The following is a 56944-nucleotide window of genomic DNA, read 5'->3' on the forward strand; positions in this document are numbered from 1 at the left end:
AACATCGCCGGCGTGGGCACGGATAAGCGCGACCACGGCTTCGACGTGCTGGCTCAGGCGCTGTGCTACGACCGCGATGCTGAATACGTCAGCCGTTGGCTGCCGGAACTCGAAGCACTGCCGCGAACGCTGCGGCACACGCCGTGGCTGGCCGATGCCGATGCGCTGGCCGCCACCGGTTATCCATGCATCGCGCGCGCACCGTCGTGCCGGCAGGCGCCGGCGCAAATTAGTGTCTAGTTCTTTTCCAAGCGCTCGATCAGGTTCACTACCCGGTTCTGGAGATCGCGCGATTCCTCGCGTGTCAGCTCCATGCGGCAGAGCATATCGGCCTGGATATGCCGGGCCTCGGACTTGAGCGCCCGACCGCGCTCGGTCAGATGAATGAGCACGCGTCGTTCATCGTTGTTGTCCCGCTGCCGGGTAATGAGGCCGGCCTTTTCCATGCGCTTGAGCAAAGGGGTGAGGGTGCCGCTGTCCAGATACAGCGATTGGCCCAGCTCGCCCACGGAACGGGGTGCGGACTCCCAAAGCACCAGCATCACCAAATACTGGACATAGGTAAGCCCCAGCGGTTCGAGCAAGGGGCGGTAGGCGCGCGTGATTCGATGGGTCGCGGTATACAACGCGAAGCACAATTGCTCGTCGAGCGCGGGAAATTCGATGTCCTCTGGCGCGGATTGGGCGGTCATGGCGAACTCATCCTCAATATATAAGCCTTGGTATTGTGCGCCGTCCGACCCGGCGGCGTCATCTTTATCGGCCGACGGCGCCCGAGATTTGTACCCGCTTACTCGCGTGCCATCGCCTCGGCCACCAATTCGTAGGAGCGAAGTCTCGCCCCGGCGTCGTGGATATTCGATACGATCATCAGTTCGTTCGCGTCGGTGCGCCGGGCCATGTCGCGCAATTGTTTTGCCACGGTTTCCGGGGCGCCGATGACATGTCGGGCGCGGTTTTCCCTGACCGCGTTTCGCTCCAGATCGCTGTAGGAATAGGCACGCGCCTCCTCGGGCGAGGGCAGCGGCAGAAATTGGCCGCGGCGCAGGCGAAGCCACATCAGATCGACGGTCGTGGCCAGCGCCTCGGCCTCTTCGTCGGTGGGCGCACAGATGACCGATACGCCCAGAATGATGTGGGGTTCGGTAAAGCGTTCGGACGGCGCGAACGCATAACGATAGCGTTCCAGCGCCGGCTCGGGCGGCATCGGACTGAAGTGGCTGGCGAAGCTGTAGCCGTAGCCGGCCGCACCCGCCATTTCCGCGCTGGCGCCGGAGGAGCCCAGAATCCAGATCGGTGGCATCGGCGCGTCCTCGGGCACGACCTTGACGCCGGCATATGGATGATCGGCCGGGTAACGGTCCTCGGCCAGCGACAGCATTTCGTCGAGCATCTCCGCGAAGTGCTCGCCGGAGCCGGCGTGCAGGGCGCGATTGGCGCGCATGTCCGAACCCGGGGCGCGCCCGAGTCCCAGATCCACGCGCCCCGGATACAGGGCTTCAAGGGTACGAAAATGTTCGGCGACGCGCATCGGCGCGTGGTTGGGCAGCATGATGCCGCCCGAGCCGATGCGGATGCGATCGGTCAGCGCGCCGATCCGGGAAAGCAGCACTTCGGGCGACGAACTGGCGATCGCCGGCATGCTGTGATGTTCGGATATCCAGTAGCGGGTGTAACCGCAGGCTTCGGCCAGGCGGGCGAGATCGATACTGTTACGAACCGCCTGCGAGGCCGCGGTGCCGCTGGGCACCGGTACAAGGTCGAGTACGGAAAGATCGGGTGGCATGTCGAACCGTCGTATCGTGAACGTGTATGCAACAGGATTGGGGCAGTGACAGCGATTTCACGGGGTCGCTCGGCATGGACGGCATGGCGCGTCGCGGCCGCGGGCCCGTGCCGCCGGTTCGCCCGGCGGCACGGGCCCGGGTTGCGTCAATTGCGTTCAGTCGCGCGTGGCGATGATATACACCGCGTGGATGATACCCGGGATATAACCGAAGATCGTCAGCAGAATATTGATCCAGAACTGCAGGCCGAACCCGACTTGCAGAAACACGCCGACCGGCGGCAACAGGATCGCCAACAGGATTCGAATCAGGTCCATCGTGGGCTCCGTTAAAGCATTCAAATTGGCTGACAAACACTGTGGCCGAGTCCGACGCGACAAACAATGAACAGACGGCCAACATCTATGTTTATTTTGTTCAGTTTTTATTAAACGAAAACATGTACACTTGGCCCCACGCTAGAAAAGACAGGGTAAAAACATGCGTAACAAGAAGATCGTTTCCTTGGTCGCGGCGCTCATGCTGAGCGGCGGCAGTTCGGTGGCGATGGCCAACGACACGCTCAACTCGGCGTTGGGCGGCGGCCTGGGCGGGGCTATCGGCGCCATGATCGGCGGCTCGATGGGCGGCCAGACCGGCGCCGTGATCGGCGGTGGTCTCGGGGGCGCCGGCGGCGCCGTGTTGGCCGACATATATAACGATGACGATGACGACCGCTATCGCGGCGACTGGGATCATCGCCGCGATGTACGCTACGGCCACCATGACAACGGTTGGCATCGCGGCTGGTATCACGACGACTGAGACTGACGCCACCGTTAAATCGGCCGTAACGCCACGGGCGGTTTACGACCTGCAACGAAAGCCGCGCGGTTTCCAGCGCGGCTTTCTTTTGTCACGAGCCGCGGCCAGGCGTCGCGGCCCGCTGGATCAGGCGTTGGTTGGATGTTGGTGGTGCACCACACAAAAGATATTGCCGAGGCTGTGCTGGCGGGCTGCGCCGACCGGGTCGAGCGCGAGCGTGGCGTTGAGCGAAACCGCCCGCGTGCAGCTGTCGTTATCGGCCGGCGTTGAAGCCGTCTTGGCTAGCAGCGTGGTCGGCGCCGGCGACAGCTTGGCGATCAGCGGCTGAATCTTGCGGGTATAAGCGGCCAGTTTGTCGTGCGGCAGCGAATGGCCCGATGGCAGCTCGACCGTCAACGGATTGTAGGCGACCCCGTCGCGACGGATCTCGAAATGCAGATGCGGGCCGGTGGCTTCGCCCGATTCGCCGACGTAGCCGATCACTTCGCCCTTGGTCACGTGCTCGCCGACGTCCAGATTCGAACGGATCTTGTGCATATGGGCATAGCGCGTGCTGTAGCCGTCGAAGTTCTTCAACTCGACGATGCGACCGTAGCCGTGCATCCAACCCGCATACTTCACCGTGCCCTCGGCCGCGGCATGAATCGGCGTGCCCATCGGGGCGGCCATATCCACACCCTCGTGCGGGCGCACGGTATGCGTGACCGGATTGAGCCGATGCAGATTGAAGCGGCTGCTGATCCGGGTGTAAGCGACCGGTTTGCGCGTGAACGCCGGCATATAAGAGTTGCCCGCGGTATCGAAGTAACCGAAGTCGCCGTCCGCGTCCTTGGCACGAAAGGCCTTGTAGTTATGGTGGTTGGTGGTAATGCTCGCGGCCAGTATCGGACCGCTCGAGATCTGTCGGCCGTCGCTGTACGTGGCGCGATAGATGACCGAAAACCGATCGCCCGGATGCAGATGGCGCAGGTTGTGGCGATAACGGTAGATATGGGCCATTTGATCGGCGATGCGCGCCGGCACGCCGTTCGCGATCAACGAATGCGACAGCGATTCGCCCACCGTCCCGGTGGCGGTGATCTCGCGGGTCTGCGTGGCCCGCTTTTCGATCTTGGCCCGAAGTTTCGAGCCTTCACGGTTCACGTGCAGGGTTTTGATCGGGCCGAGCCGGTAACGCAGTTCGGCGAGCTTGCCGGCCGGCGTCTTGCGGATGTTCAGCGTATCGCCGGGGTGAATATGACGCAAAGCGTCAGTCGAGGTGTCGAGATTGAGCAGCGCCCGCCACTGCGATGCGCCCAGCCCCGCGCGCGCGAACACGCCGGATAAAGTGTCGCCCGAGTGCACCGTGAGTTGTTGCCAGGGCGTAATCTGCGAGGTGGTGGTCGGGCCCAAAGCCTCGGTGGCCTGCATCCGGGCTGCGTCGAGCGGCTGGATTTTACGTTCGGCTCGCTTGCTCGATTTGCTTGAAGCGCGTAGCCCGGTGCTTTCGGATTTCGCGGGCGCCGCCTGAACGCCGCCGCAAAAACATAAACTTACACCGAGCGCGCCGGCGGCGCCGGCACGTAACACGCGCTTTTGCATTCCCAACCCTCTATGCCGAGACCAACCCGATGGCTTGCCGCCCGACGCTTACATGATGTCGAAAAACCAAACTCTTATGACCGGCCCCGGCCGGTAAAGTTTCTTGATCGTCGTATTTCGTGGCGGCGCGCCCGGTCCAGCCCGATCTAGATGCCGTGTGGCGCGATCCAGCCCACCAAAGCAATAACCGCGCCACCCAGGGCGAAGGCCAGCCAGTCCACGGCGTCGAGCGAACCGGCTCTTGCGCTCGACGCGAAGAATGCCAGGGCGACGAACAAGAACAGTCCGGCGGCCGCACCGAAGATCAGGCCGGCCGGCAAGGCCACGACCGCCGGCATCATTGCAGTACACAGCGCGCCGAGTCCAGTCCCCAAAGCCGGCAGTACGACTAAAATCCGGCGTGACCGCGAGCGCGCGAGGCGGCGCGCGAGCGCGTATCCGGCCGGTGCTTTGTGGGCGAGAATGGCCAACCCCGCGCCCCAGCCGAGCGCCGGGATCAGGGTATAGAGCGCGCCCAGCACCACGCCGTCGCAGATCGAATGCAGCGTCAGCGCGCCGAGCATGGCCCGGCCGCCACGGCCCGATGCGGTGATCTGCAGCGCCAGGCCGACGCCGAGCCCGAGAAGCAAACCGAGGGCGCCGGCCCCGGCGTGTTCGATCAGGGCGTGTGGCACCACCAAGACCAGCGCCGCGGCGAGCATCGCACCGGCGGCGGCGCCGTCCACGCGGGTTATCAAGCGGGCCGGGTGTGGAATCGCGCTGACCAGCGCGCCGATTAGAAAAGCCACGGCGCTGAACACGGTCAGCGTGACCAGTATCCATAATCCATCGTAGCCGCCGGCGAGCACCAGCGCCGCCCAGGCCAGTATCGACGCGAGGCACAAGCCGGGCATATCGAGCACGGCCGCCGCGACGGGGGCGGGGAAGATCGACGGATGACGCGCCACGGAACCGACACCGGCTGTAAGGGTGTTATAAAGTAACACATTCGCCGGCGCGCCGTGCGCGAACTTGGCTAGGCGCAGACTTCTAGGGCGCGTTCGGCCTCGAGAACCAGATCAGCACGGTCAGGCCGAGAAAGACCCAGCCGGCCAGGGTGTACATCTCGTTGAGCCCGAGCATGAACGATTGTTGTTTGATCACGCCCGCCATCGCGCCGTAGGCCTGATCCTGGCTCACCCCGGCGGCCCGAGCCTGCGCGAGCCAGTGCACGGTCGCCGGGTCGGCGAGCGCGGTGTGCGACGACAGCACATGGTCGTGAAACGCCTCGCGCCGATCCCAGAGCGTTTGCGACAGCGAAGTGCCGATCGCCAGCGCGATCAGCCGCATGAAATTGAACAGCCCCGAGGCGCTGGCGATTTTGTCGCGCGGCAGACCGGTCAACGACAGCGTGATCAACGGGATGAAGAAGCAGGCCAGCCCGATGCCCCAGGGCAGGCGCGTCAGAAACAGGCGCTGAAAGCTGATGTCGGTATTGGCGTCGGCCTTGACGAACGACAACACCGCGAACAACAGCATCCCGAAGGTCACGATCAAGCGCAGATCGATCTTGTCGGTCAGGCGGCCGACGATGGGCGAGAAGATCACGCCGAGCACGCCCAGCGAAGCGGTCGTGATGCCGGCCCAGGTCGGGGTATAACCCTGGACGTTCTGAAGCCACAGCGGCAGCAGCACGACGCCGGCGAAATAGGTCATGAAGCCGAAGGTCACGCCGAGCGTGGCGACCGTGAAATTGCGCCGCGCGAACAGGCGCAGATCGACCACCGGATTATCGTCGGTGAGTTCCCAGACGATCCAGAACGACAGGAACACGGTCGCCACCACGGCCAGCGTCGTGATCATCGGCGACTGGAACCAACCGTCTTCGTTGCCCTTGTCGAGCATGATCTGCAGGGCGCCGACGCCGATCGTCAGCAGCACCAGACCGACGACATCCAACGACAGCTTCGCGGTTTCGGTCTCGCGCTCGCGCAAGACGGTCCAGGTCACCAGCGCGGAAAAGATGCCGACCGGCACGTTGATATAGAAGATCCACGACCAGCTGATATTGTCGGTGATCCAGCCGCCGAGAATCGGCCCGGCGATGGGCCCGACCACCGCGGTCATGCCCCAGATGCCGTTGGCGAAACCGCGCTTTTCCGGCGGATAGTTGGCCAGCAGCAGGCTCTGCGACAAGGGGATCATCGGCCCGGCCACCAGGCCCTGGAGGGCGCGCATGGCGAGCAGGAAATAAAAGCTCGGCGCGATGCCGCAGGCGAACGAGGCCATCGTGAACAGCGCGGTGCAGATCACGAACAGCTTGACCTCGCCGACCCGCCGGGCAAGCCACCCGGAGACCGGCACGGCAATGGCGTTGGCGACCGCGAAGGAGGTGATCACCCACGTGCCCTGGCTGGAGGAGACCGCGAGATTGCCCGCGATGGTGGGGATCGATACGTTCGCGATCGATATATCCAGCACGTTCATGAACACCGCGAGCGCCAGGCTCAGGGTGACCATGACCCGGGCGCCGGTAGGCAGCGGTGCGGGCGTGTCGGCCCCGGGGCCGGCCCCGGCGGCCGCGCTCATGAGCCGGCCGCGGAGCCTGTGGCGCTAGCGGCCGGGAGCTTGTCGTTGTTCGGGCCGTTGTTTGGGCCGTCGTTCGCGTCGACGATCTTGCCGATCAGCCGGTCCGCGCCCGCCAAGCGTTGTCGATAAACCGTGGTGCGGTAGCGCGGCTGCTTTGGCGAACTCTTCGACAGCCGTGGGCCGCTGGTATCGTGCAGGTTCACGGTGACGTTCATCGACAGGCCGAGCCGCAGCGGATAGCGGTCGAGCTTGTGATGCGCGTTGTCGAGCACGATGCGCACCGGCACGCGACGCACGATCTTGATCCAGTTACCGGTCGCGTTCTGCGGCGGCAGCAGTTCGAAGACCGAGCCGGTGCCCGCGCTGATGCCGGCCACGTGGCCGTGATAGGTCACGTCGTTGCCGTAGAAGTCCGAAACCACGGTGGCCGGCTGGCCGATCCGCATGGCCGCCAGCCCGGTTTCCTTGAAATTGGCCTCCACCCAGATTTGATCGGCCGGCACGATCGACAGCATCGGCTTGGACGGATCGACGCGCTGGCCGACCTGTACCTCGCGCTGCGCGACATGGCCGCTCACCGGCGCCGGAATACGGGTGCGGACAAGATCGAGATAAGCGCTGCGCAGTTCGGCTTCGGCCTGCTTGACGCGCGGATGGTCACGCACCGTGGTGCCGTCGGTCCGGGCCGTGAGCTCGGCGAGCTTATGCCGGGCCGCGGCCAGGGCGGCGCGATCTTCGCGATAGGTCGTGCGCGAGCGTTCGAAGGCCTGATGGGTCACGCCGTGCGCCTGGATCAAGTGCTTGTTGCGTCGGTAGTCGCGCCTGGCCTGGGCGAGGCTGCTTTTGCGCTGCTCGATGATCGATTGCTGTTCGTCGACCCGGGCATACAACTGGCGCACCGAACGCACGACCTCGGCAAGCCGGGCCTCGGCGTGGTTCAGCGCGTTGCGGGCATCGGTCGGGTCCAACCGAACCAGGATCTGGCCGGCGTGCACGAAATCGGTGTCGTCGGCCGCGATCGAGACGACCGTGCCGTTGATCTGTGGCGTGAGCTGGATGCGATTGCCCTTGACGTAGGCGTCGTTGGTCTCGGCATAGAACCGGGCAACCGTGAAGTAGTAGATCGCGTAGGCCACGCCGGCGATCACGAAGATCGCCGCCAACCCCAGCAGATACCACTTGCGGCGCCCGGACTTGGGCTTGCCGGCCCGGTCGTCGTCGGGCTTGCTGTCATCGGCCATCGGCGTCTAATTCTTATCGGCGGTGGTGTGATCGGCGCCGGCCGTATCGGCCACCGGCGAATGGCCGGCGCTCGACCAGCCGCCGCCCAGCGCGCGAAACAGGTTCGCGGTATCGCGGTAGCGGGTCACCCGGGCTTTGATGAAAGCCAGCTCGGCGCTCTGGTACTGCGACTGGGCGGTGTACAGATTGACGTAGTCCGCCACGCCGTTTTTCAGTTGGGTGCGTACCGTCTTTAGGTTATTGCGCGCGGCTTCGAGGGCGACCCGCTGGGCTTCCAGCGCGCGGGCATCCGATTCGATCGAGCGCAGGCTGTTCGCCACTTCGCCGAACGCCGCCAGCATGGTGGCCCGGTAATCGGCCAGCGCGGCCACGAACAGATCCTCGGCCCGGCGCTTGGCGGCGCGCAGACGCCCGCCCTCGAACAGCGGCGCGCTCAGCGACGCGCCCAGTGAATACAGGGCGAACGCCGGATCGGCGAGATCCGCAGGGGTCAGCGCCGAACGGCTATAGGAGCCGCCGATGCTGATGTCGGGCAGCAGATTCGCGGTGGCGACGCCGATTCGGGCGCTGGCGGCATGAACCGCGGCGGCCGCGGCCAGAATATCCGGCCGCTGCTTGACCAACTGGCTGGGCAAGCTAACCGGCAGTTCGCGCGGCAGGCGCAGCGCGTCGAGCGTGAAATCGGGATCGTTGAAGGTGCCCGGATTGCTGCCGACCAGCACCGCCAGACGATTGACCGCCAGCGTCTTCTGCTTGCGCAGCGGCTCGAGCGAGGCCCGGGTGCGCGCCAGCTGGGTTTGGATCTGGGTGGCGTCGGCTTCGATGGCCGTGCCGTACTTGATCTGTTTGCGCACGATGTCGAGCGCGTTGGCCTGGCTTTGGGCGATGTCGCGTGTGGTTTCGATCGCGGCGTTGAGTCCGGCCTCGGCGATCGCGGTCGCCACTACGTTGTTGATCAGGGTCACGTAGGTATCGATCACCTGATACCGCTGCTCGTCGAGTTGCGCGTTGCTGGCCTCGATCATGCGCCGGGTCTTGCCGAACAGGTCGAGATCGTAGCTCGCGGTGGCCTGGGTCTGATACAGATTGAACACATTGGTGAACGACGGCTGGATGATGCCGAACTGGGCGCCGGTCACGCGGTTGCGCGAGTAGCCGCCGTTGACGCCGATGCGCGGATAGAGCGCGCCCTCGTTCTCGTTGACCACCTCGCGCGCGGCGTCGATCCGGGCGCGGCCGGCGGCCAGCGTCGGGCTGTCCTTGATGGCGCGGCCGATCAATGCGTCGAGCTTGTCGGAGCCGAACACCTGGTACCAGTCCGCGCGGACTTTGGCCGCGCGATCGAAAGCCTGCTTGGGAATCGCCTCGCGACCGCCGGCGCTATCGACGGACTGGTCGCCGCTGGTCGACTCGTTGATATCGTAGGCCGTGTTCGGCGGCTTGGCCGGCGGCTGGTAGTCCGGGCCCACGGTGCAGCCGGTAATGAGCGCGGCCAGCGTGAACGCAGCCGCCAGCGCGGCACGGCGCGCCGGCGAGCGTGAAGAGAGTGCGGTTCGCATGAAGACCCGATTCGGTGGAACCCAGGTTGAACTGTAGGGTTCAGTTCAGGCGCGCTAATTTAGTCGCCGGCGAGATGGCTGTCAAATACACATACCGCCGCGCGGCCGACCGGTTTCCGAGCCTGCTGCGCGGGGATCCGCACACCCGTATTCTGCTCGGCCACGCGCCCGGCGCCGACCAGCGCGACCCGGCGATCGCCGAGGCCGTGGCCACGTTCGTTGCGCGCTACCGCGCCCGTGCCGATAACGCCGATCGCGCGGATTGAGCCGCCCATCGGGGTCGCGTTCGACCGGCGGCGGGGTTAGGCTTGTTGCCTCTTTTCGCAAGGATCGCCCATGAGCGCGAGAGCCGGCCTTCGGCTTGCCATTCTTGTCGCCGCCAGCCTGGTGGCCGCGCCGTTGACCGCGGCGGCGGCCGGCGATGCCCCGAGCGCCGAACGCGCGCAGCAAATCCTGGAACAGAACCGGGCGCTGGCCAAGAGCGGAGACGCCGCGGCCCAGTACAACATGGGCGTGCTCTACGACCGGGGCTATGGTGTCGAGCGTGATTACGACAAAGCACGGCAATGGTATAAAAAGGCGGCGGCGCAGCATTATCCGCGCGCCGAGCACAACCTGGGCATCATGTATAAAGCCGGCAAAGGTGTGCCGCGCGATTTCGGCAAGGCGGCCCAATGGTTTCGCCGCGGCGCCGACGATGGTCTGGCCGCGTCGCAGAACAATTTGGCCGTGCTCTACATGGAAGGCAAGGGCGTACCGCGGAATACCGGCAAGGCCGCCTTCTGGGCGGCCCGGGCGGCGGCCGGCGGCAACAGTGCGGCGATCGACAACCTGCCGCGTATCACCGCCGATCTGCCGCGTATTCATGTCGACGCCGACGATGTAAACGTGCACGACCAGCCCAATCGCGAGGCGCGCGTGGTGGGCCATGCCGACAGCGACGCCGTGGCCGTCGTGCTCGCGCGTCGTGACGACTGGACACAGATTCTTCTGCCCGACAACTACACCGTGGGCTGGGCCGCCAATTTCCTGCTTTCGAGCAGCCAGGCGCCACTGGCCGGCGACACAGAACAACCGAGCCGGCCCGCCTCGGATCGTCCGGCGACGACCAAGCGCGAACCGGAACACGGGCCGGACGATAAGCCGGACGCGGCGACGCAATCTCCTGTGGCGGCAAAAGCGAAGCAAACACCGCCGCCGGCCGGGGACGACTCGAGTTCGAAGGTGGGCGTCGAACGCGAAAAACCGTCCGACCCGGCTGCGCCCCCCGAACAACCGCGCGGCCGTGCGCCGGAAAAAAACGCGCCGCCGCCGCTGTTCGAGTTCGAGGACGAGTCGGACCGCCCCGATCGGCGCGCGGCGAACGACAACGGCAGTGGATTGGAACCGCAATCGGGTGGCCGCGATCAGAAAACGGCCGACCAAACCAAGCCTGCGGCGACCGAGCCGAAGCCGGCCGCGGCCACCCATGCCGCGGTCGGCGTCGATGCGATCAACGTCCGCGCCCGGGCGTCCCGTAGCGGGCGGGTTATCGGCCAACTGCATCGCGGCGATCGCGTCGAGTTGCTGGATGAGCGAAACGGCTGGCGTTATGTCCGGGCCTCCGGCGGCATGAAAGGCTGGGTGGCCGGCTATCTGCTGGTCAAATAATGTTTGTTACATCAATAAACACATGAATTCGCGTAGGTCGGATTAGGCGTTAGCCGTAATCCGACAGAATACGACTGCCAATATATCCCCGCTTGGCGTCGGATTACGCGCTGCGCGCTAATCCGACCTACGCGTAAAATATTGTTCTAAAAATTTTTACACGTTTATTTTGGCCTTATACCGTCTTCGAGCAGCAACAAAAAAGCCGCCTTCGTCAAAGGCGGCTGTCGTTTGTCTCGCGTACCGGCGTTACGCTTCGTCGAGCGGCGGGGTCGGACGAACGAGGATTTCGTTGACGTCGACGTGCGCCGGCTGGGATAGCGCATACATGACCGACGCCGCGATATCGCGGTCGGCCAGCGCGTGCTCCGGCTTTTGGTCGAAGAACGGCGTATCGACCATGCCCGGCTCGATCAGCGTGGTGCGTACGCCGGTGCCGCGCAGTTCCTCGCGTACCCCGTAACCGATCGCCGAGACCGCCCACTTGGTGGCGCTGTACATCGACCCCGGGATGGTCGCCCGGCCGGCCGCCGATCCCGTAATCAACAGATGGCCGCGGCTGGCCTTGAGCGCCTCGGCGGTGCACTGAATCGTCAGCCCGACGCCGTAGACGTTGGTCAGGATCATGTCCTTCCAGACTTCGGTGTCGGCGCCGGTGAAACCGCCCGGCTTGCCGCCGATGCCGGCGTTGGCGAATACCGCGTCGATCTTTCCGAAATGGCCGAGTGCGGTCTCGACCATGGTTTGCTGCGATGTCTTATCGGTGACATCGCAAGCAATGGCGATCGCCTGCGATTCGCCGCCGAGTTCTTCGACCAGATCGTCGAGCCTCGACGCCGTGCGCGCGGCCAGCGCGACACGCCAGCCGTCGGCCACCGCGGCTCGGGCCGTGGCCGCGCCGATGCCGGTCGAGCCTCCGGTGATCAATAAGATCGGTTCACTCATGTCGCCTCCCCGGTATCGATGCCACGGCTGATCCGTGGCGGCCGATTAGATGGCAACAGGCCCTAGCCCTGGCCTTCGGCGTGGTCACTGTCGTCGTGCACGTGGCCGTGTTCGAGCTCGGCATCGGTGCCGGGGCGGATCCCCGCGACGCTGACCGTGAAGTCGAGCTTCTGACCCGCAAGCACGTGGTTGCCGTCGACCGTGACTTGGTCGCCCGCGACTTCCTTGATCGTCACGATCATGGGCCCGGCGTCGGACTCGGCGCGAAAGCTCATGCCCGGGGCGAGTTCGTCCACGCCCTGGAACGCTTCGCGATTGACCGTCTGAACGAGTTCCTCGCGATAAGGGCCGTAACCTTCATCGGGCTCGACCGTCGCGCGTACTTCGTCGCCTTCGGCGTGGCCTTCGATCGCTTTTTCCAAACCCGGCACGATATTTTCGTGGCCGTGGAGATAGGACAACGGCTGCTCTTCCGACTGATCGATGATTTCGCCCTCGGTATCGCGCAGGACGTAGTGAATGCTGACGACGTTGTCGCGCTGCGCTTGCATATTGGCCTCTTTGTGTTGGCGTGCTTATTCGTGAGCCGTCAAAGATTGCGACGATCGTCCAAAAATACAATGGTCCGAAAATACAATGGTCGCTCGCCCATCGATCGCCGCGTCTTGGCCGGCGGCGGCGTAATCATGAAAAGGCCGGACTGAACCCCGGCCTTTCGGATCGCTGTCCCGATGCCCGATGCGGCGAGTCAATCGTCCAGCGTCGCGTCGAGCTCGATCTCGGCGCCCTTGAACAGGCGCGAGACCGGGCAGGCTTCCTTGGCCTTGTCGGCGGTCTGCTTGAACGTTTCTTCGTCCATGCCCGGCACCTTGCCGCGGCAGATCAACTCGATGCGCTCGATGGTCGGGGTGTCGTCGATCGCGAAATGCACCCGGGCCTCGGTCTTGATCGAGTCCGGGGTATGGCCGTCGGCGGCCAGCATCGCCGAGAACTGCATCGAGAAGCAGCCGGCATGGGCCGCGCCGACCAGTTCCTCGGGGTTGGTGCCGGTACCGTCCTCGAAGCGGGTCCGGTAGGAGAACTGGCCTTCGTAGGCGCCGCTTTCCAGCGCCATATCGCCCTTGCCCGATTTCAGATCGCCCTGCCACTGGGCATTCGCCTTGCGTACCGGCATCGATCGCTCCTTTGTTCTTAACCATGTACACAACTGAATTTACGGCGGGTCGTTCGCGAATACAAGATAGGACGATTTAGCCGGCCCGGCCGATCCCCCTCAAGCCGCCGGGTTATCCGTCGTACGGATCATTGTAGTGACCTCGGGATACTGCTAGGTTCGAAAAACGACTCGGCAAAACGGGCCCGGCCCGAATAAACAATGAGCGAGACGACCGACGACAGCTTTTCCGTCGATAGCGACGACGTACAACGGGCGGTGATGGCCGCCGGCATGGGCAACGCGCTGGAATGGTTCGATTTCAGTGTCTATTCCTACATGGCCGCCACCATCGGCGCCGTGTTCTTTCCCACCCACAGCGAATCGGCGTCGCTGCTGGCCGCGTTCGCCGGTTTCGCCGTGGCCTTCATGGTCCGGCCGCTGGGCGGGCTGTTCTTCGGCCCTCTGGGCGACAAGGTGGGCCGCTCGGCGGTGCTCGCCACGACCATCATCCTGATGTCGATCGGCACCTTCGCCATCGGCGTATTGCCGAGCTACGATGCGATCGGGGTCTGGGCCCCGATTCTGCTGGTGGTTGCCCGTCTGGTGCAGGGGTTCTCCACCGGCGGTGAGTACGGTGGCGCGGCGACCTTCATCTGCGAGTACTCGCCGGACAAAAACCGTGGCTTTCTGGCGAGCTTTCTCGAATTCGGCACGCTGGGCGGCTATATCGTCGGCGCGCTGCTGGTGCTGTGCACGCAGCTGATCCTGGGCGAAGCGGCCTTCAACGACTGGGGCTGGCGCATTCCGTTCCTGTTCGCCGCGCCGCTGGGCCTGTTCGGCCTCTATCTTCGGCTCAAGCTCGAGGACAGCCCGGCGTTCGAGGCGGTCAAGGAGCAGGGTGAGGCCAAGGGCTCGCTCGGCGAGGTCGTGTCCAACCATCTGCGCCAGTTGATCCTATGCATGGGGCTGGTGCTGATTCTCAACGTCGCCTACTACGCCATCCTGACCTACCTGCCGTCGTATTTGACCACGGTGCTCAATATCAATGGCATGGAATCGACGCTGCTGCTCGTGGTCACGATGGTGGGCATGATGTGCGTGATCTATCTGTTTGGCGGCTTGTCCGACCGGGTGGGCCGTAAGCCAGTGCTGGTCGGCGCGTGCCTCGGCTTCATTCTATTGTCGTATCCGGCGTTCGCGCTGCTGCAGACCACGGAGGTTTGGGGCATTGTCGCCGGGCTCGTCATTCTCGGTCTGCTGACCGTCTCGCTGTCCGGGACGATGCCGTCGACGTTGCCGGCGATCTTCCCGACCAACGTGCGCTACGGCGGCTTCGCGATCTCCTACAACATCTCCACGGCCTTGTTCGGCGGCACCGCGCCCTATGTCATTCAATGGCTGATCGGCGTGACCGACAACAACTCGGTGCCGGCGTTCTATTTGATGGCCGCGGCCGCGATCGCGCTGATTCCGATCCTGCTGATTCCGGAGACCGCGAGCCGGCCGCTGCCAGGCTCGAAGGCCCAGTATGCGGGCGGGGGCGGTCCGCGCAAGCAACCCGCGCCGGCGGCCTAAACCGACGCCCGCGACGAAAACAGGCCGCCGCTGGAAAACAGCGGCGGCCTGTACTATGCGGCGTTGCCCGGCTTGTCCGGTATCAGCCGAGCGATCGCTCAGTTGTCGGTAGCGTCGTCGATCGCGTCCGAGGCGTCGTCGGCGGCGTCGCTCACGGCGTCCGACGCGTTGTCGGCCGCGTCGTCCATCTTCTGGCCGGCCTTCTCGGCCGGGCCGTCGTCGCTGTCGCAGGCCGCCAGTGCCACCGTTGTCAGGCCGAGGATCGCGGCGATCAGCAATGTCGAGGTTTTCTTGATCACATTTTCTCCTGTGCGTCTTTTGTCTCGCCCGATGCGAAACACGATTGCGCGCGAATTTAACTTGGGTAAGGCTTGACGAGATATGAACGACCGGCGCGGCGTGGCATGAAACCGTAATAACCCTGGTCGCACCAAGCGGCGACAGGTTCTAGACTTGGACCATGAAACAACCGCTCGACGGATATCGCATCTGCGATATGACCGCCATGATCTCCGGACCGTTGGCGACCATGCAACTCGCCGATCAGGGCGCCGACGTGATCAAGATCGAACGCCCCGGCGTGGGCGATTACACGCGTCTGGCCTCCAATCGCCGGGCCGGTATGTCGGCCAGTTTTCTCAACAACAATCGCAACAAGCGCTCGGTCGCGCTCGATCTCAAGCACAAGGGCGGGCTGGCCGCGCTCAAGCGCATCGCGGCGACCTCGGATGTTTTCGTGCAGAACTTCCGGCCCGGCGTGGCCGACCGGATCGGTATTGGCGAACAGGCGGTTCGCGATGTGGCGCCGGACGTCATCTATGTCTCGATCAGCGGTTTCGGCGAGAACGGGCCTTACGCCGCCAAGCCGGTCTACGACCCGCTCGTGCAGGCGCTGTCCGGCCTGGCGAGCATCCAGGGCGGCGCGGACGAGGACCGTCCGCGCTTGGTCCGGACGATTCTGCCCGACAAGCTCACCGGCTACGTCGCCGCCCAGGCGATCACCGCGGCCCTGCTGGCGCGCGCCAACGGCGGGAGCGGGCAGCATATTCGGATCTCCATGCTCGATGCGGTGCTCGATTTTCTCTGGCATTCGGATATGAACAGCCAGACGTTCGTCGGCGACGAAATGGCGCAGTCGCAGGCGGCGAGCTTCATTGATCTGATTTATGCGACCGCGACCGGTTACATCAGCGTGGCCGTGCAAACCGATGCCGAATGGCAGGCGCTGACCGAGGCACTGGAAACGCCGCACTGGCGCGACGACCCGCGTTTCGCCACCGCGGCCGATCGACAAGACCATATCGATGCGCGACTGGAGCTCACCCAGGAACGCCTGCGTGAGGCCAGCGCCGAGCACTGGCTCGACCGGCTGACCGAGCATGGCGTGCCGTGCGCCCCGGTACTCACGCGCAGCGAACTGCTGGACCATGCTCAGATCCGGGCCAACGATAGTCTGTTGGAAACCGGGCACGACGTGGCCGGCCGGCTGCGTCAGACGCGCCCAGCCGCGCGCTTTTCCGGCATCGAAACATCGCCGCCGCGCGGGGCGCCGCCGCTGGGCGCCGATACCCGCGCCGTGCTGGCCGATATCGGTTATCGCGCCGATCATATTCAGGCGCTGATCGACGACGGCGCCGTGGCCACGGACGCAGACGACCAAAGCCGATGATCGATTTCTATTACTGGCCGACGCCCAACGGTTGGAAGATTTCAATTCTGCTGGAGGAATTGGGCATTGCCTATCGGACGATCCCGGTCGATATTAACGCCGGCGACCAGTTCGAGCCGGCGTTCCTCGCGATCTCGCCGAACAACCGGATGCCGGCGATCGTCGATCAGGCGCCGCCGGCCGCCTATGGCGCTGCGCCGGTACCCGTGTTCGAGTCCGCGGCCATCGCGCGATACCTGGCCGCCAAGACCGGCCGGTTCTATGCCGACGATGCGCGCCTGCGCAAGGAGATCGACGAGTGGCTGTTCTGGCAGGTCGGCAACCTGGGGCCGATGGGCGGGCAGATGAGCCATTTCGTCAACTATGCGCCCGGCGATCATCGTTATTCGGAAAAGCGTTACCGGGGCGAGTACCACCGTTGTCTCGGCGTGCTCGAGCGCCGGCTGGACACGCGCGAATATTTGGTCGGCGGACAGTATACGATCGCCGACATTATCAACTGGCCCTGGGTGCTGATCGCCAAGGCGATGGGGCAGCCGCTGGACGAATTTCCGCGCGTGGCGGCCTGGCGCGAGCGCGTCAAGCAGCGCCCGGCGGTCCAGCGCGGCGTGGATCTCGGCAAGCAGTGGCGGGGCGGCGAGCCGAAAAACGAGGCCGCGCGGCGGCGCCTGTTCGAACAAAGCGCGGATACGGCGCGCACGTCTTCGCGCGACTGAGCGCGATCAGTACAATTCCCGCCCCTTGCTCGGGTTAGGATACGGTCATGTTCGCGTTCATCAAGGCGTTTGTCGCCGGTCTCATTGCCATGCTCGGCTGCAACCAGGGATTGCTCTGGCTGCTCGATGACGCCGACATCGCGAATACGACGACCTGGTCGACCCACGGCCTGGTGGGCACCGGTTTGCCGGTCGTGGCCGCGCTCGCGCTCTGGGGCGCGCTCTGGGGGCTGGTGATCTGGCCGTTGGTGCGCAATGCCGAAGCGGCCGGTTATTATGTCGGCGCGATCATCCTCGGCGCCGTACTGGTGACCGGCGTATCGCTGGCGATCGCGCCTTGGGTGGGCGGTGCGTTGTTCGGCGTGGCCCTGGCCGGCTATACCAAGGATATGATCGGCGTCGCGCTGGCGGCCAACGCCGCCTACGGGCTGGGCTTTGCGATTCTAATGCGGCTGTTTCACCCGCCGCGCTGATTGCTCCGGCGGACTCTAAACGGCGAGCGCGGTCGCATTGCCGGCACCCGCTCAGGCCGCGGCGACGAACTCGCGCGGCAGGCGCAGCATGAAACAGGTCGGTCCCGAGCCGTCGCGGCCACGGCTGACCAGATGGAGGTCGCCCCCGTGGCTGCGTGCCAGCGAACGACTTACGCTCAGACCCAAGCCGAGGCCGCTGCCCTTGGTGGTCATGAATGGTGAAAACAGCGCCACGTCCTCGTCGATGCCATCGCCGTTGTCCTCGACGTAGATATCGACCTGCTGGGCGTGGCCGCTGTCCACCCACAGCCTGATGCGGCGCTCGTCGTCGGCGGTCGCGGAACTCGCGAGTGCCTCGACGGCGTTGCCGATCAGATTGCGCAGCACCTGCTGGGTAAAAATCCGATCGATCGGCAGTTCCAGACCGGCCAGATCCTCCGCCTGCGGCCAGTCGAGCGAAATTCGCTCGGCGCGCAGACTTGGCGCGAGCAGTTCGCGCACTTCGCTGAGCATCGGGAACAGCGCCTGCTGATTGATCGTGGGATGGCCCTCGCGCGCGAAATCGCGCAGGTGGCGGATGATGGAAGCGGCTCTTTGAATCTGATATTCAGCGCGCACGAGCAGGTCCGCCTGGTCGCTGTTCTCCTCGCGGGCTATCGATAGCGCGCCGGTCACGAAATTGCGCGCCGAAGTGAGCGGCTGGGCCAGATCATGCGCCAGACCCGTGCCGAGGGAAGCGAACACGCTGATGCGTTCGCGCGTGGCGATCAGGTTTTGAAGCTCGGTCATGTGGTCGCGGCTTTCGACTTCGTCGGTCAGATCGATGGCGAAGCCGGCCAGCCGATATACCTCGCCCGAGTCGTCGCGGACCGGAAAGGCGCGATCGCGGATCCAGCGAATCCCGCCGTCCGGCCGATTGATGCGGAAGACCTCGTCGTAGTCGCCTTCGGCCGCGTCGCGCTTGAAGGCCGTGAGCACCCGCTCGCGGTCGTCATCGTGGACCCAAGCGAGGCGTCGACCCGGGTCTTCGTGAAGGCTGGCACAGGGTTGCCCCCAGATATGTTCGTAGGCGGGACTGATATAAATCAGTTCGTCGCCGAGCGGGTTGGTCATCCAGAACACTTCCTGGATGTGCTCGGCGAGTTCGCGAAAGCATCGGGTTTCGCGTTCGGCGGCCTCGGCACGCGCTTGGCAACTCGCCAGATCGGCGCGCAGCGACCTGATTTGTTCGCGCGCCGTATCCGGGTCGTCAAGCGGTGATGACGGGGTCTCTTGAGCTTTTGACATGGAACCGATCGGTTAAGGGTGGTGAAATGGCCAAGCCGGCCATAAGATATTGCATCTGCGCACGCTTACCGCGGCGGCGCACGAGGGATTGGGGCGGTACAGCCGAGAGACACTATGCGAAACGACTTTGCTATCCATATCGTGGACGATGATCCCGGCGTCCGGGAATCAATGAAAACACTGATACGTGGTTCGAAATATCCGACTTATAGCTACCCCAGCGCCTCGGCTTTTCTGGATCGCTGCGAGTCGGCCACCGGCTGTGTATTGATCGATCTGCGTTTACGGGACATGGACGGCATCGCGTTGCAAAAGGAGCTGATCTCACGTCAGATCGCGCTCGATGTGGTGATGATGAGTGCCTACGGCGATATCGAACACGCGGTCGAGGCGATGCGTCTCGGCGCGGTCGATTTTCTGGAAAAACCGTTCGACCCCGACTACCTCCTCGCGCAGTTGCACGAACTGTCGCAGGCCAGTGACACCAATGAACGGCTCCAGCGCGAGGCGCGTCAGCGGGCTGCCCTCATCGATACGCTCACCCCGCGCGAGAAACAAGTGCTCAGCGGCATCGTCGACGGCCAGGCCAACAAACAGGTCGCGGCCGATCTGCGCATCAGCGCGCGCACCGTGGAAACCCATCGCGTGCATATCATGCAGAAACTTCAGGCCGATTCGCTAGCGCATTTGGTGCGCATCTGGCTTGCCGCCGCGGCCCAGCAGGAGCCCACGCCGGAGCCATGAACTTCGAGTGCAGCAAGCCGAACGGGCCGGCTTGTCAAGGCATAAAAAAGCCGCTGATCGATTGACCAGCGGCTTTTCATGTCGCTCTACAACCTCGGCCCGCGGCCTCTCACCGCATTGGATATCAAGGCTAGGACGAACAGCACGATAAAGATAAAGAACAGGATCTTGGCGATGCCGGCCGCACCGGCGGCGATCCCCCCGAAGCCGAAAACCGCCGCGATAATGGCGATGATGAAAAATACGACAGCCCATCCGAGCATGATTCGTCTCCTTAGTTGCTGCGCTGTGTCCGACCGGTCGGACCGGATTGCCACAATTGCTCGCTTTAAAGTCGGCTAACGACCGGTCGGCGCAATTCTAGTATCGTGCAGAATCATGTACGCGGCATTAACCGCGTGACCGAAACCCCTTCTAAGGGCCGGATTCGGCTCAACCGAGTTGCAAATCCAGATGTTTCTCGATTTCGGAGTCTTTCTGGTTGGTCCAGTCCTTGTCGATCGTCGCGACCACATGCCGGGAGAGCGGGCTGTCGAGATGATCACGCAGCCGACCGAGGAATTGCGGCGCGGCGACCAGTACCAACTCATCGAAGGCATTGTCGTTCAAGCCGGACTTCAATCGGGCCGCGACTTGCTTGGCGAAGATGTCTTCGTGCTTTTCGCTGGTTCGGGTCTGCGGATCGGCCTGATGACGTCCATGGGCGGCCGAATCCTCGACTTCGCCCTTGCCGCCGGTCCGAAGATCGCCTTCATGCTTGCGGCTCTGGTCATGATAAAATGCCTCCACGCGCGCCAGCGAACCGGCATTCTCGCGCGAGAACAGCCGCGCCGCCGCCGCATCGGCGACCACAATCCATTGCTTTGCCATGCAACCTCGCTTTGTCGGTGATGCCGACCAGATGCCGACCATTAGAACTTGCGTTCGAAATCCCGGAGCCTTTCCTCGGCCGATTCTTTCGTGTCGCCGTATCGTTCCTGGATCTTGCCGAGCAGGTTCTCGCGCTTGCCGCGGACTTCCTCGACATCGTCGTCGGTCAGACGGCCCCAGTGCTCGCGCACCGAACCCTTCATACGGCTCCATTGGCCTTCGAACTTGTCGTCGTTCATGACGAAACCTCGGTTTGAAAAATGTATATCGCACCCTAGCAGCGTGCGGAACGCGTACCATCCGGGCAATCACGCAGGACCCCAAGGTCGCCGCAGCCGACGATAATCTTTAAGCTCGGCGCCGACGTTCATCCACGACCACAGCATGGCCGACGCAACCCGTACCGAGACCGCCGACCGGCTGTTCGAAGCCCATGTGGCCCATGATCTGGCGGCGTGGCGCGGCAAGGCGGGCCGGGCTCGCCTCGCGGGTCGGGTCGAATCGTTCTGGCGCTGGGCCGAGCGCGTGACGCTGGCCGAGGTGGTCGATCGCGATACGGCGCGCGCGGCTACCGAGCGGCTGGTGCTCGATCTTGAACTGCCGGACCGTCTGGCGGCGGTGATCGGCGAAATCGCCGACGAACTGGTCCGGCTGGAAGTCAACCGAAGCACCCGCGTGCGCGATGTAATCGATCAGTCGCTGTTCGACGACGGCGTGGATCTGGTGGTGGAGCTGGAGACGCTACGCGCCCGGCTGATCCAGAGGCTGCTCAACAGCCCGGTGTATATGGCGCTTGCCTCGGACCTGCTCTATCAGGGCATCAAGGACTATATTTTCTCGGATTCCGGCGCGATTCGCTCGATCCCCGGCGTGTCGCGCCTGATCAAGGGCTCGTCGAGCGCGGTGAGCCGGCGCATGCCCGGGCTCGAGGCGCAGGTCGAAACGCGTGTGCGCGCTTATATCGAAGCCAATACCGCGCGCACGCTGGCGCGCACCGAGTCCTACCTGCTCGAATCGCTGGACGCGCGGCGGCTGCGCGCGCTGGCGGACGAGGTCTGGGCCGCGATCGCCGACCAGCCGTTGTCGATCGCCGATGCGGTGGCATCGCACGAGCTGCAGCGTCTGGTCGATTACGGCCTGCAAGTCTGGCGGTCGCTGCGCGAGACCGAATACCTCGGCGTGATGATCGACCAAGGTGTGCAAGCCTATTTCGCGCGCCACGGCGACGACACGCTGGCCGAGTTGATGAGCCACGTCGGCGTCGATCGGAAGATCCTGGCCGCCGAGGTCGATACGCTCGCGCCGATGCTGATCGAGGCGCTGGAGTCGACCGGGCTGCTCGAGACCTGGGTGCGCGACCAACTCGCCGACTTCTACGATTCCGCCGCTTTCGCCGCCGCGATCGAGGGCCGCGGCTGACGGTTTACGCGCCGGCCAGAATCCGCTGCATGAAGGCCGGCTGGGAAAACGCGGCGTGGTGCATCGCCGGGGTGTAGTACTCGGTATGGAAATTAAGTTCGGCGGCCGGCATGGCCAGCGCGGGATCGTCGCGCGCGGCCAGCGTGGCCGACCACCAGCCGGTGGGATAACACGGCTGTGGAAAGCTCAAGAGATGGGTCGCGGCGAAGCCGGCCCGCGCGAGCCCGCCGTGCATGTCGCGGATCAGCGCCGCGTGCGCCAGCGGCGATTCGCTCTGTTGCACCAGCATGCCGCGGGGTGCGAGCACGCGGTGACATTGCCGGTAGAACGCCTCGTTGAACAGACCCTCGGCCGGGCCGATCGGATCGGTGCTGTCGATGATGATCAGGTCCACCGAGCCGCCGTCGGCTCCGGCCATCCAGGCCACGCCGTCGGTAAAGGCCAGATGCGCCCGGGGATCGTCGTTGGATTCGGTAAGACGCGGAAAATACCGCTCGGCGACCCGGGTGACGCGTTCGTCGATATCGATCTGGGCCACCGATTCGATGTGCCGGTGCTTAAGCACTTCGCGCAGGGTGCCGCAGTCGCCGCCGCCGATGATGACAACGTTTTTGACTTGGCCATGAGCGAAGATCGCCGGGTGCGTCATCATTTCGTGATAGACGAAATTGTCGCGGTCGGTGAGCATGACCAGACCGTCGATGGTCATCAGGCGGCCGAAGGTTTCGGTCGCGTAGACCGCGATGGTCTGGTAGTTCGAGGTCTCCTCGTGCAGCTTGTCGCGCAGCTTGAGAGAAAACCCGACGCCCAGCTCGTCGCTGGCCTCGGTGAACCACGTTGGGTCGGCTACCATGGCGATCCGCGTACTTCAAAACCCGGCACGCAGTATAGATCATGACCGTTTCCGCCCGACAAGCCGCCGGCGAGGCGCGCGCCTGGACGCTCGACGATGCACGCCGCCTGTACCGCGTCGCCACCTGGGGCGACGGCTACTTCGGCATCGACGATGCCGGGCACGCCGAGGTTCGGCCGGCCGCCGGCGCGCCCGGCATCGATCTCGACGCCCTGGCCGACGAGGTTCGGGCGGCCGGGCTGCGCCTGCCCGTGCTCGTTCGTTTCACCGATATCCTGGGCGATCGGCTCAACCGGCTGGCCGATGCCTTCGACGCCGCCCGCGCCGCCCACGGCTATGCCGGGCGCTATACGGTGGTCTATCCGGTCAAGGTCAATCAGCAGCGCTCGGTGATCGAACATCTGGTGGCCGCCGGCGGCGATCGGGCCGGGCTGGAAGCCGGCAGCAAACCCGAACTGATGGCGGTACTGGCGCTCGCGCGGCCCGGTTCGACGATCGTATGCAACGGTTATAAGGATCATTCGTTTCTGCGCCTGGCGCTGGCCGGGCAGCAGCTTGGCCACCGCGTTTACATCGTGGTCGAGAAGCCCTCGGAACTCGTCCCTATCGCCGAACTGGCGGCGAGCCTGGGGCTGCGGCCCCGACTCGGTCTGCGGGTGCGCCTGGCCAGCGTGGCGGCCGGGCATTGGCAGAACACCGGCGGCGACAAGTCCAAATTCGGCCTGACCGCCGACCAAGTGGTCGTGGCGCTCGAGACTTTGCGCGGCCTGGGTATCCTCGACTGCGTGTCGATGCTGCATGTCCACGTCGGTTCGCAGGTCGCCGATCACGCCGCGCTGGCCCGCGCCATGGATGAAACCGCGCATCTGTATCGCAGCCTGCGCGAGCTCGGCGCGCCGGTGGACACGGTCGATGTCGGCGGCGGTCTGGCGGTGGATTACGAAGGCCGCGGGGCCCGTTCGTTCTGCTCGATGAATTATGGCGTGCCCGACTATGCCGAAGTCGTGGTCGGCGCGCTGGCGCGGGTGGCCGAGCGTTTCGATCTGCCCCAGCCGAATCTCATCAGCGAGTCCGGCCGCGCGCTGACCGCGCATCACGCGGTGCTGCTCACGCAGGTCATCGACAGTGAAAGCGCGATCGATGTCGCGCCCGTCGTGCTGGATGAAAATCTGTCCGCCTCGGCGCAGATCGACCGTGCGGCCGCGCATCTGGCCGACGTGCAGGCGCGCTTCGTCGCCGGCGAAATCGGGCTCGCCGGACGGGCCGCGGCCGAGCGCGAGGCGGCCGCGGTGTATCGCGCGCTGATTACGCTTGCACCGGCCGATGCCGACGACCGCGCGGCGGTGGCCGCCGCGCGCGAGAAGCTCGCGACCAAGTATTTTGTGAATTTCTCGGTGTTTCAGTCGGTGCCCGACGTCTGGGCGCTCGATCAGATATTTCCGGTGATGCCGCTGGCGCGGCTCGACGAGGCGCCGGACCGGAGCGCGCGGCTGTGCGATCTGACCTGCGATTCCGACGGTCGGCTGGATCGCTATGTCGACGACAACGGGCTGGATTCGACGCTGCCGCTGCATGCGCTGCGTGAAGGCGAAACCTATCGCATCGGTATATTCATGATCGGGGCCTATCAAGAAAATCTCGGCGACATGCATAACCTGTTCGGCGACACCGATGTCGTCAATGTCGAGATCCGCGACGGCGCCTGGCAACTGGGCGACGCCCAGCACGGCGACCGGGCCGACGAGCTGTTGTCCTATGTGCACTTCGAGCCGGAAGCGCTGCGCGGCGCCTACCGGCGGAAACTGGCCGCGGCCGGCCTCGCGCCGCGCCAGCGCGCTGAATGCGAAGCGCTGCTCGAAGCCGGGCTCGCCGGCTATACCTATCTGCTCGAATCCTGAAGCTTCGCCGCGCCCCAATGTCTGCCGATGCTTGGAACTTGCGGGTTCGACGGTTTCGGCGGCTATTTTTAAATTTAATACGTATAATTTGGTTGTAAGACGATAAACCTAGGAATATCACTTATACTTTTACTTACAACCACTAAACCCGCTTGCAGGATGATGTTTCAAGTCCTACGTTTTTATTTTGAACGAAGACTTGGCGCCGAGTCGCCGCAGCGAGTTAACCATGCCGCGTACCGCAGTCGAACTGGAATATTCCGTCGAATATCTCTCGATTCTCGATGAGAACGGCGATCTGGACACCGAGCTCGAGCCGGATATCGAAGACGACCAGTTGCACAAAATGTTTCGCACCATGCTGCTGTCCCGGCGTTTCGACGAGCGTCTGCTCACGCTGCAACGCCAGGGCCGTATCGGAACCTTCGCCCCCGTCAAGGGCCAGGAAGCCTGCCAGATTGGTTCCATGCCGGCGATGCGCGACAGCGACTGGTTCTTGCCCGCCTTTCGCGAGTTCGCGGCCATGATCTGGCGCGGCTTTCCACTGGCCGAGATCCTGGTATTCGCCGCCGGCTACAACGAAGGCGCGGCGATCCCTGAAGACGCCCACGATTTTCCGATCGCAGTGCCGGTCGCCTCGCAAATACCGCATGCCGTGGGAGTGGCTTATGCCTGCCAGTATCGCGAGAGCGATGATGTGGCGATCGTGTTCTTCGGCGACGGCGCCACCTCGGAAGGCGACTTCCATGAGGCGATGAACTTCGCCGGCGTGCTCGGCTCCCCGGTCGTCTTTCTCTGTCAGGACAACCGCTGGGCGATTTCGCTGCCGCGGGACCAACAAAGCAAGTCGAAGACGCTCGCCCAGAAAGGCCTGGCCTACGGCATGCCCTGTCTGCAGGTGGACGGCAACGACATCCTCGCGGTATATGCGGCGACCGCCGAGGCCGTCGAACGCGCCCGCAACGGCGACGGCCCGACCATGATCGAGTGCCTGACCTACCGGCTGGCCATCCACACCACCGCCGACGACCCCAGCAAGTACCGCGACGAAGAAGAAGTCGAAAAGTGGGAGAAACTTGATCCTTTGCCGCGCTTCCAGAACTACATGGTCGAACGCGAGCTGTTATCCGACGACGACATCGACACCATGGAAGACGAGATCAAAGACGAAATCGACCAAGCCTGGAAAGACGCCGAATCCAAAATCGAGGAGCTCGGCGGGCCCGAGGTGATGTTCGACTACGTCTACGCCGAGCGACCACCCTATCTCGAAGCCCAGCGCCAGACGTTCCTGGAACTTCGCGACCGTGAGGAGGGTTAAACGATGGCCGAACTGAACATGGTAGACGCCATCAATCGGGCGCTGTTCGAGGAAATGGAAAACGACGACAACATCATCGTCCTCGGCGAGGACGTGGGCGTGGATGGCGGCGTATTCCGCGTCACCGATGGCCTGCTCGAAAAATACGGCGAAAAGCGCGTCATCGATACCCCGGTGGCCGAAACCGGCATCACCGGTTTATGCGTCGGCATGGCCGCCGGTGGCCTGCGGCCGGTGCCCGAACTGCAGTTCTCGGGTTTTTCTTATATGGGACTGCACCAACTGGAAATGCACGCCGCACGCTTTCGCTGGCGCTCGCGCGGACGCTACGCCATGCCGATCACGGTGCGTATCCCTTATGGCGCCGGTGTGCACGCGCTGGAACATCACTCCGATAGCAAGGAAGTGCTCTACGCCCATATCCCCGGGCTCAAGATGGTGATTCCTTCGGGGCCGCGCAACGCCCGCGCGTTGTTGCTGGCCGCCATCCGCGATCCCGACCCGGTCGTGTTTTTCGAGCCCAAGGCCGCCTACCGGGCGTTCCGCGAAGAGGTGCCCGACGAGGAAGAAACCCTGCCGCTGGGCCAATCGGAGACCGCGCGCGAAGGCGACGATCTCACCCTCATCGCCTATGGCGCCATGTTACACCGCGCCCTGCAAGCCGCGGATACGTTGTCCGAAGAAGACGGCGTCGAGGCCGACGTGATCGACCTACTGAGCCTGTCGCCGCTGGACCACGAACGCTTCGCCGAATCGGCGCGGCGCACCGGGCGGGTGGTGATCGTGCACGAGGCGCACCGCAGCTATGGGCCGGCCGGCGAGATCATCGCGCGGCTGATCGAGGAATCCTTCTGGTATCTGGAAGCCCCGATCCGCCGGGTCACCGGCTACGACATCCACGTGCCGTATTTTGCCCGGGAGCAGGCTTATTTACCGGACGCGAGCCGCATTGTCGATGCGGCCCGCGCAGTCCTCAACGATTAGCGAGCGTCCCATGAGTCAGGAATTCAAGTTCAGCGACCCCGGCGAGGGGCTCCAGGAAGCCGAAATCCTGGAGGTGCACGTCAGCGAAGGCGATACCGTCAACGACGGCGACACCGTGCTCACGGTGGAAACCGACAAGGCCAATACCGATGTCCCGGCGCCGTTTTCCGGCACCGTCGAAGAGGTTCGCGTGTCCGAAGGCGACATGGTCGAAGTCGGCGATGTGTTGCTGACCTACGACGAGGGCGGTGAATCCGGCGGCGAAGAAGAAAGCGAGGACAGCAAAGAACAGGCATCCGAAAGCGAGGAATCCGGCGAAGACAAACAAGCCAAGGAAGACCGCGACGAGGAAGACGAAGAAAGCGATAAAGAGCAGGAAAAGGAAAAACAGGAATCAGGGAAAAAGCAGGATCGAGATAAGAGCGATAAAAATAAGGACGATAAGGATAAAGGCGACAAGAAAGAGCAAGACAAGGACGAAGAAGAAAAATCGGAGTCGTCCGAGGAAGAGTCGTCCGAGGATAAGCAGGAATCGAAAAAACAAGAATCCAGCCGCGAGCCGGTGCCGGCCGCTCCCAGCACCCGGCGTCTGGCCCGCGAAAAAGGCGTCGATCTGCACGACATCGAGCCCAGCGGCAAAGATGGTCGCGTGACCGCCGAAGACGTCGAGGCGGCCGCCGGCTCCGCCGAGCGCGAACAGGAAAGCCGCGAACAGGAAAGCCGCGAACAGGACAGCCGCGAACAGGACAGCCGCGAACAGGATGGCAAGAAACGCAAAAGCGCCGGCGGCGGCTCGGCGCTCATACCCGGCGCCGGCGAGGCGCCCAGCCTGCCGGACTTCAGCCAATGGGGCGAAATTGAGCGTGCGCCGCTGCGTTCGATCCGCCGCGCCACCGCCCAAAACATGGCTCGCTCGTGGGGCCAGATCCCGCACGTCTATCACCAGGACATCGCCGATGTCACCGAACTCGAGCGTTTCCGGCGCTCGCACGAGGAGGCGGCCCAAGCCCAGCGCGGCAAGTTCACCCTTACAGTGCTGATGATGAAAGCGCTGGTGTCGACGCTCAAGCAGTTCCCGCGTTTCAATGCCAGCCTGGACGTGGAAAACCAGGAGATCGTGCTCAAGCGCTATTTCCATATCGGCCTGGCCGTGGCTACCGACCGCGGCCTGCTGGTGCCGGTGATCCGCGACGTGGACCAGAAAAACCTGATCGAGTTGTCCGCGGAAGCGCTCGACATCGCCCGCAAGACACGCAACGGCGAGATCAAGCGCGAGGACATGATGGGCGGGTCCATGACCGTGACCAACCCCGGCGCGATGGGCGGGTCCTCGCTCACGCCGTTGATCAACCATCCGCAGGTGGCGATCCTCGGCATGGGGCAAGCGCGGCTGGAACCCGTGGTCCACGGTGATCTCGATGCCTACGAGGTCAAGCCCCGGCTGCGCCTGCCGCTGATCCTCGGCTTCGACCACCGGGTCAACGACGGCGCCGACGCGGCCCAGTTCGTCACCACCCTGATCCGCACCCTGGCCGATCCCGAATCGTTACTCCTCAATATCTAAATCGTCATGGCCGAGAACGACATCCCGCAACACACCGATGTCCTGGTCATCGGCGCCGGCCCCGGCGGTTATGCCGCCGCGTTCGAGGCGGTGCGCCACGGCCTCGACGTCACTCTGGTCAACGAAGAGGAGGCGCTGGGGGGCGTGTGTCTGCGCCGCGGCTGTATCCCTTCCAAAACGCTGCTTCATCTCAACGAATTGGTGCACGCCACCGAGGCGGCCGCGTCCGTCGGCCTGACCTTCGAGCCGCCTCAGGTGGACCTGGACACGATTCGGGAGCACAAGGACAGCGTCATCGGCCAGCTCACCGGCGGTGTGGCGCAGTTGTGCCAGCAGCGCGGCGTGCGCGTGATCCAGGCGCGGGCGACGTTCGAAAACAACCGCACGGTGCGGATCGAGGGCGAACAGGAGGCGACCGTGTCCTTCGGGCACGCCATCATCGCCGCCGGCGCGCGGCCCACCGCCTTACCCGGCGTGGATTTCGGCGGGCGGATCATGAGTTCGAAAGAGGCCCTGGATCTGGAGGACATCCCCAATTCGCTGCTGGTCATCGGCGGCGGCTACATCGGCCTGGAGATGGGCATGGTCTATCAGGCGCTGGGCAGCCAGGTGACGCTGGCCGAGATGACCGACCGGCTGATGCCCGGCGCCGACGCGGATCTGGTCGAGCCGCTGGCCAAGACCGTGGACGAGCTGTTCGAGGCGGTGCACCTGAACACCCAGGTCAGCGATCTGCAAGCCTCCGGCGACGGGGTCGATGTCACCCTTGATAGCGGCGAGGATTCCATGCAGGAACGCTTCGACCGGGTGCTGATCGCCATCGGCCGCCAGCCGAACACCGACACCCTCAATCTGGAGGCCACCGACATCGCCCTCGACGACCACGGTTTTATCCGCGTGGACGGCACGCGCCGCACCGAGGTCGACAACATCTACGCCATCGGCGACGCCGCCGGCGGCATGTTGCTGGCCCACGAGGCCATGCACGAAGGCAAGGTCGCGGCCAGGGCCATCGCCGGCCAGAATGCGGTCTTCGATGCGCGCGCGGTACCCGCGGTGGTGTTCACCGATCCGCAGGTGGCCTGGTGTGGGCTCACCGAGCAGCAGATCGAGGCCGAGACCCGTAACGTCAAGATCCTGCGTTTTCCTTGGCAGGCTTCCGGACGCGCCATCACCATGGGCGCGAGCCAAGGGCTGACCAAGCTGCTCACCGACGCCGATACCGGCCGCGTGCTGGGCGCGGGTATCGTCGGCCCGCAAGCCGAATCATTAATCGCCGAAGCGGTGCTCGCGATCGAGATGGGGGCCACCGCCGAGGACATGGCGCTGTCCATCCACCCCCACCCCACGCTCACGGAAACCCTTGGCGAGGGCGCCGAGCTGTTTCTGGGCCAGGCGACCCATTACGGCTAGACGCCTTATACCAACCTGCAAAAGCAATGACCTACCGGTCAAAAATAGTCCGCAAATAAACGCAAACGCACGCGAATAAGACGCGCTTATACGCTTTATCTTGCTTTCATTCGCGTTTATTGGCGTTCATTCGCGGACGAATTCCGGCTTCATGAAGATCGATCAATCTTTATGAGGGCTGGTATCAGCCCCGCTGCCCGCGTGCCCGGCGCCGGCAGGCGATCGTGATCAGGCCCAGCGCGAGCGCGAACAGCGCCAGATTGCCCGGCGCCGGTACCGGTGTCGACGGTTCGCCGTTGCCGCTGCCGCCGCCACTTATCTCAATCTGATCAGGGCCGCCGAAGCGCAGATCGCTCACCGCGAATCCACCCGGGGTCGCGCCGGTGCGGGTGATCTGGACACCGGCGATCGCCGCGCTGCCGTCGTCGCTGGCCAGGGCTAGAAACGAGTAGCCGAGCGCGTCATTGACGATCGATGCCAGAATGGAGCCGTCGCGACCGAAAGCGGTCAGGCGTTCGGCGCCGGAGTCGGTGGCGAATCCCGCCATCACGCCGACAGCGGCTTGATCCGTGCCGAAGAGAATGGAGATTGGGCCGGTGAACCGGGGCGAGCCCGACAGCACGTGATCGTCCGGCGCGCTGGTATCGAGGGTGACAAACGTGGGTTCGGCGCCGGCATCAAGGGTCAGCGTGCCGCTCGGCTGTCCGTCCAGGCAGCCGAGCGCGCCGCAACTTGCGACCGTGCCCCGGGATTGGCCGACGAAATAGCCGCCGAACATAACCGAGGTACCACCCGGTAGGCCGGGGGCGGGCTGGAACGTCGGATTGGCGACGTTCAATGGCAGGCCGTCGAACCCGATCGACGGCGCGCTGTTCTTGAAGACGTCGATGCCCGCCTTGATGACGGTCGCCCCGGCCGGGCCGGCGCCCGCGATCAACGCAAAACAGACCAGGCTGATAAGTACGCGGCGGTGAAGGCGAGCATGCGGATTTGACATTGGAGACGGTGTTACAGTTTGGCTGTCATAAATCAATAAGCAATTTTCCTGCCGAAATTTTAAGTAACTGTATACAATACGAAATTAACTAACCCCGGGGTGTCTTTACCGCTATCTTGTTAAAAAAGCCGACGATGCGTTCATAAACGCGCCGGCCGTGCGAACGTTGACGCTACGGCGACCGGGGGCTATGGTCCCCGCGAGTCAAAGGCATCGCCGCACGAAAGTCGGCTGCGCAAAGCCACGGGTCTAAAACGCCTGCAACGGGCGTTATGACGGCCGGGCCGTCTCGTTCGTTCACGGGCTGCCCGGCGATACGAGTCGCAAGCCGCCGCAGCCTCACCCATAACGACAAAACGCGTAGGGGTAGAGATGCGATACATGCTGGTGGCTGCTGCGGCCGTGCTCGCAGTGAATACGACGGCGTTCGCGGCCGGTGCCGCGAACACTTATGTGGTGAGCGGCTACTCGGCGGCCGCTTCGACGACCGATCCCGTGGGCAGCTATTCCTCCGGTGGTTCGACCACCGACCCGGTGGGGAGCAGCGCGGGGGTACCGGGGCATTTGACGTACGGCGTCGTCGCGACTTATGGCTCGAATGGCGGTTCGTCGGACGACGACTCTTCTTCGGATGACGATACGTCGGGCGGTCCGCCGCCGCCGGCAGGTGATCAGGCCATCGTCGCGCTCAAGGTGGAACGCGTCTCCGGCCAGCGGACAGACGGCCGCATGGTGACATTCGGCCAAGTCTTCAAACAGGGCGATGTGCCCGACGGCCGGTCCGTGACCGCCGAGGTGGGTGGCCGGGCGATCCCGACCCAGGTCGATCCCAAGGCCACTTGGGACGACGGATCGCTGCGGCACGCCGTGATCACGATTCGTCTTCCCGACGCGCCGGGCGCAAGCGGCACCACGGTCCAGTTGGTCAAAACCCAGGCGAGCGACCGCTCGAAATCCGCGCTGACTATCGGCGATCTGTTGGCCACCGATTTTGCCGGCCGGGTATCCATCCGCGGCCAGGGCGGGCGTCGTCAGACCAATGCCCGGCGGTTGCTGCGTGAGGTGGCCCAGTCGGGCGGCTGTGCGCGCTGGTCACGCGAGTGCAAACACTGGCTGTCCGGGCCGCTGGTCTCGGAATGGATCGTCGGTGGGCCGGTGGCCGGCGGCCACGGATCGGGGACGCCGAATCTGGCGGTCTATTTCAATATCCGTGCCTACGCCGGGCCCAACGGCGGGATCGAGCGCGCGCGCGTGGATACCGTGGTGGAAAACGATTGGGCCTATGTGGCCGATCCACGGAACCTGCACTACACGGCGGATATAAAGGTCGGCGGGCAGCATTATCGCGTGCCCGGATTGACGCACTATCGCCAGGCGCGTTGGCATCACGTGCTCTGGTGGCACGGCGATCCGGGGCTGTACGCCCGGATCGACACCGATTATCTGCAGGCCACGAAAGCGATCTCAGAGTACGCCGATATTGCGCCGGACACCGGCTTTTTGAATTCGCGCCCCCAGCAGTTTCCACCGATGAGCAACGGCAATCAGACGGCCTATATGGGCGACGCCGGAGCCCAGGCCGCCATCGGCCCGTTGCCGCGCTGGAGTTCGACCTTCGCGGTTTCGGGCAACTACCATGCATTCCGCTGGATGCTGGCCAACGACAGCGCCGTCGGCAGTTACAGCTTTCATTATCGCGATCGCGAGACCGGACGGCCGCTCACGATTACCCGGCATCCGTACGTCACCATCGCGGATTACAACCATGCCAGCCGTGCCGGTGGGCGGTTCGCCCGCGATCTGCTGCCGGACTGCCACGGCGATTGTTCCTCGCCGTATACATACAATATCGCCCACCAGCCCTCGATCGGCTATCTGGCCTATCTGGTCACCGGCGATTTCTACTATCTCGAGGAGATGCAGTTCGCCGCCGCCTACGACGAACTCTGGGCCAATCCGTCGTACCGCGAGCATGCCCGTGGCATATTGCGCGGTGCTCAGGGACAGGTGCGGGCCCAGGCCTGGGCGCTGCGCGATATCAGCGATGCCGCTTTCGCCACCCCCGACCGGGACCCGATGAAGCCCTATTTCCAGGGCCTGATCAAAAATATCCTGAGCGACTACAACGACTACTACGTCGGCACCGGTGTGAATCCGCTGCATACGCTGGTCGGCAACCAGGCCATCCGTTACCCGAGCCACGGACGCGAGAAGGTAGCCATCGCGCCCTGGCAGGCTGATTTCTTCACCTGGGCGGTCGGCCATGCCGCCGAACAGGGTATGCCGGGCGCCGAATCGTTTCTGAGTTGGCTGGCGCCGTTTCAGATTCAGCGCATGACCGGCTGGATCGGCAAGCCCGATTCCGGCTTCTGTTGGCTGGAGGCCTCAACTTATACCCTGCAACTGCGGGACAGCCGGAACAGCCCGATTTATTCGGACATGAGCGAGGTCTATCAGGCCAACTTTCCGCGTCTCGTGGGTCTCGATTGCAACAGCCCGAGCATGGTCCGGCGCATCGGTTCGGATAAGCTGGGCGAAATGGTGGGGTTCCCGTCCTCGCCGGCCGGTTTTCCCGCCAATTTCCAAATTGGGCTCGCGATGGCCGTCGAGAGCGGCGCCGACCAGGCCGGCAAGGCATGGCAGCTGTTCGAAAACCGGCAGAGCCAGCCGGACTACAGCAATTATCCGAACTTCGCGGTCGTGCCCCGTAATCAGTAAAGCCCGAAGCCGGTTCGTTGGACCAGCGAGCCGGTTTTGTACCAGACCTCGTAAAGGCAAAACGGCACCGCGGCCGGGCGCGCCAGGCGCTGAGGATCTGATCCGCAGTGAAGGTTTCATAGAAAAATCTTCCGCAGATCAACGCAGATTCACGCAGAGGGCGGTTCAGTTGGCAAACCGCTATCTGCGTGAATCTTCGTCGATCTGCGGACATGCTGTCTTTTTCGGGTCGCTACCCGGCTCGCCCGAAACGACGCTTGCTTGTCGAACAGATCCGCTCGGGCGCGGTAGAGCGCCGAGATAGCCTCGTCACCGTGGCCGTCGGCCATAAGCTGATCGTAGTCCTGGCGCGTTCATTTGCGGATTATTTTTTCTTACAATATGTAGGTACCGGTATTTCTGAAGATGCCGGGCGGTCGGAGCTTATCTGCGGCCGGATCAATGTTTATCGAGCGACAATCGGACAGCCGGTTTGGCGCCCTCGTTTTCCAGCACTTTCGGCGTGCCGCCGAGGATACGGTCGGGATTGACGTCGCGAGCGGCCAGATAGTCCTGGATGGCTTTTTGGCGCATGCGGGCGAGTTGTTCGAGTCGCGCATGGCGCGCTTGTTCGGTTAAATTGTTCAGGTTCAGCGCCCGGGCATCGGCCGGCACCGCCTGGCCGGTCACGCGCAGCGTCCAGTCCGGGTGGTCGCTCATGGCCTGGGCGATTAGCGTCATATAGGTGCGATCATCCGGCCGCACGTAATGTTTGCCCACGGCGAAAATTGCCGGCCGATCCTCCACCGAACGGAACAGATTGAGGAAGCTGTTCTTGAGGTTGTTGAGCAGGCCAACCGGCGAATAGTTCGACAGCAGGGCGGTGCGCAGCCCCGCGAGCACGGCTTCGCGGATCAGGTTGTCGATCGAGAAGTAGGGGTTGGTGACGTCGCCGAGTATTTTGGTGCGGAAGTGGATGATGTCGTTCTTTCCGCGCAAGAGCTTCAGGGCCGTGCTCATCGAGATGCCGAAGGCGATGTCGGTATTCGCGGTGGTGCTGTCGGCCAGCCGGAGGTTGGTCAACGTGGTGTCGAGCACGCCGTCGAGCTGGCCCCGGGTGGCCGAGATATTGAGCGTGCCGTCGGCGACGCCGTTGGCGATCCGGCGGTTCATCGCGGCATTGAGGTAGCCGGACATCGGCGGCAGCGCCAGCGATCGCAGCCAGACGTCGAGATCCATGCGAATGCCCCCGGGCGCGAACGGCGCGATCTCGCCGCGGCTGTCGAGATGACCGTAGGCCCCCACGTCGAGACCCAGCGTATAGCTGGCGCTCTGGTCGGGTTTGGCGGTATCGAGATGATCCAGCGTGAAGTCGAGCCGGGACCCGGTGATTTCGACCGTCGGTGTAACCGTGGTGTCCACGAAGGCGATGGACGGGCCGGACAGCTCGAGATGATCCACGGCGAAGGTCGTCGCGCCCGCCGAATCGCCGTCGATCGGCGTGTCGGGCCGCTTCGCGCTTGCCGACGACGATGAGTTGTCGCTCGGGCCGCCGACGAACCGGCTGATCACGCCCATGCCGCCGGCGTCGCGGCGGGTATGAATATTGACGTCGTCAAGGACGAGGCTGTGCATGCGGTAATGGGTCCATTGCTTTAGCGAGAATTGGCTGGCCTTCATCGACACCGCTTGAACGACAGCGCTATCGGTGTCGGTGTCGCCGAGAAGGCGCAGGCCGCTGGCCTCGATTTCATCCAGCCCAATCGAGCCGAGCCCGTCGATATCGATGCCCGAAACATCGACCTCCAGTAGCCGGGCCCACGGCGCGTCGATCGCGCTGTCCATGACGTTCAGCTTGTGGCTGTACGCAGAGCCGGATACGGTCAGCCGCAGCGCCTTACCGGTCGCGTCGGGCTGTTCGGCGTACCGGCCGTCGAAGCCGAACGTGGCCGCCGACATCGTCACCGGCGCGCCCGCGATGGCCAGATGCACGTCGTCGGCATCCAGCTTGCCGCTGGCACGGCGCGAGAACAGCTTGGCGCTGTGCAGGCTTATGCGGCCTTGCCAGTCGACATGGCCGGCGCTCATGTGGCTGGTTTTCGGGATATCGAAGACGAACCGATCGCCGGCCAGCGAACCGTCGGCATCGACCTGCGTGCCGTTGCCGGTGAGCCGCGTTGTGGTTTGGCCGTTCCAGTCGAGCGACCGGCTGGTGATAGCGAGGGTCTCCGGCACGGCGAACGACATGGCGCTGGTGGTGAGAACGCCGTCGGTATCGATACGGGTGGCGTCCGGCGTCAGCGTGAGGTCGATCGCCCCGGCGAGGTGCGTCGCGTCGCTGGATAACGCGAGCCGGTCGCCGGAAGTCAGGCGGGTGCGCCGCGCATCGAGATTGCCGTTGCTGGTCACGCGCGTGGCGGCGTTGCCGAGTTCGGCCGTCGCCTGGCCGGTCCACGTCGCGCTCTGCTGACTGAAGTCGAGCTGATCGGCGCGTCGAACCTTGACCTCGGACAATTTCACTGTGCCGTTGACGGTGATCCGGCCGGGTTGCCGGTCGGTTGGCCACAGCCGCGCCTGCTCGTTGCCTTGCCAAGAGAGCAGGCCGCCGCGCACAGCAATACCGCCGGTCGTGTTAAGGCGTGCGTCGCGCCAGCGGCCTTGACCCTTGAGGTCGAGGTCGAGCTCGCCGTTGGCGTGGTACACGATCGAGGCCCGTTGATTGGCGTCGAACGTGCCGCCCAATGCGGTGATGTAATACGGGCGCGCCAACGGCGACAGCGCTTGCATGGCAAAATCCGAAGCCTCGATCGAGAACTGCGCGCGCCAGTTGGCGCCGAGCGGGTGGGCCCTGCCGTCGAGGGTCAGCCGGCCGCCGGCCGCCTCCAATCGGGTGTGGATTTCGGTGGCCTGCTTCGGTTGCCAGGTCGCGATCGGGCCGATTTCCAGCCGCGCGATGCCCAGTGCCTGATCGATAGCCGGCCGATCGCCGCGGGCGGGCTCGCGGTAGTGCAGTTTCACGTCCGCGATCGATATCTCGTCGACACCGAAGCCCCAGCCGCTCCGGTCGCCGCCGGAAGACGATACCGGGATCGCGACGCCGGCGACGGTGAACTGCCCCTTCGCGTTCCGGCCGGCGTCGATGCGGGCGTGGCTGAGGTGGATCTCCGACAGCTTGATATGGTGATCAAGCAACGGCCAGTAATCGATATCCACCGCGAGACGGCCGATCGAGAAACCGCGGCCGTTCGGGCCGTGGCCGCGCACGTCGTTCAGGCTGATTTGGCCGGTGAAGATATCGGCATCCACATCGCCGATATCGGCCGTGATACCTTCGGCCCGCAGATAATGCCGGAGCACGTGCCGCACCACGAAGGGCGGGGCGATGACGAGCGCGGCGACCGTCACCGCCAGTAGCGCGCCGATTGCGATCAACGCCCATCGCGCGCCTCGTCTGACTGCCATGCCTTCGTCGGTTTCGGCCCTCGGGTTCGGCAGCTTATCATCGATCGAAAGCCACGCATGGAAACGGTGTCATGAACAGTGCATTTCTCGGACTCGGCGGCATGGGCCACGGCATGGCCGCCAACCTCAAACAAGCCGGTCTGCTGACCGCGGTCTATAATCGCACCGCGAGCCGGGCCGAAGACTTTGCCGCCGAGCACGGCGTCGAAGCCGTTGCCGCACCGGCCGAGGCGGCCGCGCACGCCGAGGCGATCGTGCTCTGTGTATCGGCCGACGACGACGTGCTGGAAATGGTGGATGCGTTGACCGGCGCGCTAACCGACCGGCACGTCGTGATCGACTGCTCCACGGTCGCCGGCGATACCGCGAAGGAAGCCGCCCGCCGCGTCGCCCAAACCGGAGCGGCCTTCGTCGATGCGCCGGTCTCCGGCGGCACCGAAGGCGCGGCCAACGGCACCTTGGCCATCATGGTCGGCGCCGACGACGCCGTGTTCGAACGCGTCATGCCGGTACTGGAAGCGATGGGCGCGGGTATCACGTTGATGGGGCCGATCGGTTCCGGCCAGGCCACCAAGGCCGTCAACCAGATCATGGTGGCCGGCATCAATCAGGCGGTGTGCGAGGCCATGCGCTTCGCGGCGGCCATGGACCTGCCGCTGGAAAAGGTGGTCGACGTGGTCGGCTCGGGCGCGGCTGGCAACTGGTTCGTCGATCATCGCGGCAAGACCATGGTGCGCGACGTGTTCGAGCCCGGGTTCAAGCTCAAACACCACCACAAGGATCTTGGTATCTGCTTGCATATGGCCGGACTGAAGAACGGCGAACTGCCGTTGTCGGCCAGAACGCGCCAGGACTACGATCAACTCATGGCCGCCGGCCACGGCGACGAGGACATCTCGGCGCTGTACCGCGCCCGGGCGGATCTTTTTGGTAAATAGTTGAATCTCCGCTCGAACTACCGTGCTGCTGAAATACAAAAATACTTTTTCACTTATGAGTAGACTTGAACATCCCCTATTCCTTCGCTGCGGCAAGAGTTGCACGAGGTTTGAAGCCCAAAAAATCGCTCAGTCAACCGCCCGAAGCGCTGGCGCGCTTCGGGTTTCTCCGCGCCTGCGGCCGCTCCGGCGGCAACTGACCTTGGGCGCTGTGAAGTCAAGATCGTATTAATCCTACTTAAGTTTCAGGCATACCCGTCGATAAAGATTTAAAGGTCCGTTGTCGGGAGGGCGCTCGTGGTATCCAATGTCACTGCTTATACAGTATCTTCTGCCGCGACAAGGGCTAAATCCACCTCCCATACTTATCTCGTAACAAACAAGCCTTCAGCCCCGGGTGGCCAAGCTGATATTACTGCACAAGAAGGCATATCACTGAGCGTAACCAGTCGCCAACTGGCTCAAAGCGCCATTGCTGCCGATAAGCGCGATGCGTCCATGACCCGGTCCGAGTTGGCCGATGAAGCCAAGCGCCTGCGCAATCAATTCAGCGGGTCGGGATACAATCGCGAATTGGCTGCTCAAGAGGTGCCCGATACGGAAAATCCGGCCCTGTTGGCAAGAGCCAAACAAGCCACCGCATTTGTGCAGAGTCGTCAGGCGCATAGAGGCCATAGCACGGTGGAGAATCCTTTTCACAATTTATCGTATGAGCAGCTAACACTGATCATGTACGACGATAGCGGACGTTTCACCAAAAACGAGCGGCATGTGGCTTGGCTAGAGCAATATGACCGTCGCGAGGAATGGGCAGAAAAAGTAGTCGCGCAGGCACACCGTGAATATCAGGCCACGGGTCAGAACGATCATTTCTATCAAGCATGTATTGATCATTACAATGGTCTGCCACGCATCGAGCGAGTACAGTTTCCGGTCGATTATGTGCCACGATTGAAATATTGGATCGCTAATAATAAACCCGCTGAAAAATCCAGCTATTTGGAAATTTTACTTGGTCAATTTGATGGTAACGGCTAAACCTAAGCCTGAGCCCTAAGAGCTGGCGCGGCTTGGGCCCTCCGCGCTTGCGGCGCTCCGGCGGCAACCGAATTCGGGCGTTAGTACTTAAAGAAGGAGAACAATTTGCGCATTAGGGTAATAAAAATTACGCAAGACAACATCAATAACAACCATTTGTACTTCGCGAATGCCATGAATCTATTTCCGAAGAATGCTTTCGGTGGATCATTCGCTGCTGAAATGCTGGTTCAGCAGCTCTTTAAGGCGCATTGCGAGAATAGGTGTGCCAGTTCAAACTGACACTATTTCGGCATTATGCGCGAGGGTGGCTTGAGCCACGAAGAAAAAGATGACACATCTATAAACTCCTGTGCGTCATTTTTTTCACTCTGTACTATTCATTATTTGCATCGCCTTAGTTGCCAACGGCTTTGTATGCATCTATGTGACAATTCTCGCTGCACTTATTACGTTCAACCCTCCCGATCAGGCCATGGGATTCGGTATTTACGTAATTCTTTGCTTCGTAAGCACATCATTCATGTCTTTATTTTCTTTCTTATTTAAAGAAAAAGTAATCGCAGCTACAACTATTCTGGGTATTTTCATACGCCTTACTTTGCTTTCGTTTATAACCACTGTCTGCGGTATCGGTGTACTATGGTTACCAAGCATACTGATAATGTCCGATATCGTATAACAAATTGCTGCAGTTGACCGACCTAAGCGCTGGCGCGCTTTGGATTGCCTTCAAAGGCTACGTCTGCCCCGTCGATAACTGAGCCTAGGCGTTATGCAGAAGAAAGGTAGGCCTACATGTCACGTTTGATTTTTACCATTCTTGCGTGTTCATTCTTGCTAATAGGATGCCAGCACTTCCGAAATGCGCCTTCGGATACGGCGCATACCGCCTTCTCCGGTCCCTCGACAAACTCGGACAGTCAAATTCGGAAGCTGCGTCCCGGCGTCTGGATTCATATTTCACACCATAAATTTCCCAGTGGTGCCCGCTATCCTTCCAACGGTCTGATTGTCCGTGAAGGTGACAGCCTACTGCTCGTCGATCCTGCATGGGGGGCTGCAGCCACACGGGTGTTGCTCCGTCGCATCGAGCAGGAGATCGGTCTGCCGGTCCGCCGCGCCATCATTACGCATTTTCATGACGACCGTACCGACGGGTTGGAGGTGCTGGAGCATGCCGGCGTAGAGGTGTTGGCAACCCCGTTGACCCAAAAGCTGAGCACTATGGACGGAGGTCCGGTATCCGACGGCACACTTTCGGGGCTGAATACGCCCGGCGCCACCATCCAGGTGGGCACGGTTGAAGTGTTGTACCCGGGGCCGGCCCATTCTCCCGATAATCTTATGGTTTGGCTGCCGGAACAGCGGGTGCTTTTCGGGGGCTGTGCCGTGCGTGCTATAGATTGGAAAACGCTGGGCAATCTGGAAGATGCGGACCTTGCATCCTGGCCGGAGGCGATTCGCCGGGCACAGGCGCACTACCCGAACGTGAAGATCGTAGTGCCGGGTCATGGCGACGTTGGTGGACGAGAGATACTCGAGCACACGCTTCGGCTGCTATGAAGCCACGTTAAGTTGCTGGGCAGTTTAACGAGGCGCTGTAGATGGCGTTCAAAGCGTTGCTACGCTTTGGTTTCTCCGCGGGCTACGGCCGCTCCGGCGGCAACCGCGCTTGGGCGTTAGCCGCAAATATGACGAGTTTTTATTTAGGGGCGATTTCAATCGGTCAGAGCCCCAGCGCTTCACGCGCCCGGGCCGCGGCGGCGCGGACTTGGGCGGGCGCGGTGCCGCCGATATGGCTGCGCGCGGCCACCGAGCCTTCCAGCGTGAGCACGTCGTAGATGTCCTCGCCGATCGCGCCCGAGACGGCTTGCAAATCGGCCAGCGGCATCTCGGCCAAGTCGCAGCCGGCCTCGATCGCGCGCGACACACAGCGGCCGACGATCTCGTGGGCATCACGAAATGCCACCCCGGCCCGCACCAGATAGTCGGCCAGATCGGTGGCGGTGGAAAAGCCGCGCCGCGCGGCCTCGCGGCAGGCCGCGCGGTGCACGCCGATATGCGGCGCCATATCGGCGAACAGGGCGACGCAGGCGCCGACCGTGTCCGCGGTGTCGAACATCGGCACCTTGTCTTCCTGGTTGTCGCGGTTGTAGGCCAGTGGCTGGCCCTTCATCAGCGTGAGCAGGGCGGTGAGGTGGCCCTGAACACGCGCGCTCTTGCCGCGGGTCAGCTCGGCGACATCCGGGTTTTTCTTTTGCGGCATGATCGAGGAGCCGGTGCAGTAGCGATCCGGCAGTTCGACGAAATCGAAGGCCGGGCTCATCCACAGGATCAGTTCCTCGGAAAAACGCGACAGATGCATCATGAGGGTGGCGGCGGCGGCGACGAACTCGATCGCGAAATCGCGATCCGAGACCGCGTCCAGCGAATTGTCGATCACCCCGTCGAAGCCAAGTTCGGCCGCGACCATTTCGCGGTCGATGGCAAACGTCGTGCCGGCCAGCGCGGCGGCGCCGAGCGGCAGGACGTTGGCGCGCGCCCGGATCTGGGCCAGCCGCTGGCCGTCGCGCGCCAGCATCGCCTGCCAGGCCAGCATATGATGGCCGAAAGTCACCGGTTGGGCGACCTGCATATGGGTGAAGCCGGGCATGACGGTGTCGGCCTCGCGCTCGGCCAGATCGATCAGCCCCGCGCGCAGCCGGTTTACCTCGACCATCAGATCGTCGAGCGTATCGCGCAGCCACAGGCGTACGTCGGTGGCGACCTGATCGTTGCGGGATCTGGCCGTGTGCAGTTTTTTGCCGAGGGCGCCGATGTCCTCGGTCAGCCGGGCCTCGATGTTCATGTGCACGTCTTCCAGCGCGCCGTCCCAATCGAACTCGCCGGCGGCGATACGGGTTTCGATGGCCCGTAGCCCGGTCTCGATCCGGGTGAACTCTTCCGCGGTGAGCACGCCGATGGCCGAAAGCATGCGCGCATGCGCGATCGAGCCGGCGATGTCGTAAGGCGCCAGCCTTGTTTCGAACGAGACCGATTCGGTGAACGCGGCCACCCGGGCATCCGGGCCTTCGGCGAAACGCCCGCCCCAGGTCTGATGACTCGACTGCGTGCTCATTTCCTGGCTCCGGTGATGTGGGTGGCCGTCCGCGCGTGGCCGGCGCGCGAGTATAGCAATGCCTGCGATGCGCACCCCGGGCGCGCGGGCCAGGGGCCAATAGCCGTATGCGCTATGCCCTCGGTCTGATGCGCACCCCGGGCGCGCGGGCCAGGGGCCGGTCCGAACTTGACGCCATGGCGTTACTGTTCAAAAACTGTCGCTCATGTCCGAGTCCGATCGACCGACCGCCATCCTGCCGGATTTCTGCACCGGTGCGCGTGTTTTGCGGGTTCTGGTCGTCTGCGAGGCGGTGGCCGTCGTGCTCGCGCTCGGCAGTTCGATGTCCGGCGGTCTCTGGCAGCGGCTGTTTCTGCTCTCGGTTTATGTGCAGTGGATCGGCGTCTGCAGCGCGACCGTGCTGTGCCTGATCCGTCGTCACGCGGCCCGGCTGAACACGCGCGCCGTGGTCGCGCTGTCTTACCTTGGTTTGTTGCTGGTGACCTACGCGGTCACCGAGATCATCTTCGCCGCCGGGCGCTTCGCCGGTTTCGGCCTGATTATCGAAAATAGCAGCCAGGGGGCGTTCGTGGCGCGCAGCGTGGGGATCTGCGCGGTGGTCGCCGCGCTAGCGCTGCGCTATTTCTGGTTGCGCGCGTCCTGGGCGGCGCACGCCGAGGTCGAAATGCGCGCTCGGCTGGAAGCGCTGCAGGCCCGCATCGAGCCCCATTTTTTGTTCAACACGCTCAACAGCGTGGCCGCGCTGATCGCGGTGCGGCCGGCGGACGCCGAGACCGCGCTCGAGGATTTGTCGACGCTGCTGCGCGCGCGTCTGAATACCGACAGCCCGACCGCGATCCGGCTGGCCGAGGAAATGCGTCTGGTCGAGGCTTATGTCCGGATCGAGAAGCTGCGTCTGGGCGATCGGCTGGTTATGGAGGTCGATCTGTCGGACGGCGCGCGCGAGTGCCGGCTGCCGTCGCTGTGCCTGCAGCCGTTGGTCGAGAACGCGATCGGTCACGGCGTCGCGCGGCTGCCCGACGGCGGCACCGTGCGGGTGCGCGCCTGGGCCGCCGATCGCGCCCTGTTCGCCGAGGTGCGCAACCCGGTGGCCGCGCGCGCCGGACGGGCCCCCGGGCACCGCCAGGCGGTGACGAATATACGGCGCCGGTTGGCGCTGGCCTACGCCGGCGCGGCCCGGCTCGATTTCACGCATGACGAAACCTGGTTCACGGTAACGCTCCAGTTGCCACAGCAAGACCAGGAAGACGCACCGATATGAATGTCATGATCGTCGACGACGAACCGCTCGCCCGTGAGCGGCTGCGCCGCATGATCGAGACTTTCCCCGGCTACGCCGTGGTCGGCGAGGCCGCCGAGGGCCGGGTCGCGGTCGAGCGCGCGGCCGAACTGGCGCCCGATGCGGTACTGCTGGATGTGCATATGCCGGGGGTCGATGGCCTGCAGGTGGCCCGCGAACTGGCGGGCGCGGATTTGCCGCCGGCCGTGATCTTCATTACCGCGCACAGCGAGCACGCGTTGTCGGCGCACAACAGCCAGGCCGACGGCTATCTACTCAAACCGGTGCGGCGCGACGATCTGGCGGCCGCGCTCGTCCGCGCCCGCCAGCCCAGCCGCGCCCAATACGCCGCGCTGGCCGGGCATTCGGACGACGGCGGGCCGGTGGGCTATGTCAGTGCGCGCACCCGCGACGGCATCGAGCGCGTGGCGATTCGCGATATTCTGTATTTCTGGGCCGATCAGAAATACACCTCGGTGTTTCATCTGCACGGCGAACTGCTGATCGAGCAGTCGCTGGCCACGCTGGAACAGTCGCTGTCGAAGTCGTTCATGCGGGTGCATCGCAAGGCGCTGGTCGCCCGCGCGCAGGTCACCGGGCTCAAATACAATAGCGACGGCAGCGCCTGTTTGACTCTGCGTCATGTCCGGACCACGGTGCCGGTTTCGCGGCGCCGCCTGACCGAGGTGCGGGCGTTGCTCGATTCCTGATCTTTGCCGCAAGGCGACCCTTCGCGAGCCATCGTTAATGCTCAAGACCCTGCGTATCGCCACCCGCCAGTCCGAGCTCGCGCTCTGGCAGGCCCGCCATGTTCAGGCGCGCCTGGCGGTAGCGTTGCCCGAGACCGACGTCGAATTGTTGCCGATCCGCACCGAGGGCGACCGGATCACCGACCGGCCGCTGTCGGCTATCGGCGGCAAAGGATTGTTTTTAAAAGAACTCGAGGCCGCGATGGCAAACGGCGAGGCCGATCTCGCGGTGCATTCGATGAAGGACGTGCCGGCCGAGCTGCCGCGTGGATTCGCGCTGCCGGTGGTGCTCGCGCCGGCCAGTCCGCTCGATGCCTTCGTCGCCAACCACTACGACACGCCCGCGGCCATGCCGGCCGGCGCGATCGTGGGCACATCGAGCCTGCGGCGCGCGGCCATGATCAAACATCTGCGGCCGGATCTGGAAATCAGGAACTTGCGCGGCAATGTGCAGACCCGGCTGGCCAAGCTGGACGCCGGCGATTACGACGCCATTCTGCTGGCCTGCGCCGGTCTTGAACGGCTCGAACTGGCCGCGCGTATCCGTTGCGAGCTGACCCCCGAGCAGAGTCTGCCGGCGATCGGCCAGGGCGTGCTCGGCATCGAGATCCGCGTCGACGACAGCGCGACGGCGGCCGCGGTCGCCGCACTGGACGACGAATACACCCATATCCGCATCGATGCCGAGCGCGCCGTGAACCGCCGGCTCGAGGGCAGCTGCCACCTGCCGATCGCCGCGCACGCCACGCACGACGGGGTGACGCTGCGGCTCTGCGCCTGCGTCGGCCGCCCGGACGGCACGCAAATGGTCCGCGACGAAATCAGCGGCCCGGTGGACGAGGCCGCCGAACTCGGCCACGCGCTGGCCGAACGCCTGTTGGTCGCCGGCGCCGACCGGATATTGGCGGATCTGGGTTGACCTGGTGGCCTGGGTTAACCTGACGGACCTGGGCTGAGCAATTTTCCGCACGTCATGCCGAGACCCGATCTGACCGACGCCACCGTTTGGCTGACGCGCCCGATCGCTCAGGCCGAGGATTGGCGCGCGGCGCTGACGGCCGCCGGCGCGCGGGTCTGGCTCGAACCGCTGCTCATCATCGAAGCGCCCGACGACGAGGCGGCCGCGGCCGCCGCCCTGGATAGCGCCGAAGCCGCCGACATCGTGATCGCGACCTCGGCCAATGCGGTGGCCGCCGCGGCGCGCCTGCGTCCGCGGTGGGCGCCGCGGGGCCGGCTGATCGCGGTCGGCGGGGCGAGCGCGGATGCGCTTGCCGACTACACCGGCCGCCCGGTCGCCACGCCGGCGCGTTCGGACACGGAAGGGCTGGTCGCCATGAGCGCGCTGGCGAGCGTTGCCGGGCGCCGTGTCGCGTTGCTGGCCGGCCACGGCGGCCGTCAGGCGCTGGCCCAAACGTTGATCGGGCGCGGCGCGCGCCTCGACAAAATCGCGCTCTATCGGCGCGCGCCGGCGCCGATCGCGGCCGATCGCCTGGACGGCCTGCTGGCCGCGGACGCGGTGATTGTAACCAGCGTCGAGGCTTGGCGCCGTCTCGCCGCGCTCACCGCGGGCGCGCGCCGCGCGCGGTTGCGCCGGCTGCGGTTGGTGGCCGCCAGCCAGCGTGTGGTACAACAAGCCGGCTGCGACGTTGATTGGTCGGTGGAACCGATCGTAATCGAACGCATGGATGCGACGGGCGCAGTGGCCGCGCTGGACCGCGTCTGGCCGGTCCGTGGACAATAGGGGCCATCGACACCGGGGGATAGCCGCCATCTTATGAGCCAAGACAAGCGCGACAAGAACAACGCCGATCGATCCTCGTCGTCCAGCAGCAACGACAAGCACGCGTCGGGCGGCGAAAAATCGCCGGATAAGTCCAGATCGAGCCCCGCTGCCGCGGGCCGGTCCGGCGATGCCGGCGCGAAGCCGTTGGGCGCGTCCCCGTCGGCATCGGACTCGGCGAAGAGCCGGAACGCCGGCGACAAGCCCGATTCCGACAAGCGCCAAGCGGCGTCCGGCGAGCAACCGTCCGCCGTCGGGTCGAGCAAGACCGCCGACCGCGCGTCCGGTGCCCCCCGGCAAAGTGGCGCCGGCACGGCCGGGGGCGACAAGAACAAGCCGTCCCCGGCCGGCGCCCCGTCGTCGAGCGGCACCGGCAGCGCCGCTTCGACCGGGGGCAAGGACAACGCCCGGAGCGGCGGCGCCGGTCAGCACAGCGCCGGAAACAAGGGCGGCGCGCCGGCCTCGGCGACGGGCCAACGCCCCGGCGCGGGTGGTGCGGATACGCGGCCCGCTGTCGGCGGCACGAGCGCGGACCCGAAATCCGCGGCATCGAGTTCGAGCAGCGCGACCTCGTCGAAGACTAGCGCATCGGCCGGCAAGAGCGCGGCCGCCAGCAGCGCGACGCCCACCCGCACGTCCGGCCAAGGTTCGAGCGGCGGCGGTCGCTCCGGGGCGAGCCCCTCGGGTCCGCGCGGCGGCGGCAAGAAACGGCCGGTCGGCCTCGTGTTGGCGGTCGTCGCGCTGATCATCGCGATCGCCGCGGCGGCCGCGACCGGGTATCTGTGGTATCGCGGCCAGCAGCGCATCGCCGCGCTGGGTTCGCGTGTCGACACGGTCGAAAAAGCGCTGCAGAACAATGTCCAGAAAGTGGTCCTGCCTAAGCTGTCGGACATGCGCAAGCGGATGGACCAATTCTCGCAGCGCACCGACCGGCTTTCCCAGGCGCTGGATCAGCGCAAGCAGCAGATCGCGCAACTGCAGCAGACCATCCGGCAAGTACAGCGACAAAACACGCAGCTTTCCGACCAACTCGGCGGCGGTCACGAGCGCTTCGTCGAGCAGCGCATCGCCTTGTTGCTGGAAGCGGCCAACCAACGTCTGCAGGTCGAACGCGACCCGCACGGCGCTGTCCAGGCGCTGAAGCTGGCAGACAAAGTGATCGCCAAGAGCGGCAATCCGGAACTGCATCCGGTACGCGCCCGAATCGCCGATGAGATCGCCGCGCTCAAGGCGTTGCCGAACCCGGACATCGAAGGGCTCTCGCTCAAGCTCGCCAGCGTGATCGAGCAGGTGCCCAAGCTGCCGGTGAAGTCGGACGTACCCTCGAACTATCAGTCCGGGAACGGCTCGAACTCGGCAAACGGCCCGTCCGAAAACAACCATGGTAACGACGACAACGGCGGCATGGTCGAATTCGCGGGCGTGACGCTAGCCAAGAAATGGCATCAGTTCGTCGATTCGATCGGCGATGCGCTGTCGCAGATGGTAACCATCCGGCGGGCCAACGGCACCGAGAACGCGCCGGCCCTGATGGCGCCGGATCAGGCGTATTTTCTGGTGCAGAATCTCCAGCTGCAGCTGCGTACCGCGCGGCTGGCGTTGTTGGGCGGCAACGCGCAGACCTATCACGACGCGCTGTCCGCGGCGCGCAATTGGGTGCAGAAGTATTTCGACACCGGGGATCCGCGCGTGTCGGCGGTACTGGACGATTTGTCCCAGCTGTCGCACGTCAAACTCGACTGGCAGGCGCCCGATCTGTCGGCCAGCCTGAAGACGCTGCGCCGGATCATGGATCGCGACGATCAGGCCAATGCCGGCACTACCGCGTCCGGCTCCGGCGGTAACGGGGTCTCGGCCGGCAGCGCGGGCGGTTCCAAGCAAAACGGTTCGACCCGCGGCGGCTCGACCGACAACAGCGCTTCCGCGGCGGGGAATTCGTGATGCGCCGCCTGCTGCTCGCTTTCTTCATCTTCATTCTGCTCGGCATTCTGCTGTCGCTGGTGTTCCGGCAGCACCAGGGTTATGTGCTGATTTCATTCAACGGCTGGCAGATCGAAACCTCGGTGCTGTTCGCCTGCGCCGCCGTGTTGCTCGGGTTGTGGGTGCTGGCCCTGGCTTGGCGAATTCTGGTTACGCTGGTGTTCGCGCCGCGCAACATCCGCGGCTTTGTCGGCCGGCGACGCCAGCGCAAGGCGCGCCGTTCGCTGTATACCGGTCTCGAACACATGGCCGAGGCGCGCTGGGCGTTGGCCGAGGCCGATTTGCAGGCGCTGGCCGAGTCCAACGAGGCGCCCGGCCTGAATCATCTGTTTTCCGCGCGCGCCGCGCAGTATCAGCAACATCTCGGCGATCGCGACCGCTATCTGCAAAAGGCGGCCTCGCGCAAGTCGATCAGCGAACTGGCGGTGCTGCTCACCCAGGCCGAGCTGCAGATCGCGGCCGGCCAGACCGCTGAGGCCCAGGCCACGCTGGCGCGCCTGCACGATCTGCAGCCGCGTCATCCGTGGGTGCTGCGTTTGTATGCCGAGCACGCGATGGCCTGCGGCGACTATGCACGGGTGGATCAACTACTGCCCGAACTGAGCAAGCACGCGGCGCTGTCCGCGTCGCGGGTGCGTGAGATGTCGGTCGCGGCTTATCAGCACCGGTTATCGCAGCAGCGCGATGTCGGCGGCCTGACCACGACCTGGCGGCACATGCCCAAGGAACTGCGTCGCGACCCCGAGATCCTGCGCCACTACGCGCTGTGCCTGAAACGCGGGCGCGCGGACGACGAGGCGGCCAACGTGATCCGCAATGCGCTGAAAAAACAGTGGGTGGCTCCGTTGGCATTGATTTTCGGCGATTTCAAATGCAGCGATCGGACCGAACAACTCGCCACCGTCGAGGAATGGATCAAGATTCACGGCCGTGAGCCGGAGTTGATGCTGATTGCGGGCCGGTTGTGTCTGCGTAATCACCTCTGGGGCCGGGCGCGCAGCTACTTCGAGGCCGCCGCCCAGGCCGAGCGAACGCGCGCCGATGCGCTGCTCGGACTCGGCCACCTGTTCGAGCAGATCAACGAGGCCGATCAGGCTCGCGCGGCTTATCGGCGCGGGCTGGAGCTGCGCGCTTCGCAATGAAGCGCGCTCCGGCGCGGTCATGACGGTCGAGGTATCCACCGTCATCGTGGGCTGCGGCGATACCGGCGTGCGGATCGCCGCGCGCGCCGTCGCGGCCGGCGAAACGGTGCTCGGTATCGTCCGCGGCGAGGATTCGGCCGCGCGCCTGCGCTCGGTTGGCGGCCGGTCGCGCCGTATCGATCTCGATGGGCCGGTGGGCGACCTGCCGGCCTGCCGACGGCTCGTCTACAGCGCGCCGCCGGCGCGCGCGCAAGCTACCGACGCGCGCATGGCGCGCGTGCTCGAGGCCATGCCGGGCGTGCCGGCCCACGTAGTTTATATCAGCACCAGCGGCGTCTACGGCGACTGCGGTGGCGACTGGGTCGACGAAGCCCGGCCGGTGGCGCCGGATACGGACCGGGCCAAACGCCGGGTGGACGCCGAGCGGCGGATCATGGGCTGGGCCCGGCATGCGGTGGTCCTGCGCGCGCCCGGCATCTATGGCCCGGGCCGGCTGACGCTGGATCGCGTGCGCGCCGGCGAGCCGGTGCTCGCCGATCGCGCCGGCGGCTGGACCAATCGCGTGCACGTGGACGATTTGGCCGGCATCGCCTGGCATATGGCGACCGAGCCGCCGCCGCATGCCATCTACAACGCCTGCGACGGGGTGCCGACGCGGCGCGAAGCTTATTACGACACGTTGGCCGAGCTGCTTGGCGTGGCCGCGCCGCCCCGGATCGACTGGGCCGAGGCGCGCCAACGGTTTTCGGCCATGCGGTTGTCGTTTCTCGCCGAATCGCGCCGTTTATCCAATGCGCGGCTGTTGGCCGATACCCGTTATCGGCTGGTGTTTCCCGACTATCGCGACGGCATCCTGGCCAGTCTGCGCGGCGATCCGGTGCTGGCGCCGGGCTACTGATACCAACCCTCATAAAGATTGATCGATCTTCATGAAGCCAGAATTCGTCCGCAAATGCACGCGAATAAGACACGCTGATGCGCTTTTCGCGCTTTCATTTGCGTTTATTGGCGTTCATTTGCGGACTGTTTTGACTGGCAGGTCATTCTTTTGCAAGTAGGTATGAGTTCCTCGTGGGCTAACGCAGCAGCGACGCGAGCTGTTTCTGCTCCAGCTCGGTGGCGAACTGGCCGAGAATCCGGGTCAGGCATCCCGCGCCCGCCAGCGCGACCGGCACATCGCCGCCGATGTTCTCGATAATGGCGATGCTGTAAAGAAAACCTTGGCCGCCGTCGCGGCACGGCCCTACGGTGGTACCCTTCAGAGTCAGGCGGTATTGCGCCCGGCGCGCCATGGCCCGATAGTCGCCATAGTCGCTGTGGCCGTGAATCAGGTCGTCGCTGTAGCCGACCAAATGCCAGCCGCGCCCGGCCAGCACCCGGCGTAGGCCCCGCGCCAGGGCGGAATCGGCGTTAGGCACGATCATGGATTCGGCCGGCGTAGGGCGCGCGCCGCGTTGGCCGCTCGGCGGGGATGTCGGCTCGTTGGCGCAGCCGGCCAGAGTAGCCAGCATGGCCGTGGCGGCGGTCAATGCGACGGCGAAGTAGGGCAGGCGGCGGACAATCGCGATCATGGCCACGGTGTCGACAACGAGCATGGTCTCCTAGATTACGCCCGCTCGCCCCCGCGCCGACAATACGGGTTGTGCATTACACGGGCCCCAACGCACGACCGCCAAGCGCGCCCGCCGTGCAGCCTCAGCCCGAAGGCTGCGTGAAACGGTCGTTGAGGCGCCGCACCAGGCTTTCCTGCTGGTCGCGGATACGGGCCACCCGGCGCCGCGCGAACACGTGCCAGCCCTTGGGTTGTAGGCTGAACAGCCCGCGCCACCAGCGCACGTTGCGCCGGAAGGCGCGTCGCAGGTCGATGTTGAAGGCCTGTTGCGAGGCAGGCTGAATCCGGCGCGCGATCTGATTCGCGGCGAGCGTGCGAGCGGAAAAATGAATCGCGCCGACAATCACGACGACCAACGCCACGATCGCCCAGCCGCCCGCGGTATTGCCGAACACGCGCTCGACCACGCCCATGGCCGCGGCGTTGGCCCAGATGAAGGCCGCGCCGCAGGCGGCGACGATCGGCGCCAGCATCAGGCTGTCGAAGATGAGCGTGCGGCGGCGCCACTGGCGCAGGTAGTGCTTGAGCAGGCCGACGCCGTTCTCGCCGGCCAGGGTATCGGCGGCGCCCGTCATCAACTCGATCACGCGGTATGCCCGATCGATTTCCACCCCCGTCATGCGGCGATGGATCTCGGCGATGTCTTCGTCTTTTTTCGCCTTGAGGCGCGCGGCCAGCGATTCGTCGGCGATCGCCCCGGCCGCGTCCTCGTCGTAGATGCGCAGAAAACGGCCCGCGGTGAGCCCGGCGGAGGCCAGCGCCCGCTGCCACGCCGCCACCACGTCCTCGGGGTTGTCTTCGCCGGCCGTGGTGTCGATCTGGTTGAGAATGAAAAGAAATTTGCTCGCGTCGTCGCGATCGACGGTGTTGGTGACCAGATGCCGCAGCGTATCGCGCATCGCGCCCGGCTCCGGATGACGGGCGTCGAACAACACCAGTACCAGATCCGACAGATCGATGATGCGATCGGTGATCTGCAGGGTCGCCGAGCGTTGGCTGTCGGCATCGAAGCCGGGGGAATCGAGCAGAATCTTGCCGCGGATCTGTTCCGAATTACAGGTTTTGAGCTGTAGATAGCTGTTGATGCGCCGGCCCTCGCCGATCGCCACGTCTTCGATATCGCCGCTGATGCGATAGAAGGGGAAGCGCAAATCGGCGTCGAGCGCGGTGCCGGGCAGGGTCAGTGGCTCGGATTCCTCGCTGTAGCAGATCACCGAAAAGCGATCGTCGACGGCCTGATTGCCGGTGCGTTGCAGCGTGGTGCCGAGATAACCGTTGATAAAGCTCGATTTGCCGGCTGAAAAGGTGCCCAGCAGCGAAATGACCGGCCACCACGGCACCCGCCGGGTGAAGCTTTCGCCGGATGCCAGCAAGCCCATGCGATGCGCGATACGATCGAGACGGCGAAATTCGGCCAGCGGTTCGAGCAGCAGCGGATTTTCGCGCTTGAGATGGGCTTCGAGCGAATCGGTACGCGTGGCGTATTTCGAGGATTGGCGCATAGACCCCTTGAGACTGGCTTGCACCCGCGACCCACGCGGTATGCCGTTCATCATACTATGCATGACGTGTCATATAGCCGCGAACCCCGTATGCTCGGTATTGTCCATTGACGGCTCAGACCGAGACGAACGCTTCGGCAGGAATGGAAGGGGGATCGCATCGTGACCGACGCATGCCCGGCGGCTATTTCGAAATTGGTCCGTAGCGCGGCCGCTGCCCTGGACTGTCGTTGCGCGGTGTTCTACCGCCTCGATTCGGGTGTTTTCGACCCGGTACAAAGCCATGGTAGCGAATCGGTGGGCGCCTATCCGATGCCGGACGCGAACTGGTTGACGGCCCATCGCGGCATCGCTGCGGCCGGCGCGACGAAAGAATCGCCGCCTTCTTACGGCTGGCATCAGCAGGACCGTCTGCGTCTGCTGGAATCGGTGGTGGTGCACGCCAAGGATGCGGTGCTGATCACCGAGGCCGGGCCGATCGATCGGCCGGGGCCGCGGATCGTTTACTGCAACGCGGCGTTTACGCGGATCACCGGCTATAGCGAAGCCGAGGTGCTCGGCCGTACGCCGCGTCTGTTGCAGAATGCCAATACGTCGCGCGCCTCGCTCGATCGGCTGCGCCATGCGCTCGAACACTGGCAGTCGATCGAGATCGAGCTGCTCAACCAGCGCAAGGACGGCAGCGAGTTCTGGGTGGAGCTGAGTATCGTGCCGGTTGCCGACGAAAGCGGTCGCTACACCCATTGGATTTCAGTGCAGCGCGACGCGAGCGAGCGCAAACGCGCCGAGCAGGCGGCCGATCAGGCACGCCGGGCCGAGGCCGAAAACGCGGCGCTGCAAGCCAAGCTGCGCGAGCGTCAACGCGTCGAACAATCGCTGGCCTATGCCGCTTTTCACGACGATCTCACCCATCTCAACAACCGCGCCTACGTCATGGATCGGCTGCGCTCGCTGGTCATGGCGGACGCGAGCGAGGCCGGGCGCGCCAGTCTGCTGTTTCTGGACATGGATCGCTTCAAATCGGTTAACGACAGCCTCGGGCACCGCGCGGGCGATCTGCTGCTGATGCAGATGGCCCGCCGGCTCGAGACCTGCGTACGCGCCGACGATATCCTGGCGCGGGTCGGCGGCGACGAATTCGTGGTGCTGATCGAGAACGAGCCGGAGCAACGCACGGCCATTGAGGTCGCCGAGCGCATCATCGAAGCCTTCGACAAGCCGTTTCGTATCAGCGAACAGGATATCTATTCCTCGACCAGCATCGGCATCGTGCATATCGATGCGCGCTACGATTCCCCCGAGCAGCTCGTGCGCGACGCCGATGTCGCCATGTATGCCGCCAAGCAGGGCGGCGCGGGCAACTACAGTCTGTTCACCGAATGCATGCGCGAGGCCGCGATCGAGATGCTGTCGCTGCGGAACGATCTGCGCCAGGCGCTCGTTGACAAACAGCTCACGCTGGCCTACCAGCCGATCTATGCCCTCGGCCGCGCCGGCTGTGTTGGGGTTGAGGCGCTGGCGCGCTGGCACCATCCTGATCGAGGCGGGGTGGCGCCGGGTGTGTTCGTGCCGATCGCCGAGGAGATCGATGTCATTCGCGAGCTGGGGCACTGGGTGATGAGCCAGGCGTGTCGCCAGATGCAGGACTGGGGCTCGGCCGCTGCCGGTCTTAGGCTGTTCGTCAACGTTTCGGCGCGCGAGGTCCGCGACCATCGTTTTCTCGACCAAGTCGACGAGGCGTTGCGGACGAGCGGATTGCCGGCCTCGCGCCTGCAGCTCGAGATGACCGAGAACATCTTCATCCAGGATCCGGCGCACGTGGCGCAGGTGCTTGATGCGCTGCGCGCCCGCGGCATCCGGGTCGTGCTCGACGACTTCGGCACCGGCTATTCGTCATTGAGTTATCTGGATCGCTACGCGGTCGATGCGCTGAAAATCGATCGCGAGTTCGTCACGCGCATGGCCGGCGCCCAGCGTACGCGGGCGATCATGGACAGTATTCTGGCGCTGGGCGGCGCGCTCGGCGTGGATATCGTCGCCGAGGGGATCGAGACCCAAAACGAACTCGATCTGCTGGAGACGCTGGGCTGCCCGTTCGGGCAGGGCTTCCTGCTGGCGCCGCCGATGAGCGCCGGCGACTTTGCGGCCCAACTGGCCGTAAGTGCGGGTTGACGCCGGCGACGGCCGAGCCGTCGCCGGCGGTGTTGTCTTTGGCGGCCAATCAGCGCAGCCGGAGCCGCGCCCGGCGCTTGTCATGCCCGTCAGCCGCGGCCGGCGAATAGAGTTCGGCCGGCTCGTGCGCGACCGCCCGCTCGAGCTGACCGAGTTGATGCAGGTCGACCCCGCCGATCAGCAGGTTGAGCCGTTGGTGCCGGGCGGCGTTGAGATTGCGCAGCACGCGAACGCGAGCCGGCTGGCCGCGCTCGTCGACCTCGACCACCTGGGCACGAAAGCCGTTGGCGTAGTGCACGATGGTGCCGATCGGGTAGGGACCCTGGCGCTGGACGTAGCGTCGGACCCAGTAGTCGTCAAAGCGCTCGCAATCGCGATAGATCCGGCGGCAAGCATCGAACGCGGTGATCGGCGGCTGGCCGTGGTAGCCGCGAACGTGTGCATCCACGGCCTTGACCACGCGGGCAGCGTCCGCCACGCGCTTGTCGACCCCGTCCACCGGCTGGCCGAGTCCGGCCAGACCGGCCACGAGCGCATGTATGGCGGGCGCGGCGAGCGCCGGTTCGGCTTGTATGTGTTCGAGCAGCCGGGCGGCGTGGGCGCCGCTAACCGCCTCGGGGTGATGCCGGGCGGCGGCGAGCGTGGAGGCTGCTTCGTCGGCCAACGATACCAGGCCCAGCTCATGGAGCAGACCGCCGAGCACGATCTCGCGCGGCGCGATCGTCAGATCGGGCTCGGCGTCGATGAGATCGAGCAGGCGACCGGCCACGGCGAGCGCGTGCTGGATCAGGGGCGGCTGGTCGGTCAGCGTGGCCAGCGCAAACATGAAGGATTGGCGGTCTTCGGCGAGCAAGGCGCATAGTCGCTCGGCCCCGGCGGCCAGGCGCGCCGCGGGCAACGGCTCACCCACACGTAGCGCCAGCGCCGCGCGCGCGATAGCGTGGGCCACGTCGAGCAGTGATTTGCGCATCGGCGTGCGAAAAGGCGGTGTACGCGCGATCGTCTGCGCGGGCTCGTGGGCAACGCCGGACCTGAACAAACCCACGGTTTGGCGGGCGGCGCTGCGCTCGCCGCGGCGCACCGCGATTTCCATTTCGATTTCTTGTAGCCATAACCACAGCGTCCGGCGGCGATCGCCGTCCAGCGGCTGGAACGCGAGCCCGGCCCGGGCCAAACCGCCCGGGCCGAGCAGGTGCACGTAGCGTACGTCGGCCGCCACCTCGAACCGATCGCCGTTGGGGAAGACGAGCGCTATCTCGATCGGTGCGCCATCTATATTCAGGGTCAGGCCGGCCGCTATCGGCAACTCGATCTGACAGCCGCCGAACGACAGATCGATCACCCGGGCCACGAGCCGTGGTTCGTCGGCCGGGCCGGGAATTTCGAAGCGCGCCGACATGCCTTTGATGAAAATCAGCCGCAAGCCGGCGCGCTTGTTTTCCAGCCGCAGGCGCTCGGGAATGGAAAAACGCCGCAGCGCGCCGGTGGGCGTAGCCGGGTCCGGCAGCGACGTGATGCCGTCGAAGGCCAGTGTTTCACCCTCGTCGGTCACGGTAAGCGCAAGGCCCGGGCCGGGCAGCGTCACGCTGTCCCAGTCGTCGCTCGCGGCCTCCAACACGAGCGTGTTTTCGTCATCGGCGATCTGAAGATCGTGGGCGGTGATCGTCCAGCCCGCCGCCGGGTCGCTGAGTGTGAGGGTGCGCGGCTGACCCTCGATCAGCCGGAGTGTCCTGATCACGCGCCAGCGATCGTGGAATTCGAGTGTCTCGGTGAAGATCGGATCCATGAAGAGCGCGATCGAAAATCGCCTCGGCAGAATATCCCGATAGCGTTTAACGGCCGGCCCGGCGACAACTTGAGGCTTCGGACGATCAGCAATGGTGTAAACGCGAAGCGGTAGTACACTGGCGCCCTCTTTGTATACTGCACCATTTTAATCATGAGCGATTCGATCGATTACACGCCGCCCCGGGTCTGGAGTTGGGATAAGGAAAGCGGAGGCCAGTTCGCCAGCATCAACCGCCCCCACGCCGGGTCGCGCTACGAAGCCGATCTGCCCGTCGGCAAGCACCGCTACCAGCTCTATTCGCTGGCCACGCCCAATGGCGTGAAGGTGACCACGCTGTTCGAGGAACTGCTCGAAGCCGGCTACGGGGAAGCCGAATACGATGCCTGGCCGATTCGGATCGGCGATGGCGAGCAGTTTTCCAGCGGCTATGTCGCCGTCAACCCGAACTCGAAGATCCCGGTGCTGGTCGATTACAGCGTGTCCGCGCCGCGGCGCATCTTCGAATCAGGCTCGATTCTGCTGTACCTGGCCGAGCGTTTCGGCGCTTTTCTGCCGACCGATCCGGATGTGCGCACCGAAACCCTGAACTGGCTGTTCTGGCAGATGGG

At 64.4% G+C, this 56944-nt stretch carries 52 protein-coding genes and 1 riboswitch (1 of these 53 cut by a window edge); of the genes, 29 read left to right on the forward strand and 23 right to left on the reverse strand.

From position 1 onward, the window contains the following. The coding region (locus VFJ08_RS13480) for an FAD-binding domain-containing protein (RefSeq protein WP_324997740.1) at nucleotides 1-240 on the forward strand (240 nt) is incomplete at its 5' end. On the opposite strand, the gene VFJ08_RS13485 is transcribed toward VFJ08_RS13480, so the two are convergent. The 3 genes from VFJ08_RS13485 to VFJ08_RS13495 all read right to left on the reverse strand — a co-directional run bounded on the left by VFJ08_RS13485 (nucleotide 237) and on the right by VFJ08_RS13495 (nucleotide 2104). After that, the gene (locus VFJ08_RS13485) at nucleotides 237-692 is read right to left on the reverse strand and encodes a MarR family transcriptional regulator (protein WP_324997741.1); all 456 of its coding nucleotides are present in this window, start codon (nucleotides 690-692) and stop codon (nucleotides 237-239) included. The genes VFJ08_RS13480 and VFJ08_RS13485 overlap by 4 nt on opposite strands. A gap of 98 nt (nucleotides 693-790) precedes the next feature. Next, nucleotides 791-1786, reverse strand: a complete 996-nt coding sequence (locus VFJ08_RS13490) for an LLM class flavin-dependent oxidoreductase (RefSeq protein ID WP_324997742.1) — start codon at nucleotides 1784-1786, stop codon at nucleotides 791-793. Nucleotides 1787-1942: 156 nt separating this feature from the next. Further along, nucleotides 1943-2104, reverse strand: a complete 162-nt coding sequence (locus VFJ08_RS13495) for a YqaE/Pmp3 family membrane protein (protein ID WP_324997743.1) — start codon at nucleotides 2102-2104, stop codon at nucleotides 1943-1945. Nucleotides 2105-2267: 163 nt separating this feature from the next. Here VFJ08_RS13495 and VFJ08_RS13500 point away from each other — a divergent pair, with 163 nt between their 5' ends. Then, a complete protein-coding gene (locus VFJ08_RS13500) occupies nucleotides 2268-2591 on the forward strand; it encodes a hypothetical protein (RefSeq protein ID WP_324997744.1) in 324 nt (107 codons plus the stop codon). A gap of 126 nt (nucleotides 2592-2717) precedes the next feature. On the opposite strand, the gene VFJ08_RS13505 is transcribed toward VFJ08_RS13500, so the two are convergent. The 5 genes from VFJ08_RS13505 to VFJ08_RS13525 form a co-directional block, all read right to left on the reverse strand. Further along, entirely contained in the window at nucleotides 2718-4001 is a 1284-nt protein-coding gene (locus VFJ08_RS13505) for a M23 family metallopeptidase (RefSeq protein WP_324997745.1), read from the reverse strand. Nucleotides 4002-4318: 317 nt separating this feature from the next. Then, a complete protein-coding gene (locus tag VFJ08_RS13510; protein WP_324997746.1) occupies nucleotides 4319-5119 on the reverse strand; it encodes a hypothetical protein in 801 nt (266 codons plus the stop codon). A gap of 82 nt (nucleotides 5120-5201) precedes the next feature. Then, complete coding sequence (locus tag VFJ08_RS13515; RefSeq protein WP_324997747.1) at nucleotides 5202-6740, reverse strand: DHA2 family efflux MFS transporter permease subunit; 1539 nt, start codon at nucleotides 6738-6740, stop codon at nucleotides 5202-5204. Continuing rightward, nucleotides 6737-7981: an HlyD family efflux transporter periplasmic adaptor subunit gene (locus VFJ08_RS13520; protein ID WP_324997748.1), complete on the reverse strand. Its 1245-nt coding sequence runs from the start codon at nucleotides 7979-7981 to the stop codon at nucleotides 6737-6739. Before VFJ08_RS13520 ends, VFJ08_RS13515 begins: the two co-directional genes overlap by 4 nt. A 6-nt stretch (nucleotides 7982-7987) precedes the next feature. Further along, entirely contained in the window at nucleotides 7988-9541 is a 1554-nt protein-coding gene (locus VFJ08_RS13525) for an efflux transporter outer membrane subunit (RefSeq protein ID WP_324997749.1), read from the reverse strand. Between the two features lie 74 nt (nucleotides 9542-9615). Between VFJ08_RS13525 and VFJ08_RS13530 the strand changes: the two genes are divergently transcribed. Beyond that, a complete protein-coding gene (locus VFJ08_RS13530) occupies nucleotides 9616-9807 on the forward strand; it encodes a TetR/AcrR family transcriptional regulator C-terminal domain-containing protein (protein WP_324997750.1) in 192 nt (63 codons plus the stop codon). A gap of 70 nt (nucleotides 9808-9877) precedes the next feature. After that, a complete protein-coding gene (locus VFJ08_RS13535) occupies nucleotides 9878-11191 on the forward strand; it encodes an SH3 domain-containing protein (protein WP_324997751.1) in 1314 nt (437 codons plus the stop codon). Between the two features lie 249 nt (nucleotides 11192-11440). On the opposite strand, the gene VFJ08_RS13540 is transcribed toward VFJ08_RS13535, so the two are convergent. The 3 genes from VFJ08_RS13540 to VFJ08_RS13550 form a co-directional block, all read right to left on the reverse strand. Continuing rightward, nucleotides 11441-12136, reverse strand: coding sequence for an SDR family oxidoreductase (locus VFJ08_RS13540; RefSeq protein WP_324997752.1), 696 nt, complete (start codon nucleotides 12134-12136; stop codon nucleotides 11441-11443). A 62-nt stretch (nucleotides 12137-12198) separates the two neighbouring features. Further along, nucleotides 12199-12687 carry a peptidylprolyl isomerase gene (locus VFJ08_RS13545; protein WP_324997753.1) on the reverse strand — a complete coding sequence of 163 codons (489 nt, stop codon included), beginning with the start codon at nucleotides 12685-12687 and terminating at the stop codon, nucleotides 12199-12201. Nucleotides 12688-12884: 197 nt separating this feature from the next. Next, nucleotides 12885-13310 (reverse strand): OsmC family protein, encoded by a 426-nt coding sequence (locus VFJ08_RS13550; RefSeq protein WP_324997754.1) that lies wholly within the window; start codon nucleotides 13308-13310, stop codon nucleotides 12885-12887. 201 nt (nucleotides 13311-13511) lie between these two features. On the opposite strand from VFJ08_RS13550, the gene VFJ08_RS13555 reads away from it, so the two are divergent. Beyond that, nucleotides 13512-14867: an MFS transporter gene (locus VFJ08_RS13555; RefSeq protein ID WP_324997755.1), complete on the forward strand. Its 1356-nt coding sequence runs from the start codon at nucleotides 13512-13514 to the stop codon at nucleotides 14865-14867. A gap of 98 nt (nucleotides 14868-14965) precedes the next feature. On the opposite strand, the gene VFJ08_RS13560 is transcribed toward VFJ08_RS13555, so the two are convergent. Next, on the reverse strand, nucleotides 14966-15166 hold the full coding sequence (locus VFJ08_RS13560; protein WP_324997756.1) for a hypothetical protein: 201 nt from the start codon (nucleotides 15164-15166) through the stop codon (nucleotides 14966-14968). A gap of 161 nt (nucleotides 15167-15327) precedes the next feature. Between VFJ08_RS13560 and VFJ08_RS13565 the strand changes: the two genes are divergently transcribed. The 3 genes from VFJ08_RS13565 to VFJ08_RS13575 are packed head-to-tail and all read left to right on the forward strand — an operon-like array spanning nucleotide 15328 to nucleotide 17725. Beyond that, nucleotides 15328-16536: a CoA transferase gene (locus VFJ08_RS13565; RefSeq protein ID WP_324997757.1), complete on the forward strand. Its 1209-nt coding sequence runs from the start codon at nucleotides 15328-15330 to the stop codon at nucleotides 16534-16536. Next, nucleotides 16533-17252 carry a glutathione S-transferase family protein gene (locus VFJ08_RS13570; RefSeq protein ID WP_324997758.1) on the forward strand — a complete coding sequence of 240 codons (720 nt, stop codon included), beginning with the start codon at nucleotides 16533-16535 and terminating at the stop codon, nucleotides 17250-17252. Before VFJ08_RS13565 ends, VFJ08_RS13570 begins: the two co-directional genes overlap by 4 nt. Before the next feature lie 47 nt (nucleotides 17253-17299). Continuing rightward, complete coding sequence (locus VFJ08_RS13575) at nucleotides 17300-17725, forward strand: hypothetical protein (protein ID WP_324997759.1); 426 nt, start codon at nucleotides 17300-17302, stop codon at nucleotides 17723-17725. A 51-nt stretch (nucleotides 17726-17776) separates the two neighbouring features. Here the strand turns inward: VFJ08_RS13575 and VFJ08_RS13580 are convergent, their stop codons facing one another. After that, nucleotides 17777-19012, reverse strand: a complete 1236-nt coding sequence (locus tag VFJ08_RS13580; RefSeq protein ID WP_324997760.1) for a sensor histidine kinase — start codon at nucleotides 19010-19012, stop codon at nucleotides 17777-17779. A gap of 114 nt (nucleotides 19013-19126) precedes the next feature. Between VFJ08_RS13580 and VFJ08_RS13585 the strand changes: the two genes are divergently transcribed. Beyond that, nucleotides 19127-19756 (forward strand): response regulator transcription factor, encoded by a 630-nt coding sequence (locus tag VFJ08_RS13585; protein WP_324997761.1) that lies wholly within the window; start codon nucleotides 19127-19129, stop codon nucleotides 19754-19756. Between the two features lie 86 nt (nucleotides 19757-19842). Here the strand turns inward: VFJ08_RS13585 and VFJ08_RS13590 are convergent, their stop codons facing one another. From VFJ08_RS13590 to VFJ08_RS13600, 3 genes are all read right to left on the reverse strand, one after another. Next, entirely contained in the window at nucleotides 19843-20019 is a 177-nt protein-coding gene (locus VFJ08_RS13590; protein ID WP_324997762.1) for a DUF1328 domain-containing protein, read from the reverse strand. A gap of 169 nt (nucleotides 20020-20188) precedes the next feature. Further along, a complete protein-coding gene (locus tag VFJ08_RS13595; protein ID WP_324997763.1) occupies nucleotides 20189-20626 on the reverse strand; it encodes a host attachment protein in 438 nt (145 codons plus the stop codon). A 41-nt stretch (nucleotides 20627-20667) separates the two neighbouring features. Further along, on the reverse strand, nucleotides 20668-20865 hold the full coding sequence (locus VFJ08_RS13600; protein WP_324997764.1) for a CsbD family protein: 198 nt from the start codon (nucleotides 20863-20865) through the stop codon (nucleotides 20668-20670). Between the two features lie 145 nt (nucleotides 20866-21010). Between VFJ08_RS13600 and VFJ08_RS13605 the strand changes: the two genes are divergently transcribed. Further along, nucleotides 21011-22045, forward strand: coding sequence for a hypothetical protein (locus tag VFJ08_RS13605; RefSeq protein ID WP_324997765.1), 1035 nt, complete (start codon nucleotides 21011-21013; stop codon nucleotides 22043-22045). 4 nt (nucleotides 22046-22049) lie between these two features. Here VFJ08_RS13605 and speE read toward each other — a convergent pair whose 3' ends face one another. Then, the gene (speE, locus tag VFJ08_RS13610) at nucleotides 22050-22898 is read right to left on the reverse strand and encodes a polyamine aminopropyltransferase (RefSeq protein WP_324997766.1); all 849 of its coding nucleotides are present in this window, start codon (nucleotides 22896-22898) and stop codon (nucleotides 22050-22052) included. A gap of 41 nt (nucleotides 22899-22939) precedes the next feature. Between speE and speA the strand changes: the two genes are divergently transcribed. The 5 genes from speA to lpdA all read left to right on the forward strand — a co-directional run bounded on the left by speA (nucleotide 22940) and on the right by lpdA (nucleotide 30078). Beyond that, complete coding sequence (speA, locus tag VFJ08_RS13615; protein ID WP_324997767.1) at nucleotides 22940-24796, forward strand: biosynthetic arginine decarboxylase; 1857 nt, start codon at nucleotides 22940-22942, stop codon at nucleotides 24794-24796. 229 nt (nucleotides 24797-25025) lie between these two features. After that, on the forward strand, nucleotides 25026-26117 hold the full coding sequence (gene pdhA, locus VFJ08_RS13620; RefSeq protein ID WP_324997768.1) for a pyruvate dehydrogenase (acetyl-transferring) E1 component subunit alpha: 1092 nt from the start codon (nucleotides 25026-25028) through the stop codon (nucleotides 26115-26117). A 3-nt stretch (nucleotides 26118-26120) separates the two neighbouring features. Then, nucleotides 26121-27101 (forward strand): alpha-ketoacid dehydrogenase subunit beta, encoded by a 981-nt coding sequence (locus tag VFJ08_RS13625; protein WP_324997769.1) that lies wholly within the window; start codon nucleotides 26121-26123, stop codon nucleotides 27099-27101. A gap of 10 nt (nucleotides 27102-27111) precedes the next feature. Next, on the forward strand, nucleotides 27112-28665 hold the full coding sequence (locus VFJ08_RS13630; protein ID WP_324997770.1) for a dihydrolipoamide acetyltransferase family protein: 1554 nt from the start codon (nucleotides 27112-27114) through the stop codon (nucleotides 28663-28665). Between the two features lie 6 nt (nucleotides 28666-28671). Beyond that, entirely contained in the window at nucleotides 28672-30078 is a 1407-nt protein-coding gene (gene lpdA / locus VFJ08_RS13635; RefSeq protein ID WP_324997771.1) for a dihydrolipoyl dehydrogenase, read from the forward strand. Between the two features lie 184 nt (nucleotides 30079-30262). Here lpdA and VFJ08_RS13640 read toward each other — a convergent pair whose 3' ends face one another. After that, nucleotides 30263-31075: a hypothetical protein gene (locus tag VFJ08_RS13640; protein ID WP_324997772.1), complete on the reverse strand. Its 813-nt coding sequence runs from the start codon at nucleotides 31073-31075 to the stop codon at nucleotides 30263-30265. Between the two features lie 199 nt (nucleotides 31076-31274). Continuing rightward, nucleotides 31275-31367, forward strand: a riboswitch (cyclic di-GMP riboswitch). Nucleotides 31368-31447: 80 nt separating this feature from the next. Between VFJ08_RS13640 and VFJ08_RS13645 the strand changes: the two genes are divergently transcribed. Further along, nucleotides 31448-33793, forward strand: a complete 2346-nt coding sequence (locus VFJ08_RS13645) for a hypothetical protein (RefSeq protein ID WP_324997773.1) — start codon at nucleotides 31448-31450, stop codon at nucleotides 33791-33793. A gap of 438 nt (nucleotides 33794-34231) precedes the next feature. On the opposite strand, the gene VFJ08_RS13650 is transcribed toward VFJ08_RS13645, so the two are convergent. Next, nucleotides 34232-37234 carry a DUF748 domain-containing protein gene (locus tag VFJ08_RS13650; protein WP_324997774.1) on the reverse strand — a complete coding sequence of 1001 codons (3003 nt, stop codon included), beginning with the start codon at nucleotides 37232-37234 and terminating at the stop codon, nucleotides 34232-34234. A 71-nt stretch (nucleotides 37235-37305) separates the two neighbouring features. Between VFJ08_RS13650 and VFJ08_RS13655 the strand changes: the two genes are divergently transcribed. The 4 genes from VFJ08_RS13655 (at nucleotide 37306) to bla (ending at nucleotide 40776) form a co-directional block, all read left to right on the forward strand. Then, nucleotides 37306-38172 carry an NAD(P)-dependent oxidoreductase gene (locus VFJ08_RS13655; protein WP_324997775.1) on the forward strand — a complete coding sequence of 289 codons (867 nt, stop codon included), beginning with the start codon at nucleotides 37306-37308 and terminating at the stop codon, nucleotides 38170-38172. Nucleotides 38173-38237: 65 nt separating this feature from the next. After that, complete coding sequence (locus VFJ08_RS13660) at nucleotides 38238-38372, forward strand: hypothetical protein (RefSeq protein ID WP_324997776.1); 135 nt, start codon at nucleotides 38238-38240, stop codon at nucleotides 38370-38372. Between the two features lie 97 nt (nucleotides 38373-38469). Then, complete coding sequence (locus tag VFJ08_RS13665) at nucleotides 38470-39210, forward strand: hypothetical protein (RefSeq protein ID WP_324997777.1); 741 nt, start codon at nucleotides 38470-38472, stop codon at nucleotides 39208-39210. A gap of 798 nt (nucleotides 39211-40008) precedes the next feature. Next, nucleotides 40009-40776: a subclass B1 metallo-beta-lactamase gene (bla, locus tag VFJ08_RS13670; RefSeq protein WP_324997778.1), complete on the forward strand. Its 768-nt coding sequence runs from the start codon at nucleotides 40009-40011 to the stop codon at nucleotides 40774-40776. Between the two features lie 163 nt (nucleotides 40777-40939). On the opposite strand, the gene argH is transcribed toward bla, so the two are convergent. Beyond that, nucleotides 40940-42331: an argininosuccinate lyase gene (gene argH, locus VFJ08_RS13675; protein WP_324997779.1), complete on the reverse strand. Its 1392-nt coding sequence runs from the start codon at nucleotides 42329-42331 to the stop codon at nucleotides 40940-40942. A gap of 205 nt (nucleotides 42332-42536) precedes the next feature. Between argH and VFJ08_RS13680 the strand changes: the two genes are divergently transcribed. From VFJ08_RS13680 to VFJ08_RS13710, 7 genes are read left to right on the forward strand one after another with little or no spacing between them, the layout of a single operon-like run. Then, nucleotides 42537-43592, forward strand: coding sequence for a sensor histidine kinase (locus VFJ08_RS13680; protein ID WP_324997780.1), 1056 nt, complete (start codon nucleotides 42537-42539; stop codon nucleotides 43590-43592). Nucleotides 43593-43597: 5 nt separating this feature from the next. After that, nucleotides 43598-44320, forward strand: coding sequence for a LytTR family DNA-binding domain-containing protein (locus VFJ08_RS13685; protein ID WP_324997781.1), 723 nt, complete (start codon nucleotides 43598-43600; stop codon nucleotides 44318-44320). Nucleotides 44321-44357: 37 nt separating this feature from the next. Next, nucleotides 44358-45278, forward strand: coding sequence for a hydroxymethylbilane synthase (hemC, locus tag VFJ08_RS13690; protein ID WP_324997782.1), 921 nt, complete (start codon nucleotides 44358-44360; stop codon nucleotides 45276-45278). A 54-nt stretch (nucleotides 45279-45332) separates the two neighbouring features. Beyond that, entirely contained in the window at nucleotides 45333-46100 is a 768-nt protein-coding gene (locus VFJ08_RS13695) for a uroporphyrinogen-III synthase (protein WP_324997783.1), read from the forward strand. A 33-nt stretch (nucleotides 46101-46133) separates the two neighbouring features. Then, nucleotides 46134-48080, forward strand: coding sequence for a uroporphyrinogen-III C-methyltransferase (locus tag VFJ08_RS13700; RefSeq protein ID WP_324997784.1), 1947 nt, complete (start codon nucleotides 46134-46136; stop codon nucleotides 48078-48080). Beyond that, complete coding sequence (locus VFJ08_RS13705) at nucleotides 48080-49261, forward strand: heme biosynthesis HemY N-terminal domain-containing protein (protein WP_324997785.1); 1182 nt, start codon at nucleotides 48080-48082, stop codon at nucleotides 49259-49261. Before VFJ08_RS13700 ends, VFJ08_RS13705 begins: the two co-directional genes overlap by 1 nt. A gap of 19 nt (nucleotides 49262-49280) precedes the next feature. Further along, nucleotides 49281-50159: an SDR family oxidoreductase gene (locus VFJ08_RS13710; RefSeq protein WP_324997786.1), complete on the forward strand. Its 879-nt coding sequence runs from the start codon at nucleotides 49281-49283 to the stop codon at nucleotides 50157-50159. Between the two features lie 178 nt (nucleotides 50160-50337). Here VFJ08_RS13710 and VFJ08_RS13715 read toward each other — a convergent pair whose 3' ends face one another. Together VFJ08_RS13715 and VFJ08_RS13720 are read right to left on the reverse strand one after the other, a co-directional pair. Continuing rightward, nucleotides 50338-50856, reverse strand: a complete 519-nt coding sequence (locus tag VFJ08_RS13715) for a hypothetical protein (protein WP_324997787.1) — start codon at nucleotides 50854-50856, stop codon at nucleotides 50338-50340. A 100-nt stretch (nucleotides 50857-50956) separates the two neighbouring features. After that, nucleotides 50957-52438: a dynamin family protein gene (locus tag VFJ08_RS13720; RefSeq protein WP_324997788.1), complete on the reverse strand. Its 1482-nt coding sequence runs from the start codon at nucleotides 52436-52438 to the stop codon at nucleotides 50957-50959. 99 nt (nucleotides 52439-52537) lie between these two features. On the opposite strand from VFJ08_RS13720, the gene VFJ08_RS13725 reads away from it, so the two are divergent. Then, nucleotides 52538-54547: a putative bifunctional diguanylate cyclase/phosphodiesterase gene (locus VFJ08_RS13725; RefSeq protein ID WP_324997789.1), complete on the forward strand. Its 2010-nt coding sequence runs from the start codon at nucleotides 52538-52540 to the stop codon at nucleotides 54545-54547. A gap of 49 nt (nucleotides 54548-54596) precedes the next feature. Here VFJ08_RS13725 and VFJ08_RS13730 read toward each other — a convergent pair whose 3' ends face one another. Further along, complete coding sequence (locus tag VFJ08_RS13730) at nucleotides 54597-56333, reverse strand: PilZ domain-containing protein (protein WP_324997790.1); 1737 nt, start codon at nucleotides 56331-56333, stop codon at nucleotides 54597-54599. A gap of 153 nt (nucleotides 56334-56486) precedes the next feature. Between VFJ08_RS13730 and yghU the strand changes: the two genes are divergently transcribed. Continuing rightward, a protein-coding gene (gene yghU, locus VFJ08_RS13735) for a glutathione-dependent disulfide-bond oxidoreductase (RefSeq protein ID WP_324997791.1) crosses the window boundary here: on the forward strand, nucleotides 56487-56944 show its 5' portion. The gene runs 418 nt beyond the window's last position; 458 of the gene's 876 nt are visible here — the first part of the coding sequence; it begins with the start codon at nucleotides 56487-56489; its stop codon lies off the right edge, out of view.

This window comes from Salinisphaera sp., assembly GCF_035690525.1.
GTDB lineage: Bacteria > Pseudomonadota > Gammaproteobacteria > Nevskiales > Salinisphaeraceae > Salinisphaera.

Bases quoted from the DNA above. Each gene is read 5' to 3' on its own strand.
- VFJ08_RS13555 (WP_324997755.1), top strand. From the start codon at position 13,512: ATGAGCGAGACGACCGACGACAGCTTTTCCGTCGATAGCGACGACGTA.
- VFJ08_RS13600 (WP_324997764.1), bottom strand. From the start codon at position 20,865: ATGAACGACGACAAGTTCGAAGGCCAATGGAGCCGTATGAAGGGTTCG.
- VFJ08_RS13570 (WP_324997758.1), top strand. From the start codon at position 16,533: ATGATCGATTTCTATTACTGGCCGACGCCCAACGGTTGGAAGATTTCA.
- VFJ08_RS13575 (WP_324997759.1), top strand. From the start codon at position 17,300: ATGTTCGCGTTCATCAAGGCGTTTGTCGCCGGTCTCATTGCCATGCTC.
- speA (WP_324997767.1), top strand. From the start codon at position 22,940: ATGACCGTTTCCGCCCGACAAGCCGCCGGCGAGGCGCGCGCCTGGACG.
- VFJ08_RS13710 (WP_324997786.1), top strand. From the start codon at position 49,281: ATGACGGTCGAGGTATCCACCGTCATCGTGGGCTGCGGCGATACCGGC.
- VFJ08_RS13625 (WP_324997769.1), top strand. From the start codon at position 26,121: ATGGCCGAACTGAACATGGTAGACGCCATCAATCGGGCGCTGTTCGAG.
- VFJ08_RS13585 (WP_324997761.1), top strand. From the start codon at position 19,127: ATGCGAAACGACTTTGCTATCCATATCGTGGACGATGATCCCGGCGTC.
- VFJ08_RS13645 (WP_324997773.1), top strand. From the start codon at position 31,448: ATGCGATACATGCTGGTGGCTGCTGCGGCCGTGCTCGCAGTGAATACG.
- VFJ08_RS13595 (WP_324997763.1), bottom strand. From the start codon at position 20,626: ATGGCAAAGCAATGGATTGTGGTCGCCGATGCGGCGGCGGCGCGGCTG.
- pdhA (WP_324997768.1), top strand. From the start codon at position 25,026: ATGCCGCGTACCGCAGTCGAACTGGAATATTCCGTCGAATATCTCTCG.
- VFJ08_RS13520 (WP_324997748.1), bottom strand. From the start codon at position 7,981: ATGGCCGATGACAGCAAGCCCGACGACGACCGGGCCGGCAAGCCCAAG.
- VFJ08_RS13580 (WP_324997760.1), bottom strand. From the start codon at position 19,012: ATGTCAAAAGCTCAAGAGACCCCGTCATCACCGCTTGACGACCCGGAT.
- VFJ08_RS13705 (WP_324997785.1), top strand. From the start codon at position 48,080: ATGCGCCGCCTGCTGCTCGCTTTCTTCATCTTCATTCTGCTCGGCATT.
- VFJ08_RS13565 (WP_324997757.1), top strand. From the start codon at position 15,328: ATGAAACAACCGCTCGACGGATATCGCATCTGCGATATGACCGCCATG.
- VFJ08_RS13505 (WP_324997745.1), bottom strand. From the start codon at position 4,001: ATGCAGGCCACCGAGGCTTTGGGCCCGACCACCACCTCGCAGATTACG.
- VFJ08_RS13530 (WP_324997750.1), top strand. From the start codon at position 9,616: ATGGCTGTCAAATACACATACCGCCGCGCGGCCGACCGGTTTCCGAGC.
- VFJ08_RS13540 (WP_324997752.1), bottom strand. From the start codon at position 12,136: ATGAGTGAACCGATCTTATTGATCACCGGAGGCTCGACCGGCATCGGC.
- VFJ08_RS13730 (WP_324997790.1), bottom strand. From the start codon at position 56,333: ATGGATCCGATCTTCACCGAGACACTCGAATTCCACGATCGCTGGCGC.
- bla (WP_324997778.1), top strand. From the start codon at position 40,009: ATGTCACGTTTGATTTTTACCATTCTTGCGTGTTCATTCTTGCTAATA.
- VFJ08_RS13695 (WP_324997783.1), top strand. From the start codon at position 45,333: ATGCCGAGACCCGATCTGACCGACGCCACCGTTTGGCTGACGCGCCCG.
- lpdA (WP_324997771.1), top strand. From the start codon at position 28,672: ATGGCCGAGAACGACATCCCGCAACACACCGATGTCCTGGTCATCGGC.
- VFJ08_RS13700 (WP_324997784.1), top strand. From the start codon at position 46,134: ATGAGCCAAGACAAGCGCGACAAGAACAACGCCGATCGATCCTCGTCG.
- VFJ08_RS13630 (WP_324997770.1), top strand. From the start codon at position 27,112: ATGAGTCAGGAATTCAAGTTCAGCGACCCCGGCGAGGGGCTCCAGGAA.
- VFJ08_RS13515 (WP_324997747.1), bottom strand. From the start codon at position 6,740: ATGAGCGCGGCCGCCGGGGCCGGCCCCGGGGCCGACACGCCCGCACCG.
- VFJ08_RS13655 (WP_324997775.1), top strand. From the start codon at position 37,306: ATGAACAGTGCATTTCTCGGACTCGGCGGCATGGGCCACGGCATGGCC.
- VFJ08_RS13535 (WP_324997751.1), top strand. From the start codon at position 9,878: ATGAGCGCGAGAGCCGGCCTTCGGCTTGCCATTCTTGTCGCCGCCAGC.
- VFJ08_RS13680 (WP_324997780.1), top strand. From the start codon at position 42,537: ATGTCCGAGTCCGATCGACCGACCGCCATCCTGCCGGATTTCTGCACC.
- VFJ08_RS13590 (WP_324997762.1), bottom strand. From the start codon at position 20,019: ATGCTCGGATGGGCTGTCGTATTTTTCATCATCGCCATTATCGCGGCG.
- VFJ08_RS13605 (WP_324997765.1), top strand. From the start codon at position 21,011: ATGGCCGACGCAACCCGTACCGAGACCGCCGACCGGCTGTTCGAAGCC.
- VFJ08_RS13640 (WP_324997772.1), bottom strand. From the start codon at position 31,075: ATGTCAAATCCGCATGCTCGCCTTCACCGCCGCGTACTTATCAGCCTG.
- argH (WP_324997779.1), bottom strand. From the start codon at position 42,331: ATGAGCACGCAGTCGAGTCATCAGACCTGGGGCGGGCGTTTCGCCGAA.
- VFJ08_RS13720 (WP_324997788.1), bottom strand. From the start codon at position 52,438: ATGCATAGTATGATGAACGGCATACCGCGTGGGTCGCGGGTGCAAGCC.
- VFJ08_RS13525 (WP_324997749.1), bottom strand. From the start codon at position 9,541: ATGCGAACCGCACTCTCTTCACGCTCGCCGGCGCGCCGTGCCGCGCTG.
- speE (WP_324997766.1), bottom strand. From the start codon at position 22,898: ATGGTAGCCGACCCAACGTGGTTCACCGAGGCCAGCGACGAGCTGGGC.
- VFJ08_RS13715 (WP_324997787.1), bottom strand. From the start codon at position 50,856: ATGCTCGTTGTCGACACCGTGGCCATGATCGCGATTGTCCGCCGCCTG.
- VFJ08_RS13545 (WP_324997753.1), bottom strand. From the start codon at position 12,687: ATGCAAGCGCAGCGCGACAACGTCGTCAGCATTCACTACGTCCTGCGC.
- VFJ08_RS13500 (WP_324997744.1), top strand. From the start codon at position 2,268: ATGCGTAACAAGAAGATCGTTTCCTTGGTCGCGGCGCTCATGCTGAGC.
- VFJ08_RS13485 (WP_324997741.1), bottom strand. From the start codon at position 692: ATGACCGCCCAATCCGCGCCAGAGGACATCGAATTTCCCGCGCTCGAC.
- VFJ08_RS13495 (WP_324997743.1), bottom strand. From the start codon at position 2,104: ATGGACCTGATTCGAATCCTGTTGGCGATCCTGTTGCCGCCGGTCGGC.
- VFJ08_RS13650 (WP_324997774.1), bottom strand. From the start codon at position 37,234: ATGGCAGTCAGACGAGGCGCGCGATGGGCGTTGATCGCAATCGGCGCG.
- VFJ08_RS13550 (WP_324997754.1), bottom strand. From the start codon at position 13,310: ATGCCGGTACGCAAGGCGAATGCCCAGTGGCAGGGCGATCTGAAATCG.
- VFJ08_RS13490 (WP_324997742.1), bottom strand. From the start codon at position 1,786: ATGCCACCCGATCTTTCCGTACTCGACCTTGTACCGGTGCCCAGCGGC.
- hemC (WP_324997782.1), top strand. From the start codon at position 44,358: ATGCTCAAGACCCTGCGTATCGCCACCCGCCAGTCCGAGCTCGCGCTC.
- VFJ08_RS13685 (WP_324997781.1), top strand. From the start codon at position 43,598: ATGATCGTCGACGACGAACCGCTCGCCCGTGAGCGGCTGCGCCGCATG.